Origin of the sequence: Sporosarcina sp. SG10008, from assembly GCF_044569405.1 — a bacterium.
GTDB classification, from domain to species: Bacteria; Bacillota; Bacilli; order Bacillales_A; family Planococcaceae; genus Sporosarcina; species Sporosarcina psychrophila.
In genome coordinates this window covers 383,187-440,857 of record NZ_CP172607.1, presented here as the reverse complement: position 1 = coordinate 440,857, position 57,671 = coordinate 383,187, and the positions used below count along the sequence as shown (strand labels likewise).

At 41.4% G+C, this 57,671-nt stretch carries 56 protein-coding genes and 1 riboswitch (2 of these 57 cut by a window edge); of the genes, 18 read left to right on the top strand and 38 right to left on the bottom strand.

What is annotated here, in order from left to right; genetic code table 11:
• Positions 1-228, top strand: partial view of a cation diffusion facilitator family transporter gene (locus tag ACGLYD_RS02225; protein ID WP_067206465.1) — the end only. Its footprint begins 783 nt before the window's first position; the window shows 228 of its 1,011 coding nt (coding positions 784-1,011); the start codon falls outside the window, past its left edge; the stop codon is at positions 226-228.
• A gap of 48 nt (positions 229-276) precedes the next feature.
• On the opposite strand, the gene ACGLYD_RS02220 is transcribed toward ACGLYD_RS02225, so the two are convergent.
• Entirely contained in the window at positions 277-1,440 is a 1,164-nt protein-coding gene (locus ACGLYD_RS02220; RefSeq protein ID WP_067206462.1) for an iron-containing alcohol dehydrogenase, read from the bottom strand.
• A 118-nt stretch (positions 1,441-1,558) separates the two neighbouring features.
• Between ACGLYD_RS02220 and ACGLYD_RS02215 the strand changes: the two genes are divergently transcribed.
• Complete coding sequence (locus ACGLYD_RS02215) at positions 1,559-1,795, top strand: DUF378 domain-containing protein (protein WP_067206459.1); 237 nt, start codon at positions 1,559-1,561, stop codon at positions 1,793-1,795.
• 43 nt (positions 1,796-1,838) lie between these two features.
• Here the strand turns inward: ACGLYD_RS02215 and ACGLYD_RS02210 are convergent, their stop codons facing one another.
• The 3 genes from ACGLYD_RS02210 to pruA all read right to left on the bottom strand — a co-directional run bounded on the left by ACGLYD_RS02210 (position 1,839) and on the right by pruA (position 6,270).
• Positions 1,839-3,083 carry a Glu/Leu/Phe/Val dehydrogenase gene (locus tag ACGLYD_RS02210; protein ID WP_067206457.1) on the bottom strand — a complete coding sequence of 415 codons (1,245 nt, stop codon included), beginning with the start codon at positions 3,081-3,083 and terminating at the stop codon, positions 1,839-1,841.
• A 79-nt stretch (positions 3,084-3,162) separates the two neighbouring features.
• Positions 3,163-4,356 (bottom strand): ornithine--oxo-acid transaminase, encoded by a 1,194-nt coding sequence (locus ACGLYD_RS02205; protein WP_067206454.1) that lies wholly within the window; start codon positions 4,354-4,356, stop codon positions 3,163-3,165.
• 369 nt (positions 4,357-4,725) lie between these two features.
• On the bottom strand, positions 4,726-6,270 hold the full coding sequence (gene pruA, locus ACGLYD_RS02200) for an L-glutamate gamma-semialdehyde dehydrogenase (RefSeq protein ID WP_338653339.1): 1,545 nt from the start codon (positions 6,268-6,270) through the stop codon (positions 4,726-4,728).
• 133 nt (positions 6,271-6,403) lie between these two features.
• Here pruA and ACGLYD_RS02195 point away from each other — a divergent pair, with 133 nt between their 5' ends.
• Complete coding sequence (locus ACGLYD_RS02195) at positions 6,404-7,720, top strand: sigma 54-interacting transcriptional regulator (RefSeq protein ID WP_399631113.1); 1,317 nt, start codon at positions 6,404-6,406, stop codon at positions 7,718-7,720.
• Positions 7,721-7,825: 105 nt separating this feature from the next.
• Here the strand turns inward: ACGLYD_RS02195 and yugI are convergent, their stop codons facing one another.
• From yugI to ACGLYD_RS02175, 4 genes are all read right to left on the bottom strand, one after another.
• The gene (gene yugI, locus ACGLYD_RS02190; RefSeq protein ID WP_067206445.1) at positions 7,826-8,200 is read right to left on the bottom strand and encodes a S1 domain-containing post-transcriptional regulator GSP13; all 375 of its coding nucleotides are present in this window, start codon (positions 8,198-8,200) and stop codon (positions 7,826-7,828) included.
• Between the two features lie 124 nt (positions 8,201-8,324).
• Positions 8,325-10,442, bottom strand: a complete 2,118-nt coding sequence (locus tag ACGLYD_RS02185; protein ID WP_399631110.1) for an RNA polymerase sigma factor — start codon at positions 10,440-10,442, stop codon at positions 8,325-8,327.
• 84 nt (positions 10,443-10,526) lie between these two features.
• Entirely contained in the window at positions 10,527-12,680 is a 2,154-nt protein-coding gene (locus ACGLYD_RS02180; RefSeq protein WP_399631108.1) for an RNA polymerase sigma factor, read from the bottom strand.
• A gap of 19 nt (positions 12,681-12,699) precedes the next feature.
• Positions 12,700-14,856 carry an RNA polymerase sigma factor gene (locus ACGLYD_RS02175; protein WP_399631105.1) on the bottom strand — a complete coding sequence of 719 codons (2,157 nt, stop codon included), beginning with the start codon at positions 14,854-14,856 and terminating at the stop codon, positions 12,700-12,702.
• Positions 14,857-15,008: 152 nt separating this feature from the next.
• Between ACGLYD_RS02175 and ACGLYD_RS02170 the strand changes: the two genes are divergently transcribed.
• Positions 15,009-16,331, top strand: a complete 1,323-nt coding sequence (locus ACGLYD_RS02170) for a sodium-dependent transporter (protein WP_187046925.1) — start codon at positions 15,009-15,011, stop codon at positions 16,329-16,331.
• Positions 16,332-16,832: 501 nt separating this feature from the next.
• Here the strand turns inward: ACGLYD_RS02170 and ACGLYD_RS02165 are convergent.
• Positions 16,833-17,093, bottom strand: a complete 261-nt coding sequence (locus tag ACGLYD_RS02165; protein WP_338653350.1) for a DUF1871 family protein — start codon at positions 17,091-17,093, stop codon at positions 16,833-16,835.
• Between the two features lie 75 nt (positions 17,094-17,168).
• On the opposite strand from ACGLYD_RS02165, the gene ACGLYD_RS02160 reads away from it, so the two are divergent.
• Positions 17,169-18,344: a MalY/PatB family protein gene (locus ACGLYD_RS02160; RefSeq protein WP_187046923.1), complete on the top strand. Its 1,176-nt coding sequence runs from the start codon at positions 17,169-17,171 to the stop codon at positions 18,342-18,344.
• 86 nt (positions 18,345-18,430) lie between these two features.
• Here the strand turns inward: ACGLYD_RS02160 and ACGLYD_RS02155 are convergent, their stop codons facing one another.
• Both ACGLYD_RS02155 and ACGLYD_RS02150 read right to left on the bottom strand, forming a co-directional pair.
• Positions 18,431-18,649 (bottom strand): hypothetical protein, encoded by a 219-nt coding sequence (locus tag ACGLYD_RS02155; protein WP_231885773.1) that lies wholly within the window; start codon positions 18,647-18,649, stop codon positions 18,431-18,433.
• Between the two features lie 43 nt (positions 18,650-18,692).
• Positions 18,693-19,442, bottom strand: a complete 750-nt coding sequence (locus tag ACGLYD_RS02150; RefSeq protein WP_269465605.1) for a peptidylprolyl isomerase — start codon at positions 19,440-19,442, stop codon at positions 18,693-18,695.
• 129 nt (positions 19,443-19,571) lie between these two features.
• Here ACGLYD_RS02150 and ACGLYD_RS02145 point away from each other — a divergent pair, with 129 nt between their 5' ends.
• Entirely contained in the window at positions 19,572-20,804 is a 1,233-nt protein-coding gene (locus ACGLYD_RS02145; RefSeq protein WP_067206427.1) for an MFS transporter, read from the top strand.
• A 76-nt stretch (positions 20,805-20,880) separates the two neighbouring features.
• Positions 20,881-22,734, top strand: a complete 1,854-nt coding sequence (locus ACGLYD_RS02140; RefSeq protein WP_399631100.1) for a transglycosylase domain-containing protein — start codon at positions 20,881-20,883, stop codon at positions 22,732-22,734.
• Positions 22,735-22,746: 12 nt separating this feature from the next.
• On the opposite strand, the gene ACGLYD_RS02135 is transcribed toward ACGLYD_RS02140, so the two are convergent.
• On the bottom strand, positions 22,747-23,322 hold the full coding sequence (locus ACGLYD_RS02135) for a YufK family protein (RefSeq protein WP_338653359.1): 576 nt from the start codon (positions 23,320-23,322) through the stop codon (positions 22,747-22,749).
• Positions 23,323-23,716: 394 nt separating this feature from the next.
• Here ACGLYD_RS02135 and ACGLYD_RS02130 point away from each other — a divergent pair, with 394 nt between their 5' ends.
• From ACGLYD_RS02130 to mnhG, 7 genes are read left to right on the top strand one after another with little or no spacing between them, the layout of a single operon-like run.
• Complete coding sequence (locus ACGLYD_RS02130; RefSeq protein ID WP_399631097.1) at positions 23,717-26,128, top strand: Na+/H+ antiporter subunit A; 2,412 nt, start codon at positions 23,717-23,719, stop codon at positions 26,126-26,128.
• Entirely contained in the window at positions 26,115-26,537 is a 423-nt protein-coding gene (locus ACGLYD_RS02125; protein WP_340765898.1) for a Na(+)/H(+) antiporter subunit B, read from the top strand. Before ACGLYD_RS02130 ends, ACGLYD_RS02125 begins: the two co-directional genes overlap by 14 nt.
• A complete protein-coding gene (locus ACGLYD_RS02120) occupies positions 26,537-26,878 on the top strand; it encodes a Na(+)/H(+) antiporter subunit C (RefSeq protein ID WP_067206413.1) in 342 nt (113 codons plus the stop codon). Before ACGLYD_RS02125 ends, ACGLYD_RS02120 begins: the two co-directional genes overlap by 1 nt.
• Positions 26,871-28,358, top strand: a complete 1,488-nt coding sequence (locus ACGLYD_RS02115; protein WP_338656921.1) for a Na+/H+ antiporter subunit D — start codon at positions 26,871-26,873, stop codon at positions 28,356-28,358. The genes ACGLYD_RS02120 and ACGLYD_RS02115 overlap by 8 nt, the downstream gene beginning before the upstream one ends.
• Positions 28,359-28,365: 7 nt before the next feature.
• Positions 28,366-28,845, top strand: a complete 480-nt coding sequence (locus ACGLYD_RS02110) for a Na+/H+ antiporter subunit E (protein ID WP_067206407.1) — start codon at positions 28,366-28,368, stop codon at positions 28,843-28,845.
• Positions 28,842-29,123: a Na(+)/H(+) antiporter subunit F1 gene (locus ACGLYD_RS02105; RefSeq protein WP_067206405.1), complete on the top strand. Its 282-nt coding sequence runs from the start codon at positions 28,842-28,844 to the stop codon at positions 29,121-29,123. The genes ACGLYD_RS02110 and ACGLYD_RS02105 overlap by 4 nt, the downstream gene beginning before the upstream one ends.
• Positions 29,107-29,490, top strand: a complete 384-nt coding sequence (gene mnhG, locus ACGLYD_RS02100) for a monovalent cation/H(+) antiporter subunit G (RefSeq protein ID WP_067206403.1) — start codon at positions 29,107-29,109, stop codon at positions 29,488-29,490. The genes ACGLYD_RS02105 and mnhG overlap by 17 nt, the downstream gene beginning before the upstream one ends.
• Before the next feature lie 185 nt (positions 29,491-29,675).
• Here the strand turns inward: mnhG and ACGLYD_RS02095 are convergent, their stop codons facing one another.
• Both ACGLYD_RS02095 and ACGLYD_RS02090 read right to left on the bottom strand, forming a co-directional pair.
• Positions 29,676-29,951: a hypothetical protein gene (locus tag ACGLYD_RS02095; RefSeq protein WP_187046919.1), complete on the bottom strand. Its 276-nt coding sequence runs from the start codon at positions 29,949-29,951 to the stop codon at positions 29,676-29,678.
• A 63-nt stretch (positions 29,952-30,014) separates the two neighbouring features.
• On the bottom strand, positions 30,015-31,526 hold the full coding sequence (locus tag ACGLYD_RS02090) for a leucyl aminopeptidase (RefSeq protein ID WP_067206398.1): 1,512 nt from the start codon (positions 31,524-31,526) through the stop codon (positions 30,015-30,017).
• 157 nt (positions 31,527-31,683) lie between these two features.
• Between ACGLYD_RS02090 and ACGLYD_RS02085 the strand changes: the two genes are divergently transcribed.
• Complete coding sequence (locus ACGLYD_RS02085; protein ID WP_187046917.1) at positions 31,684-32,160, top strand: divergent PAP2 family protein; 477 nt, start codon at positions 31,684-31,686, stop codon at positions 32,158-32,160.
• A gap of 49 nt (positions 32,161-32,209) precedes the next feature.
• On the opposite strand, the gene ACGLYD_RS02080 is transcribed toward ACGLYD_RS02085, so the two are convergent.
• The 4 genes from ACGLYD_RS02080 to ACGLYD_RS02065 form a co-directional block, all read right to left on the bottom strand.
• Positions 32,210-32,536: a YuiB family protein gene (locus tag ACGLYD_RS02080; RefSeq protein ID WP_257722502.1), complete on the bottom strand. Its 327-nt coding sequence runs from the start codon at positions 32,534-32,536 to the stop codon at positions 32,210-32,212.
• 107 nt (positions 32,537-32,643) lie between these two features.
• Positions 32,644-33,141 (bottom strand): NUDIX domain-containing protein, encoded by a 498-nt coding sequence (locus tag ACGLYD_RS02075; protein ID WP_067206392.1) that lies wholly within the window; start codon positions 33,139-33,141, stop codon positions 32,644-32,646.
• A gap of 344 nt (positions 33,142-33,485) precedes the next feature.
• Positions 33,486-34,703, bottom strand: coding sequence for an NAD(P)/FAD-dependent oxidoreductase (locus ACGLYD_RS02070; protein ID WP_067206389.1), 1,218 nt, complete (start codon positions 34,701-34,703; stop codon positions 33,486-33,488).
• Between the two features lie 250 nt (positions 34,704-34,953).
• Positions 34,954-35,316 (bottom strand): iron-sulfur cluster assembly accessory protein, encoded by a 363-nt coding sequence (locus tag ACGLYD_RS02065; RefSeq protein WP_067206387.1) that lies wholly within the window; start codon positions 35,314-35,316, stop codon positions 34,954-34,956.
• Positions 35,317-35,446: 130 nt separating this feature from the next.
• Between ACGLYD_RS02065 and ACGLYD_RS02060 the strand changes: the two genes are divergently transcribed.
• A complete protein-coding gene (locus tag ACGLYD_RS02060; RefSeq protein WP_187046916.1) occupies positions 35,447-36,124 on the top strand; it encodes a DUF2225 domain-containing protein in 678 nt (225 codons plus the stop codon).
• A gap of 37 nt (positions 36,125-36,161) precedes the next feature.
• Here ACGLYD_RS02060 and ACGLYD_RS02055 read toward each other — a convergent pair whose 3' ends face one another.
• Positions 36,162-36,398, bottom strand: coding sequence for a NifU family protein (locus tag ACGLYD_RS02055; RefSeq protein ID WP_187046915.1), 237 nt, complete (start codon positions 36,396-36,398; stop codon positions 36,162-36,164).
• 85 nt (positions 36,399-36,483) lie between these two features.
• On the opposite strand from ACGLYD_RS02055, the gene ACGLYD_RS02050 reads away from it, so the two are divergent.
• Entirely contained in the window at positions 36,484-36,813 is a 330-nt protein-coding gene (locus tag ACGLYD_RS02050; protein WP_067206379.1) for a YuzD family protein, read from the top strand.
• Positions 36,814-37,191: 378 nt separating this feature from the next.
• Here ACGLYD_RS02050 and ACGLYD_RS02045 read toward each other — a convergent pair whose 3' ends face one another.
• Positions 37,192-38,259 carry an NAD(P)/FAD-dependent oxidoreductase gene (locus ACGLYD_RS02045; protein ID WP_187046913.1) on the bottom strand — a complete coding sequence of 356 codons (1,068 nt, stop codon included), beginning with the start codon at positions 38,257-38,259 and terminating at the stop codon, positions 37,192-37,194.
• Between the two features lie 332 nt (positions 38,260-38,591).
• On the opposite strand from ACGLYD_RS02045, the gene ACGLYD_RS02040 reads away from it, so the two are divergent.
• Positions 38,592-38,828 carry a YuzB family protein gene (locus ACGLYD_RS02040; protein WP_067206374.1) on the top strand — a complete coding sequence of 79 codons (237 nt, stop codon included), beginning with the start codon at positions 38,592-38,594 and terminating at the stop codon, positions 38,826-38,828.
• Between the two features lie 39 nt (positions 38,829-38,867).
• On the opposite strand, the gene ACGLYD_RS02035 is transcribed toward ACGLYD_RS02040, so the two are convergent.
• From ACGLYD_RS02035 to sufD, 18 genes are all read right to left on the bottom strand, one after another.
• On the bottom strand, positions 38,868-39,632 hold the full coding sequence (locus ACGLYD_RS02035; protein ID WP_067206371.1) for a TIGR01457 family HAD-type hydrolase: 765 nt from the start codon (positions 39,630-39,632) through the stop codon (positions 38,868-38,870).
• Between the two features lie 2 nt (positions 39,633-39,634).
• Positions 39,635-40,084: a DUF86 domain-containing protein gene (locus ACGLYD_RS02030; RefSeq protein WP_342537680.1), complete on the bottom strand. Its 450-nt coding sequence runs from the start codon at positions 40,082-40,084 to the stop codon at positions 39,635-39,637.
• Between the two features lie 524 nt (positions 40,085-40,608).
• Positions 40,609-40,929 carry a YutD-like domain-containing protein gene (locus ACGLYD_RS02025; protein WP_067206367.1) on the bottom strand — a complete coding sequence of 107 codons (321 nt, stop codon included), beginning with the start codon at positions 40,927-40,929 and terminating at the stop codon, positions 40,609-40,611.
• A gap of 18 nt (positions 40,930-40,947) precedes the next feature.
• Positions 40,948-41,907, bottom strand: coding sequence for a lipoyl synthase (gene lipA, locus ACGLYD_RS02020; protein WP_067206365.1), 960 nt, complete (start codon positions 41,905-41,907; stop codon positions 40,948-40,950).
• A gap of 142 nt (positions 41,908-42,049) precedes the next feature.
• Positions 42,050-42,757, bottom strand: a complete 708-nt coding sequence (locus ACGLYD_RS02015) for an ABC transporter ATP-binding protein (protein WP_067213852.1) — start codon at positions 42,755-42,757, stop codon at positions 42,050-42,052.
• 2 nt (positions 42,758-42,759) lie between these two features.
• Positions 42,760-43,539: an ABC transporter ATP-binding protein gene (locus ACGLYD_RS02010; RefSeq protein ID WP_338653368.1), complete on the bottom strand. Its 780-nt coding sequence runs from the start codon at positions 43,537-43,539 to the stop codon at positions 42,760-42,762.
• Positions 43,529-44,479: a branched-chain amino acid ABC transporter permease gene (locus ACGLYD_RS02005; protein WP_067206360.1), complete on the bottom strand. Its 951-nt coding sequence runs from the start codon at positions 44,477-44,479 to the stop codon at positions 43,529-43,531. Before ACGLYD_RS02005 ends, ACGLYD_RS02010 begins: the two co-directional genes overlap by 11 nt.
• A 13-nt stretch (positions 44,480-44,492) precedes the next feature.
• Positions 44,493-45,368, bottom strand: a complete 876-nt coding sequence (locus ACGLYD_RS02000) for a branched-chain amino acid ABC transporter permease (RefSeq protein WP_067206357.1) — start codon at positions 45,366-45,368, stop codon at positions 44,493-44,495.
• Positions 45,369-45,501: 133 nt separating this feature from the next.
• Entirely contained in the window at positions 45,502-46,695 is a 1,194-nt protein-coding gene (locus ACGLYD_RS01995) for an ABC transporter substrate-binding protein (protein ID WP_399631084.1), read from the bottom strand.
• 399 nt (positions 46,696-47,094) lie between these two features.
• On the bottom strand, positions 47,095-48,666 hold the full coding sequence (locus ACGLYD_RS01990) for a Na+/H+ antiporter NhaC family protein (RefSeq protein ID WP_187046909.1): 1,572 nt from the start codon (positions 48,664-48,666) through the stop codon (positions 47,095-47,097).
• 143 nt (positions 48,667-48,809) lie between these two features.
• Positions 48,810-48,991: riboswitch (Lysine riboswitch) on the bottom strand.
• Positions 48,992-49,046: 55 nt separating this feature from the next.
• The gene (gene yunB, locus ACGLYD_RS01985; protein WP_067206351.1) at positions 49,047-49,808 is read right to left on the bottom strand and encodes a sporulation protein YunB; all 762 of its coding nucleotides are present in this window, start codon (positions 49,806-49,808) and stop codon (positions 49,047-49,049) included.
• A 41-nt stretch (positions 49,809-49,849) separates the two neighbouring features.
• Positions 49,850-51,226 (bottom strand): bifunctional UDP-sugar hydrolase/5'-nucleotidase, encoded by a 1,377-nt coding sequence (locus tag ACGLYD_RS01980; protein WP_067206348.1) that lies wholly within the window; start codon positions 51,224-51,226, stop codon positions 49,850-49,852.
• A gap of 3 nt (positions 51,227-51,229) precedes the next feature.
• Complete coding sequence (locus ACGLYD_RS01975; protein ID WP_067206346.1) at positions 51,230-52,054, bottom strand: sulfite exporter TauE/SafE family protein; 825 nt, start codon at positions 52,052-52,054, stop codon at positions 51,230-51,232.
• A complete protein-coding gene (locus ACGLYD_RS01970) occupies positions 52,054-52,917 on the bottom strand; it encodes a DUF72 domain-containing protein (protein ID WP_187046907.1) in 864 nt (287 codons plus the stop codon). Before ACGLYD_RS01970 ends, ACGLYD_RS01975 begins: the two co-directional genes overlap by 1 nt.
• 904 nt (positions 52,918-53,821) lie before the next feature.
• A complete protein-coding gene (gene sufB / locus ACGLYD_RS01965) occupies positions 53,822-55,219 on the bottom strand; it encodes a Fe-S cluster assembly protein SufB (protein ID WP_067206342.1) in 1,398 nt (465 codons plus the stop codon).
• A 22-nt stretch (positions 55,220-55,241) separates the two neighbouring features.
• On the bottom strand, positions 55,242-55,682 hold the full coding sequence (gene sufU / locus ACGLYD_RS01960) for a Fe-S cluster assembly sulfur transfer protein SufU (RefSeq protein ID WP_067206339.1): 441 nt from the start codon (positions 55,680-55,682) through the stop codon (positions 55,242-55,244).
• Positions 55,672-56,901, bottom strand: a complete 1,230-nt coding sequence (locus tag ACGLYD_RS01955) for a cysteine desulfurase (protein WP_067206336.1) — start codon at positions 56,899-56,901, stop codon at positions 55,672-55,674. The genes sufU and ACGLYD_RS01955 overlap by 11 nt, the downstream gene beginning before the upstream one ends.
• A protein-coding gene (gene sufD, locus ACGLYD_RS01950) for a Fe-S cluster assembly protein SufD (protein ID WP_067206333.1) crosses the window boundary here: on the bottom strand, positions 56,901-57,671 show its 3' portion. Its footprint extends 537 nt past the window's final position; 771 of the gene's 1,308 nt are visible here — the last part of the coding sequence; its start codon lies beyond the right edge, outside the window — the gene reads right to left on this strand; the stop codon is at positions 56,901-56,903. Before sufD ends, ACGLYD_RS01955 begins: the two co-directional genes overlap by 1 nt.

Genomic DNA, 57,671 nt, shown 5'->3' with positions numbered 1-57,671 from the left:
ATCAAAGAAGGCGAATTCCTTCATGTTGAAATTGTCGCAGAAGTTGACCCATCCCATACAGTAGCCTATGTCGACGATGTGCGGGACCGACTCATGACTATTATCCTCAATCAAAAAGGTGTACAGGACGTTTTAATTTCTTTTGATGAAGATGACGGTGTGTCAACATGGAAAAGGTCCAATTCCACTGATGCAATTAAGCAATTCGGTTCAAAATTCCCTGAATAACAAAAACGTCACGCCGGAGATAACCCCGGCGTGACGTTTTTAATTCTCTTATAATGAAGCTTTTAAAATTGATAGTACATCCTCTTTATTTAGATTGCTGAATTGCCCAAGTGGCCCGTTGACTGTTGCTTTTTCTGCCATCAAATCCAGTTTCGAATCATCGATGTCATAATGGGCAAGCGTTTCAGGCGCTCCAATAGACGTCCAAAATGCTCTTAGACGTGCGATCCCTTCAAACGCGACCTCATCCTGCGTCTTACCTTCTGGTGCAACTCCAAATACGTTGACAGCAAGCTTGGCAAATCGCGCAGGATTAACGTTAACATTATGATTCATCCAATGTGGGAAAAGAATCGCAAGCCCACCTGCGTGCGGGATATCATAAACCGCGGACACAGCATGTTCGATATCATGTGACGCCCAGTCTCCTTGATAGCCCATTTGAAGGAAGCCATTCAACGCTATAGTACCCGCAAATAAAATCGTCTCACGTAAATCATAATTCTCCAAGTCTTCGACAAGCTTTGGTGCATTATCCATTATTGCACGTAGCACACCTTCACACATCTCATCTTGTACAGGCGTGTTCTTTGCATTATTGAAGTATTGTTCAAAAATATGGGACATCATATCAACAATCCCATAAATCGTCTGGTCTTTGGGTACAGATAATGTATAGGTTGGGTCAAGAATAGAGAATTTCGGGTAATTAAACGGACCGCCCCATCCATATTTCTCTTCCGTTTCTTCATTAGTAATAACAGATCCGGCATTCATTTCCGAACCTGTTGCTGCAAGTGTCAAAACTGTACCAAATGGGATTGCATCTTCCGCGAACGCTTTCCTTGTTACAAGATCCCATGCATCACCTTCATATTTCGCTGCCGATGCAATAAGTTTTACACAGTCGATAACTGATCCTCCGCCAACTGCTAAGATAACGTCGATGTCTTTTTCCTTACAAATCTCCGCACCCTTTCGCGCAGTTGACACACGCGGATTTGGCTCAACGTCTGAAAGTTCATGTACCTCCATATCATTCTCTTTTAAAATCGCCATTACTTCATCATATAGACCATTTCTCTTGATGCTGCCGCCCCCATAAACGACAAGCACCTTTTTACCGTAATTCGCTAGTTCTTGTGATAATTTCTGAAGTTGGCCTTTTCCAAAAATAAGCTTAACTGGATTATGGAATACAAATTCATTCATTCTATATTGCCTCCCTTTATTCTTTCATTATCCGAAACAATAAACCATTTTGCAAAAATAAAGGTGCGCGTATGAAAATCAGTCTTCTGGGCATAGTAATTTAAGGAGGTGTTGCAAAATGAGTAAAGTTCATAAAATAGCTCTAGCACTGACAATTATCGGTGCACTCAATTGGGGAGTAGCAGGAATATTCCGTTTCGACGTTGTTGCACAATTCGCAGGTGGTTCCGCGGAACCGCTCGCACGATTTATTTATATCATCATAGGAGTTTCAGGTCTCATCAACCTTGGCTTGCTATTTAATCAGCGGCAGGATCACGATGAGGTAATTGTTTCGGTTCCTGAAAAAGTATAAAGGCATCTCCCGTTTAAACCGGGAGATGCCTTTATTGTTTTGATTATGCCCAACCACGGAAACGTGATGCTTCCGCAGTTTTACGAACACCAATCATATATGCTGCTAGGCGCATGTCGATATTACGAGTTTCCGCAGTTGTATATACGTTCTCAAATGCTTCAACCATTTTTTTCGTCATTTTTTCGCGCACTTCTTCTTCAGTCCAATAGTAGCCCATGTTGTTTTGGACCCACTCAAAGTATGAAACTGTTACGCCGCCCGCACTTGCAAGAACATCGGGAACAAGTAGAATTCCACGTTCTTTAAGAATTCTAGTTCCTTCAGTTGTAGTCGGCCCATTTGCTGCTTCAACAACAATCGTTGCTTTGATATTATGTGCATTTTTTTCAGTAATCTGATTAGAGATTGCCGCAGGCACAAGAATATCGCAATCGAGTTCAAGTAATTCTTGGTTCGAAATCGTGTTATCGAAAAGTGTAGTTACTGTTCCGAAGCTATCGCGACGGTCTAGTAAGTAATCGATATCAAGACCCTCTGGATCATGAAGGGCACCATAAGCATCGGAAATTCCGATTACTTTCGCGCCAGCATCATGAAGGAACTTAGATAGGAAGCTACCCGCGTTTCCGAAACCTTGAATTACGATACGTGCACCTTTCATATCAATTCCACGACGTTTCGCCGCTTCCTCGATAATGATTGTTACCCCTTCGGCAGTCGCACGGTCACGACCTTGCGATCCACCAAGAACGATTGGTTTACCTGTAATGAAGCCAGGTGAGTTGAATTCGTCAATACGGCTATATTCATCCATCATCCATGCCATTATTTGCGCATTTGTGAAGACGTCTGGAGCTGGGATATCTTTGTTAGGTCCCATTACTTGGCTTAAGGCACGGACATAACCGCGGCTTAGTCGTTCAAGTTCACCCATAGACATTTCACGTGGATCACAAACGATTGCACCTTTACCGCCGCCATATGGTAGGTCGACGATGCCAGCTTTTAATGTCATCCACATAGAAAGTGCTTTTACTTCTTCTAACGTTACTTGCGGGTGATATCGTACGCCACCTTTTGTTGGTCCAACTGCATCGTTATGCTGTCCACGGTAACCCGTGAAGACTTTTACTTTGCCATCGTCCATTTTTATAGGAATACGTACTTCAATCATACGAAGTGGTTCTTTTAGAAGTTCGTACATTCCTTCATCGTAGCCTAGTTTATCAAGTGCATCTTTAAAAAGAGCTTGTGTAGACGTAAACAGATTCAGGTTTTCAGTCATTTAATGATTCGCCTCTTTGATTCATAATGTTTTCTATGCATATATTGTAACATATCGGACACTTATATTGTTAAGTATTTTAGTTAACGAAAACTTTTTTAATTTTACCTATTGCCCAGTCCAATTCTTCTTTTGTGATAATGAGTGGCGGAGCAAAACGAATCACTGTATCGTGTGTTTCTTTACATAGTAATCCAAGCTCTTTCAACTCTTCACAATATGGACGAGCAGCTTCAGTTAACTCAACACCTATGAACAATCCGCGTCCGCGTACTTCTTTAATCGACGGATGTTCAATTTTCTTTAACTCTTCCATGAAATAATTTCCGAGTTCAAGAGATTTTTTCGCCAGTTCTTCTTCTTCCAGCACTTCTAAAGACGCGATTGATACTGCACAGGCCATAGGATTTCCACCAAAAGTTGAACCGTGTGATCCTGGATTGAATACACCAAGAACAGATTTGTCAGCAAGTACACAAGATATTGGGAATACGCCGCCACCTAGTGCTTTACCTAGGATATACATATCCGGATCCATGTCTTCCCATTCACATGCAAACATTTTTCCAGTACGGCACAGGCCGGCTTGAATTTCATCTGCAATAAATAGAACGTTATTCTTTTTACAAAGTTCACGTGCTGCTTTCATATAACCTGCTGGCGGAATAATAATACCTGCTTCACCTTGAATCGGTTCGATAAGGAATGCAGCAGTATTTGGTGTAATTGCTGCTTCAAGTGCTTTGATATCTCCGTAGGGAATAAGGTCGATGCCTGGAAGCATTGGACCAAATCCACGTTTATATTCAGCATCTGAAGATAGTGAAACAGCTGTCATTGTACGACCATGGAAGTTGCCTTCACACGCAATGATTTCTGCTTGGTCTTCTGCGATCCCTTTAACGTCATAAGCCCAGCGGCGTGCTGCTTTAATAGCTGTTTCAACAGCTTCAGCTCCTGTGTTCATAGGAAGTGCCATTTCTTTGCCTGACAGTTCACAAATCTTTTCATACCATGGACCAAGTTGGTCATTGTGGAAAGCACGGGAAGTAAGCGTTACTTTATCAGCTTGGTCTTTCAATGCTTGAATAATTTTCGGATGACGATGCCCCTGGTTTACTGCTGAATACGCGGAAAGCATATCCATAAATTTATTACCTTCAGGATCTTTTACCCAAACCCCTTGTGCCTCAGAAATAACGATTGGCAGTGGATGATAGTTGTTTGCCCCAAATTTCTCCGTTTGAACAATTACTTTTTCTGATACCGACATACATTTCCCTCCCCTTTATATGTAAAGACAGACCCACCCAAATAGATGGGTCTGATAAATCAGTGTCTAGCTCCGGGCGCCAGATGCTCGGGTCATAAGTCAGCCCAGCTATGCGGGGAGTTCACCGCGTCGCCGGTCCGCCTTATGCCTGTCGCGGGCCTACAGGATGTAGGTCATGCAGCTGTTGCCACAGGAAGTGGCGCACTTAGGCTGCATTCCTTTTTGTGCAGGCGCCCTCCGCTTTTCTTAGTGTCTAGCTCCAGCGCCTAGCTCCTCGAGTCGCTTCAGTCCTTAAGTTAAAGGCAAAGAGCGCATTTATCTTCAGGCCCTCCAGCGCTTTTCGGGTCTACCAAGGCGCTTACGCTTTTCTTATAGTGTTTCTGAAGTTGTTTTACCTTGCATATGAAGTTGTAGGTAATCCGGTCCGCCAGCTTTTGAATCTGTCCCCGACATGTTGAATCCACCAAACGGTTGGTAACCAACGATTGCACCAGTGCAATTACGGTTGAAGTACAAGTTACCTACATGGAAATCTTCACGAGCTTGTTCGATGTGATGACGGTTGTTTGTGATGACAGCGCCAGTTAGGCCGTAATCCGTGTTGTTTGCAAATTCGATAGCTTCAGTGAAGCTCTTCGCTTTCGACAAACCGACAACTGGGCCAAAGATTTCTTCTTGCATAACGCGCGCTTTTGGATCAAGATCCGCAATAACCGTTGGTGCAACGAAGAATCCTTTCGAGCTGTCGCCTGTTCCTCCTGCGATTAAACGACCTTCTGTTTTACCGATTTCGATGTAGCTCATAACTTTGTCGAATGACGCTTGATCGATTACTGGGCCAGTGAAGTTTGATAGCTCAGTTGGATCACCGTACGTCAATTCTTTTGTCAATACGCCAACACGTTCAACAACTTGGTCATAAACGTCTTCGTGAATGATCGCACGTGAACAAGCTGAACATTTCTGTCCACTGAATCCGAATGCAGATTTCACGATTGATTGTGCAGCAAGTTCTAGATCTGCTTCATTATCAACAACAATTGTATCTTTACCGCCCATTTCAGCGATAACGCGTTTCAACCAGATTTGGCCTTCGTTCACTTTAGCCGCGCGTTCGTAGATGCGTGTTCCTACTTCACGTGAACCAGTGAATGACACAAAGCGTGTTCTTGGGTGATCAACTAGATAGTCGCCCACTTCAGCACCAGAACCTGGGATGTAGTTGACAACGCCTGTTGGCATGCCCGCTTCTTCAAGTACTTCGATGAATTTGTATGCAACAACTGGTGTTGTCGATGCAGGTTTAAGAAGTACTGTATTTCCTGTTACAAGAGCAGCAACTGTCGTTCCCGCCATGATTGCGAATGCAAAGTTCCATGGAGAGATGATAACGCCAACTCCAAGAGGAATGTAGTCAAAACGGTTGAATTCGCCTGGACGGCTTTCAACAGGGATACCATTTTTAAGTTCAAGCATTTTGCGCGCATAGAACTCTAGGAAATCGATTGCTTCAGCTGTATCAGCATCTGCTTCATTCCAAGGTTTACCTGCTTCTTTAGTAAGTAATGCTGAGAATTCGTGTTTGCGGCGGCGGATGATTGCAGCAGCTTTGAATAATACGTCTGCGCGGAATTCAGGTTTAACTTTCTTCCACGTGTTGAATGTTTCGTCAGCAATTTTCATCGCTTTTTCAGCAAGGTCTTTGCTTGCTTTAGAAACGCTACCGATTACTTCTTCTTTGTTTGCAGGGTTTCTTGATACTAACTTTTCTTCAGTCATGATGCGCTCTCCACCAATAATAAGTGGATAGTCTTGACCAAGGTATCCTTCAACTTGCTTTAAAGCTTCAAGGAAAGCTTGTTTATTCTCTTCTACCGTGAAATCTGTGAATGGTTCGTGTTTATATGGAATCATATTATTCCTCCTCTTTAATTATGAAACGCAAATATTATTTGCACTTAGTAATTGATTACATATATAATAATGCAAAAGATTGTTGCAGATATCAAGCATTATTCATTAGTTTTTCAAAAAAAGTATTTGGAAGGTGATTATTTTGAAGAATATAGACGATTCACTCTTCCCTTTTTATGAGTTTGCAGTGCGTCGTGCCGCGGTTGGTATACATGCCGTTGACAACAATGGTCGAACTGTCATCTATAATGAAAAGATGAAAGAAATCGAAGGACTTGCACTCGAAGATGTGGGTGATCGTTCAATTTTAGAACTTTTCAATTTCGACCAAGAAGAAAGTACACTGTTAAAAGTTTTGCAAAGCGGCAAAGAACAACTAAATGTAAAACAAACGTACTGGAACCGAAAAGGTACAGAAATCACATCCATTAATGACACATATCCAATCTTTAACCAACAAACTCTCATTGGAGCTGTTGAATTAGCCCGTGACGTAACAGCTCTCGAGAAATTCGTTCTTCAGCCATTTCGAAAAAGTAGTGATCCTGTAACATTCAATCAAATAATTGCTTCCTCCCCGCCTATGAAAGTGGTTATTGCGACTGCAAAAAAAGCAGCGAAAGCAAAATTACCGGTATTGTTAATCGGTGAAACAGGTACAGGTAAAGATCTTATCGCTGAAAGCATACATAATGAATTATCACCTTCCAGCACCGTACTCTATACCCTGTTCTGTCATAGTTCAGACCCAATCCTTATAGGACGCTTAGATAAAGATTTAAATGTAGAGGATCCTCTTACATTATTTTGTGAAAGAATCGATTTATTATCCATTCCATTACAGCAAAAATTGCTATCGATTCTTTTGAAATCACCTAACAGTAATAAGCAATTCATCGCAAGTATCGGGGATGACCCTGTAGAATTAATCGCTTCGGGCACATTATTAAAAGACTTATATTATTTCTTTGCTTCATTTACAATTCGAATTCCGCCTCTGCGAAAACGAAAAGAAGATATATTACCGTTCATTTCTGCTTATTTGGAACGGCGCAATGAACGCTACGGTTCCACACTTAAAGATATTACACCCGAAGTTGAACATCTTTTCCTCGGGTATGAATGGCCTGGAAATACCCGGGAGCTCGAGTTTCTTCTCGACGAAATCTCTTCTCTAGCGATGACCGAGACTGCCATTACCTATGATTTGCTTCCATTCCATTTCAGGATGAAAAGCGCGGATATCACCGACGAACCGATGCAAGCTGCTGATTTCATAGTCCAACCTGGCAAAGAGCTACTACCGCTTGAACAGTTTCTGCGTGAAGCGGAAGCCTATTACTTACAAAAAGCGATGAAACTCAATGATAAGAACGTCACAAAAACTGCAAATGCGCTTGGTATGAGCAGGCAGAATTTGCAGTACCGGCTGCGGAAATTAAAAAAGTGAGGAAAAAGGCGATTATGCCTTTTTCCTCACTTTTTATTGTCTAGCTACAGGATGTGGGTCATGCAGCCATTGCGACAGGACGTCGCGAACTTTGGCTGTGTTCCATTACTGCCCAGACTTTTCGATCCAGTCTTGAAGTTTGTCTTTCAATGAATTGAATCCTTCTGCATCACTTTCGTCAACACGCGCTTGCAGTGACTTGCGCGGATGGTCTTCTTTTCGTGTTGCAGCCGGTGCTTCTTGAAGAGCACGAATTGATAGACTAATCTTACCTGCAGCTTCGTCGACTTCCAGTACTTTCACTTGGACCTCTTGCCCCACAGTTAGATATTCATTAATGTCTTTTACGAATCCGTATGTGATTTCAGATATGTGTACAAGTCCTTGTGTTTCACCATCGAGTGCAACAAATGCACCATACGGCTGGATACCTGTCACTTTGCCCGAAAACTCTTCGCCTACTTCATATTTTCGCGCCATTTAAAACAGCTCCCAATCTATTTTGTTATCGATTCTGCCCTTAAGGCCACTTAAAATTATATCATGTTTGCAAGTCTCGAGCAAAAAGTAGATGAAAATGTTTGGTAGTTTTTTCCTGAACTACTCAAAGTTCTCCCTCTTCGATGACGATTTTTTCCACTTGCCATACTTGGTCTTTCGCATAAGTCATCCAAACATTGTAATACATTTTTCCATTTCGTTCGAATTCAATTGGCACAAGTACTTTGTGGCCATCATCCATGATCAATGACGGATTGTATCTGATTGAGTCAGTGACATCCAAAAGAGCAATTTCCTTCACCCAATCGTTTGTTTCATATTCATCTAGACTCGCCTCACGGGATGCTGGCTCAGTTAAATGCCACATCATGACTGAATCTTCCTTGTCGTTTGCGTAATAATATAGATCCAAGATTAATAGGGGGTGAACATTTTTCAGGACATCCCTGTCATATGCATCCGAAAATTCATTAAATAAATTTTCAATCTCGACATTGAATTGATCGTTGGGCAGCCAAAAAGTCAAATCATCATACATTTCCTTCAAAGGTTTCATACCAAAGTGTTCCAAGTTCCCCTCTACCGCAAGTGAATAAGCTTCATAAACTCTCCAATCGTCTAGCGAACTATACAATTCAGAGCGTTTCCAATCGGACTCCTCCATCTCCTCGACAACCTTTGCCATGATTACCCCTAATCCCGAATCAGGACCGAGCGACGCGAGCTGTTTCCATGCGTTGCGATGTACTTCACTAATTGAACCATCGCTACTTTTGAATTCTTCAATTGTTCTGCCTTGAAGTATCATTTCAAGGAGGTTAATCATGGTTCCTTCTACGACATGTCCCAACCATTGATTTTGCCTCGCCGCGACAAGTGTTTTTTCCATTTCCTCCATAATTTCAATGGTTTCATCAAGTGAATACAACAGTTTTTCGTTCATGATAAACGGTTCCTTCTCGTATTGCGTAAGATAGCTACCGGCCGCTTCATGCAGTGCAGCTCGAAGACGTCCAATGAATACACTATCCATTAGTCGAATAGTGCGTTGTGTCGTTGAAGTGATAGGAAGTTGAGGTAACGCTAAATCTTGATTTATTAGAGCCGCAATTGCACTACGGGTACTTTCAGAGTACTCGTCTTTTTGAGACAAAATGACTTCGGCATCAAATGTTCCATTTGCAAGCGATTCTTGCAGCTTATCGTAATCATCAGCGAATAATTCGTAAAGTGAATATTTAATTCCATCTGCTTTTCTAAGATAATGTTCAGCAAACATCATACTTTTTTCTACATCGTTTACGAGAGGAGCCGCAAATAATTCGTCTGCAAGCTCTGATGGCAATTTCATCATTTCATTTACCTCAAGCAACTTGTCATCCGCTAATTGGCGGTCGATTTTTCCACCTTCACGATTTTTATTCTCAAGCCCCACTAGCATGGTATTTACTTGTTCATTAGCGTCCGCAATAAAAGGGATTTGGTTAAATATATCCTCACTTACGCCTAAAATTGCTTTCTTTTCATCAACCTTCTTAGCATATTCTTTTTTCAACTTGTCAATATACTTACGGTCCGACCGTAGTTCCCATTCTTCACCTGTAAAATATGTACTCCCCACTATACCAATCAGCAGGAAACCAAGAATAATGACAGTGATCCATCCTTTTCGGCTTAACTTCTTGCTTTCATTAATGACTGGAGTATGTTCCCCCCTACTTACATTGACCACATTAAAAAGTAGAGGAAGACGATCATATGACATCCAAAGAAACTCGACGCGTTTTTTGAAAACATCTTGCGGCGGATAGCCTATTGCTTCTCTTAGCAATTCTCTCGCGGCTTGAATATTCGCTACTACTTCATCAAGTGGAATAGCCATAACTTCATTAATCTCTTCAAAGCTAAATTCATGGAATAAATGAAGAACAAGTGGCACACGGTATTTTTCATCAAGCTTTATTATTTCCGAATGAAATTCAGCGTCTTCCTTAAATGGAATAGGACTAGCCAGCCGTGGATTCGTTTGTTCAACTTGCCCAAGCTTTTCCAAAGCAGTTTTATAAATGTATCGCTTACCATCAGCCAGTTTCTCTAAATTGGTGTAAATTGTATGAAATGTTTCCTCGGCTACTTCTGCAGCTTCCACTAAAGAACATCCATACTGAAACGCAAAACGTTCAATGTCAGGTGAATACATATCCACCCACTCTTCAAACATAACCAAATCTCCATCTTTTACCTTTTGAATAAAATTTGATTCCTTAATACAGAGTCAACTCCTTTTAAAAAGTACACAGGTAACTTATTCAGACTTCATAAAGTTTAAATCAATATGTTTAATTTTCCATCCAGCAGTCTCATCCAATACCATCTCAGCATCAAAAAAATTCATACTTCCTCGCTCAAATCCGATTGAACCCGTCGAAGATTCCCTTCCGTCAAACAATAGACTCTTCATTTCGTAAAGATTGACATCCACTTTTCTCCATCCACTTATATACTCTTCGAGAGTATGTAAATCATCCTCGGGATTATACAGATGCCACATCGTTTCCGGATCTTCATGGTCATTCGCAAAACAATAAACTGCAAAAACGACCAATGGATGTACATCTTTTAACACAGCAGAATCATGACCTGTTGAGTAAAGTTCGTAAGTCTTCTCAACTAAATCCTCAAAAGAAGAATCGGGAAAAGTGACACTACTAAGACCCCTATCCGATTGTAGAATTCCGCTCATCTCAAAGGTATGAAGTCTTCCCTTCCTGGCAAGTTCCACTGCATAACCAAGATGGTATAGATTTAAATGGCTTTGTGTTTCAGATTCTGTCCATCCGCTCGCTTCCATTTCGTTTATAACTTTTTGCATTATAAAAGCAGATGGCGATCCTTCTCCATTAGCAGCAACTTTCATCCAAATAGATTTAACTTCTTCTGTTACCTTTCCGTCGAAACCAACGATCTGATTCGTTTCAGAGCCGACGACCATTAAATAAACTAACCAAGAGTAATAATCCTCCAGCGATGTATAAGGAATTTCAATTTCCACATTTGCTAGCAGTGTGTTTTCTATTTCTACCAAATTAGCCATTAGTTCAATATAGGAACTAGCCGGCTTCGAATAATAATCGATTGATGAGGATTCTAAAAAAGCTATATAGCCTTTAAAATCTTTATGAATCGAAGCTTTAATTTGAGCACTTAACTCAGTTTTGGCATAACTCGAATAAAAAGGTAACAGATAAAGATTTTGTTTCTCCATACTATTTAACGCCTTCTGTAATTCTTTAGGGTAGGACTCTTTCATTTCAAGATACTTTTCAATATTAACGGTTTCGTCAACTGTAGCTTCATCAATAAATTGATGATATCTAAAAAAAAATGTACTGTAGGCATTTTGTATTTCATTAATCTGTTTCACGTACTCAATTATAAATTCCGCACTTTTTTCTTTATCACTTGTGAGAGGACTTTTAACGAGCTGTTCGACCATTTTAGATGGCAATGTCAGTGTTTTAACGATTTCGTCATACTGTTTACCAATACTTTTTTTATCAATCCTGCCAATTTCCGCAATAACTCGTTCTTCTCTTTGGATCATCACTTCAAAGTCCTCACGTGCTTGTTTGCCATATCCAAAATAATAATACTCTTGTTTATCTTCTTCAGTTGGTTCCGTCAAACCCAATACAGCATGGCGACTCGCTATTTCTTCCTCAAAAGATACTTTAAGCTGTTCCACGTATTTTTCGGCTGACGCTTTTTTATACTCCTCCCCCGTCACAGCAGGAAGCATAACAAGTAACAATAAGACAATAATTCCGGCAATCCATGAAACCATAGCTTTCTTTGATATCTTTTGTTTCAATTTCTTAGTAGCTTGTATTTCCTTTTGTGGTTTCGCGAAAACCTGATCTTTTCTGAATGAAGAACTAATTCTCCCATATGATTTATGAAGGAATTCCAGCCGTTTCTCCAAAAGTAAGCTGTCAATTTCAACAGTCAGTTGTTTGACCCCTTGTGCGATGGACTCTTCGACAGCATCTGCGGAAATACCCGTAATCGTTGCTATCTCTACTTCATTCATTCCATGAAATTGGGAAAGAATTAACGATAGCTTAGCTTTTTCTTCAAGATTCATAATCTTTTCATGCAATTGCTGATCCTCTTCAAACGACAAAATGGACTCTTGTAAAGGCTCCATCCGTTGAATATGTACAAGCATTTCTAACACCATTCTATATAAGTCATACCGGAGCCGTTCCTCATCATTCAATTTTCCCAAATCCGTAAAGAACGTTCGAAACGTCTCTTCCGTAACCTTCCCTGCCGATTCTCGTGTACAGCCACATTGAATGGCAAACCGTTCTAAGTTGCCTGAATGAAGATCCATCCATTTTTCAAATGCCGCAAGATCTCCATTCTTTGCTTCTTCAACCCCACCGGATTCTTCCATGTACGAAGTCCCCCCTTATTCAAAAAAACATCAAACTTAAAATAATCTGCTCGATTTCCCATACGAAATCTTCATTCAAAGCCATCTGCGTACTAACAGAAAGAGTATTTCCACGCTGAAATCCGATTGAACCCGCCGTTTCTTCGCTACCATCAAATTGCAGACTATCGAAACTATAAAGATCTATATCAAATTGACTCCATTCATCAACGAATTCTTCAAGTTTGACTACATTTTTTGTTTTACTATAAAGATGCCACATCGTCTCTGGATCTTTTTGTTCATTCGCGTAAAAGTAAACACCAATAATAACCAAGGGACTGACTCCTTTTAATTTAGAAAGATCATGATACAAGGAGAATGAATAATATGTCTCTTGAACTACGTTCTCAAAGCTAGGATTGGGAAGCGTCACAATTTCCATACCCGTTTCAGTTTGCATAATCCCGCTTATGCTAAACGATTCAAGTTTTCCTGCTTTCGCAAGCTCCAATGCTTGATGAACGTCATATATTCCTAAACGATTGAGGCTTTTTGACTCCGTCCAATCTGTTGCATCCATTTCGGAGATGATCATTTGCATAATATAAGCTGCTGGAGAGCCTTCACCGGCAGAAGCGATTCGTTCCCATCCTTCGCGAAACTCCGTTTTCACCTTGCCATCATCGCCAAATATACGATCAAGTTCCGCCGCCCCGACGATTACATAAAAGAGTTCGTTGTAAGTCCAACTGAGCATGTTAGTCTTTTCATCATTGATAGTTGTTGACAACAATGTTTTTTCCATGTCCAATAAAAAAGCAACCGAGTCTTCTAAGGAATGCGCTAGTCCCGGATACGATACGAAAGGTGCAGATTCCAATAATGTGAAAAAACCACCAAAATCTTCGTGGATTGAAGATCGAATCTTTGCGCTGAAGTCATTCTTACCGTAACTTAGAGCTAATGTGCCAAATCCCTTAATAAAAGTTGGATAGATGTTTTGTTTAATCATCCCATCTAATGCTTGTTGCAAGTCTTCAGGATATGTATCTTTCTTCTGAATAAACTTATCGGCAGCAAAAGATTCGTTAGCGATTGCATCTGCGGTAATCTGTTCATGTTTGATAAATGTCATGAAATAAGCTTGTTGGAGTACGTCATACTTTTCCAAATAGCCCTTCATGAATTCTCCACTTTTCGCTTTATCGTTCGCAAGCGGTTTTTTTACTAATCGGTTAGCCATTTCAGATGGTAATTCCAATTTGTTAATTATTTTTCCATACTCATCCTCTATCTTCTTTTTATTCAAAGTACCAGTTTTGTCAATAACGCCCTCATATCTTTTTATCATCGACTCAAAATCAGCGCGTGCTTGATTGCCATACCATATATAGTTATAGTCTAGTTTGTCTTCCTCGGTCGATTCAATAAGGCCCAGTTCAGAATAGCGGCCCCCTATTTCTTGCTCAAATGACTCCTTCAACCGTTCTACATATTTTTCAGCTGAAGTTTTTTTGTATTCTTCCCCTGTAACTATAGGAATTATTACAAGCGACAGCAGCACTATGATTCCGGCAATCCAGGAAATCATGGCCTTCTTTGATATTGTTTGTTTCAATTTTCCAGTTGTCCGTATCTCCTGTTGAGGCTTTGCAAAAACCTGCTCTTTTCTGAACGAAGACTTCATGCGCCTATATGACTTATTGAGGAATTCCAACCTCTTTTTCAATTGCGCATCTCCCAAATCACGGAATGCCACCGTGATAGCTTGTTCAACTGTTTCTAGGGAGGTGTCTGTAATTTTCACAATCTCTGAATCATCCAGCTTGTGGAATTGTGAAAGAATGAACGGTACTTTATATCCCATTTCAAGGTTTACAATCTGGTCATGCAATTCCTGATCCTCTTCAAATGGAAATATCGTTTCATTCGGCGCATCAGTTTGTTGAACAAATGCCAGACTTTTTAATGCCTTTTTATATAACGTGCACACAAGCGACTCTTCATTGCTAATGGAATCTAACTGGCTATGTAAATTTCTAAACGTTTCTTCCGCTAAATCAGCTGCCTGTTTTAACGTACAACCATACTGGATGACGAAACGTTCAATGTCTCCTGAATAAATGTCCATCCATTTTTCAAAAGCATCCTTCTCTCCAGCTCTCACCTTTTGCATCAACTCAGATTCTTCCACAGGCAACCCACTCCTTCATTACGAAATGTCTAATTATTTCAATTATACCAAAGATAGATTGACATCGTAATTTGTTTCAAATTACCATGGTATTCGTTTTTAGTTAGTGTACAATTAGAAAATCTGTATCCTAATGAAATGAGTGAATATCTATGAAACAACGTGATCAATGGTCGTCAAAAATTGGTTTCGTTCTCGCTGCTGCCGGCAGTGCGATCGGACTCGGTGCAATATGGAAATTCCCATACATGGTAGGGATGAACGGCGGAAGTGTTTTCATTCTACTGTTCATTATTTGTACAATTGCAATCGGACTTCCAATTTTGCTTGCAGAGTTCGTCATCGGACGTATGGGTCAGGCTGATGCAATTACATCACTAAAACGATTGGCGCCAGGTAAAAAGTGGCCTTTGATTGGCTGGATGGGACTTGCAGTTTCATTCATTCTCCTGTCATTTTATAGCGTGGTCGGGGGTTGGATTCTTTCCTATTTAACACGAGCTATTTTCTTCAAACTCGATGCTACGAATCATGGCGATCTTTTCAATACAATCATCGCCAATCCAGTAGAAGTTCTATTTGCTCAGGCCGTGTTCATGGGGCTGACAATTTGGATTGTACAAAGTGGTATTAAGGGAGGTATTGAGCGGGCGAGCAGGTGGATGATGCCAATGCTGTTCATATTCTTCATCATTCTTGCAATCCGTTCATTAACATTGGATGGTGCAATGGAAGGTGTTCGATTCCTATTTGTGCCTGATTGGTCTCACTTGACAGGTTCTACGTTTTTACTTGCACTTGGTCAAGCTTTCTTCTCACTGAGCGTTGGGGTGACAGCAATGATGACCTATGCATCTTATTTACCGAAAGAAGAAAAGTTAGGGCAATCGGCAATGAACGTTGCGATTTTAAATATTACCATTTCAATTTTAGCTGGTATTGTTATATTTCCCGCAGTGTTCGCACTCGGCCATTCACCTGAAGAAGGACCGGGGCTAATTTTCGTCGTTTTACCAGCCATTTTTAGCCAGATTCCGTTTGGCAATATGTTTATGATTATTTTCTTCATCTTGATGCTTTTCGCTACACTTACTTCATCGATTGCGATGCTTGAAATTGTCGTGTCTAGTGGGATCCGCGAGAAAATCGAGCGTAGAAAACGTGCTGCATGGGTATTTGGAATTCTTATCTTCATCGTTGGTATTCCAAGTGCGCTGTCATTCGGTGTCCTGTCTGACGTGAAAATATTCGGCGGTTCCATCTTTGACTTTGCAGACACATTGACGAGCAAAATCGGTATGCCTTTAGGTGCGTTATTCGTTTCGATATTCGCGGGCTTTGTGTTGACGAAATCACAAACAGACGACGAGCTGCGCATGCATCCTGTGATGAACAGCCTTTGGAAATTCCTTGTCAGGTATGCCGCACCTGTCGCCATCATCGTCATTTTCATCGTATCGATTTTCGGACTTTAATGGTACTGCAAACACCCGCAAATCCAGTTACTGGATTTGCGGGTGTTTTTCACGTCTGTTGATTAACCATTTAGCTGCATAAAATACTGGTGAGAAGGACTTGACGACCTTCATTTTCACTGGATCATTTCCGGTACGCTTTCGGCGAACTATTCATGACAGATTTACTGAGGGGTCCTAGTGTAGCTCTGTTGGGAATAGTTACCTGCCACGTTCCTGCACTATTCAAGTGAAAAACGCAGTTGTTTTGGAAGAAAAAAGTAGATGATATTCTATAAAAAAATATGTAGGGATGCGACTTTGTCGTATCCCTACATATCCAGACATCTCGGTAATCGTATGGAAGTCATTCAATCCAAAGCAACCCAAAGTCAACTATACACGTAGCGCCCAGTTGGTAATCATGTTATTCACTGGTTACTTTTGGTTAATCAACAGGTTTCGTGTTTTATTGTATAAAAAGACTGTACCCGTATTAAAATGGGTACAGCCACATCAAAATCAGACGATACATTTCGCCTCGTATTTAATCGCTAACAGCTTATAAGAAATTTGAACACACTTTTCGATTGGAATCCATAATTTATAAGATTGTTCGTAAATTTCCCGAATTCGTTTTGCAAGGTCGGTTGGGTGATCAAGACGTTGTAAGTCCGATACGACATCAACGATTTCGTGTGCATACGCTTTTGGTCCTACGTCAAATGGGTCCCATTGTTCAAGAAGTGCTACTGCCTTTTTGTTCATTTCTATAGTTTGCACAATGAGTCACCTTATTTTTCTCAATAGTCTAGATTATGATAACATAGTAGAGAAAAAAGGAAAGAGGAGATTTCCATGAATAACTTTGAACAAGTAATTGAACGACGTAAATCACGTTCTGTAAAATGGGACCGAATGGAAATGATCTATGGAATCGAAGATGCATCCGATATTTTACCGATGTGGATTGCAGATATGGACTTTGCTGCACCGGAAGTGGTTATCGATGCGCTGAAAGAACGTCTCGATCATCCCGTTTTCGGCTACTCATATATTTGCGAAGGCTGTAAAGACGCAGTAAGTACATGGCTTGCTGAACGCCATGCATGGGAAACCAAAAATGAATGGATGTTATTCCACCATGGTGTAGTTCCGGCAATCGCTTCAGTCGTTGAAACGTTTACGAATCCAGGTGACGGCATTCTTGTCACATCTCCAGTCTATCCGCCCTTTTTCCAAGTCCCTAAACGTCAAGGACGAAATATGGTCGAATGTATTATGAAAGAGGACAACGGTGTGTACTCCATCGACTTTGAAGAATTCGAGAAATGCCTGCAACAAAACGTAAAGCTATTCATTTTATGCAATCCGCATAATCCTGGTGGAATTGTCTGGACTGCAAGCGAATTGAAAGAAATGTTACGACTGTGTACAAAATATGATGTCTTGATTTTATCGGATGAAATCCACGCCGATCTAGTCTTCTCAGGGCATAAACATATTCCGCTCGCAACGCTTGCTGACGAAGAAGCAGGACGTATCATTACGTGTGTTGCACCTACAAAATCGTTTAACCTCGCAGGTATCCAAGCAGCATTAATGATCGCTACAGATGAAGGTGTGAGAGAGAAACTTACGTTGAATGCAATGGCACATGGTCAAATGGATTTGAGCTCTTTTGCAGCCGCAGCTTTGACTGCCGCCTATAAAGATGGAGGCCCATGGCTAGCACAATTACTGGAAACAGTTTCTACCAATATGGACTATGCAATTCATGAACTAACAGCTGCAATTCCTGCCTTAAAAATTGCTAAGCCGCATGGTACATACCTTCTGTGGATTGACTACCGTGGTACTGGATTTACCGAGTCGGAAATAATGGACAAGTTGTTGAATAAAGGTAAACTCGCCCTTGATCCAGGTACAAAATACGGCGAAGCAGGACGCGGCTTCCTTCGCATGAATGTCGCAACACCGCTTTCAGTTGTTCAAGACGGCGTTAACCGTTTTATCACTGCATTAAGTGAGTGATTTAGCACAGTTGTGATTACAATCACGGAGTTGACGTTACGATCGCGACGTTGACGTTACAATTTTTTAAAAGAAAACGAGCATCCTCAATTTTGAGGATGCTCGTTTTCTTTTTGTTCGCGGCGTTCACGTAAAATACGTTCTTCAAATTCTTTCGCTTCTAATTCCTGTTTCTTCGACTTGCGTCGAATCCACATGAATGTAAGTACCAATAGAATCGCAAAGAAAAACATTGAAATCGCGGCTGGTATATATTCTGATTTGTCTTCAGGAAAGTAAAGGAACGGCATTAATAGTGCGTTCACTTACATCCACTTCCTCACATTGTAAATTTCTATATGATTCGAATTACTTTTGAAGGATTTCGATTGATTCAATAGAAATATCTTCAACAGGCTTATCTTGACGCCCTTTTTTAACTTTAGCAATTTTGTCGACAACATCCATGCCTTCAATAACTTGGCCGAATACTGTATGTTTTTGGTCTAAGTGCGGAGTTCCACCCATTTCGCCATATGCTTCAGCGATTTCAGCTGGATATCCACCTTTTTTCAGCTGATCAACTGAAGCAGGTACTTCTGAAGCATGAACGATGAAGAACTGGCTGCCATTTGTTCCTGGACCAGCGTTCGCCATTGAAAGAGCTCCTTTTAAGTTAAATAGATCCATAGTAAATTCGTCTTCAAATGTATCGCCGAAAATACTTGCTCCGCCCATACCAGTTCCTGTTGGGTCGCCGCCTTGAATCATGAAGTCTTCAATAACACGGTGGAAGATAATACCGTCATAATAGCCGTTTTCTGCATGTGTTAAGAAGTTTTCAACTGTTTTTGGTGCTTGTTCAGGGAAAAGCTTGATTTTGATTGGCCCCATTGTTGTGTTCATAATAACTAATGCTTCAGTTGCTGCTACTTCTTTTGATAATTGTGGATACATTGTTGTTGCCTCCTCTGAGTTCTTCGTGCTATTTTCTTCCACTGGCGCTTTGCCAGCAGACACTACTTCTTCTGTTTTTTTGTTCTCAGACGTACTATTTCCGCAAGCGGAAAGTAAGACGAGACCAACGATTGTCAGAAGGGAGAAATACATTTTCCTCATTTAACATTCACCCTGAATCAGTTTATCATATTGAACAATCTATTTCGACGAATAAGCATGATACTTCCTTCGTTTTCCGAATTGTTTTATACTGAATGAAAAGCACGACACAGAAAGAAGGTTTTCTAAATGGACGTGCAAAAACGGAATTTCATCATCATTTGGATTTCCAACGTCCTCGTTGCAGGGACAATGACGATGATCATGCCCTTCCTATCCCTTTATATCGAAACATTTGGCGATCATCCCGAAGCATATGTTCAAAAATGGTCTGGCCTTATTTTTGGCGCTTCATTTGTCACGGCTTTCATTATGTCACCGATTTGGGGCCGAGTTGCCGATAAATATGGCTTTAAGCCTATTCTTATCATCAATGGTTTCGGGATTGCAACTTCCGTTTTCCTAATGGGATTTGTGGATTCCGTAGAGATGTTCTTCCTGCTTCGGCTACTGAATGGTGTTGTCACAGGTTTCATACCAACTTCACTCGCGTTTATCTCTTCACAGACTGCGAAGAAGGAAGCTGGAAAAATGCTAGGAACTCTGCAGATGGGCAGTGTGACAGGCACATTATTCGGCCCTGTATTTGGAGGTTTACTGGCAGATGCATTCGGTTTCCAATATACCTTTGTCATTACATCCATCTCCGTAATTGTCGCTACACTTATCGTTCTCTTCGGCATCAAGGAACAAAAACGGGTAAAAAATCCGAAAGCTATCCAGTATTCCCGTAAAGCGATTATTAGCGGCTTGCTACATCACCGGCTCATGTTGAACGTTATGATTGTTACGGCACTTATCCAAGTAGGCAACTTCAGTATCCAGCCGCTTCTGTCGCTTTACGTTTCTCATTTGACGGATGCAAAAGACGTAGCTTTCCTAGCTGGGATTACCTTCAGTGCAGCAGGGGTCGGCAATCTATTATTCGCACGCCGCTGGGGCAAGCTTGGTGACGACATTGGCTACGAAAAAGTGTTGTCAATTCTGCTACTCCTATCATTTATCTTTATCATCCCACAAGCTTTTGTAACACAGCTGTGGCAACTTATCTTTTGGCGATTGCTGTTCGGTATTGCGCTCGGTGGAATGATCCCTATAACGACTGCACTAGTTAGACGTGAGGCACCAGTCGATATTCAAGGAGAAGTCATGGGTTATAATACCAGCTTCCGTTTTCTCGGGAATATTATAGGTCCAATGTTTGGCGGAATCGTCAGTGGTTTCATCGGTATTTCGTCTGTCTTCATCGTCACTGGCGTTCTATTCCTGGTTGGGTTTGCCTTTCTCTATTATGCCAAACGAAAACCCGTACAGGACTTTGAGGACTTTCTTGCTGCTGAGGATAAAAGGACACATAGTTAAGAAACAGCACACTTCACTAGACGGAGTGTGCTATATTTTTGTTAGTGAATGATTTCTTGAACGGAGTGCAAATCCATTGAAACATGTTATTGGTTTCATCTTTATTCTTCTAACCATACCAATTCTCTTTATTGTCCAAGAAGCCATTGCAGTCGAATTGAAAAGCGCTGGATCCTTCAATGACCAGATCAATGATTCCATTGAACTGTCATCCCCAAAGATCAATGTCCCCGTGACGTTGAAAGATGGCAATGGGCTCATTTTTGCAGAAGAATATATAGAGTGGCGCGATCCACTCCCGCTGTCGTCCATTCCCTTATTCGCGCGTCAACTGTTCCTAGAAAGTGAAGACACGGGTTTTTTCGAGCATAAAGGCTATGATGTAGCCGCAATCGTGCGTGCATTCGCTGTCAATACCGCAACGGACGATGTCAGACAAGGTGCTTCTACCATTACACAGCAAGTCGTGCGAATGCGTTTTCTATCGACTGAAAAGACCTATGAACGTAAGTTGACGGAACTTTTTTACGCAGCCGAGCTTGAAAAACAATCGACAAAAGATGAAATCTTGGAAATGTATATGAATGAAATGTATTTTGGCCATCAAGTGTACGGCATTGGTGCCGCTGCGACATATTACTTCAGCAAACCCTTAGATGCACTGAATGAGGCGGAGATGGCCTTCCTTGCGGCGATCCCAAACAACCCTTCTTTATATGATCCACTGAACCATTTCGATCAGACAAAAGTAAGACAGGAACGCCTATTGTCTATACTGACAAAAAATAGAGTTCTGACTTCCGAGGAATCTAAAGTGCATAAAAACACAGCTATCCAATTAAATCTGAAGGAAAAAGCGAATGCCTTTCCTGCCTACAGTACATATGTACTTGCGGAACTTACTGATCTCATAGCACAGTCCGAAGGTTTATCTGAAAAAATGACGTATGCGAAAGATGATGCAGAAAAAATAGCCCTTGAAGCGATTATTAAACAACGGACAGCTGAAGTGTTGTCCAAAGGATTGATTATCGAAACGGCACTTAACCCTGGAAAGCAGCGCCGAAATGACCAAACGATCTCCTCCCTTTTACACCCTAAAGGCGTGCAAGCAGGTGCCGCGGTTATCGACAATGAAACCCGTGAAATCATCAGCCTATTCGCCGGTAAGAACTATAAAAAAGCTGATTTTCACCGTGCATTCCAGGCTGTCAGACAACCTGGTTCGGCTATGAAACCACTTCTGGTCTATGCTCCACTGTTTGAAAGTAGTTCCTATACAGAAAACACCCCCATTAACAGTGGTGCTATTTGTATCGGCTCGTACTGCCCGACAAATATCGGCGGTTACGTTTATGGCAATGTTACGGTAAAAGAGGCTTTTCGACAAAGTCATAATACAGCAGCGGTCAGATTGCTTCAAATGATTGGAGTGGAAGAGGCATTCAGCTATATAGCACCATTCGGATTCAAATCAGTTACACAACATGATATGAACTATGCAGCTGCTCTCGGTGGGTTTGCAAAAGGGATGACGCCGCTTGAACTTGCGGGGGCTTATTCGAGTTTCATTGATGGGCAATATACCCCTCCCCATGCCATACGCGCTGTAAAGGATAGAGCTGGGACTATTTTATACGAATGGCCTGATGACAAAGAGGACGTTTGGTCTCCTACTACTGTTACCAAAATTCGCGGCATGATGTCAGATGTCGTATTGAACGGAACTGGCCGGGGTATCCCCTATACAACTTCGTATACGGGAGCAAAAACCGGCACCACAGATCATTATAAAGATCTATGGGTTGGAGGGTTGAACGATAACTATACAACCGCTGTCTGGGTCGGCTATGATAGTCCGCAATCTCTAAAGCTCTTGAGCGATCAGAAACTTCATTTGCGTATATTTTCCACACTACTCCAGGACTAGCCATTCACAAGGCTAGTCCGTTTTACTACCAATGAAAGGCAAACTCGCAATTACCCCATTATAAAGCTTCAACAGAATATAGATGATGGTTGAAACTAGTATCGCCCAAACCAGAATTTCAAAAACGAGAAGTCCAATCGTGCTGACGATTGTCATGTATTTGCTTAATTTGAAAACGACATACACGAAGTAGATGAACGTTGTCAGTAAAAATACAGCTGTTAATAGGCTAATCGAATTGATGCCACCTACCGATGCAAGCGCGCCGAAAAAGTAGATGACATTGCCTCCGCGAGCTTCGCTATACGATTTCCCCTCCACATCCTTCGAAAAGAATAACATCGCGGTTTCATGAATCGTTTCCGCAATCAATTTTAACGCTGAAAAAACCATAAAAAATAACAATGCATAGATAACTAGCAGAAAAATACGTAATTGTATATCGGTCAAAAACTCTCGCATGCCGGCATACAAACCAATTCCTTTAAATAGTTCCACTGACACGCCAACTGTGTATACTCCGAATGTTAAACTGAATAAGACAATTGTTACAAACGGTAAATAACCAAATATGTATGGATTTTTCATTTCTAACACCTCAAACGCAAATTAGTTCTTCGTTTCTATACTATAAGAAGAGAGACCGAATAGGCAACAAAATCCAGAATCGTCCCACACTTACTATTTTTCAATTAGACAACTTCCGCATGCTGTGATATAGTTACCTCAATCAAATAAATGAACGTACTTGGAGGAGTCTGTCACCAGGGGGTATCTATGCCCTTTTGTGATGGACTTTTTGCATTTTTTGATTAAAACAATGAAAGGAAGAAAAGATAAGGTAATCGTAACAATTTTAAAATTTACCGTCCCGACGTTGAAAATGATGTATGAATTCAGAACAGCCAATGACTATTAGATCCCTTTTGCTTAGCATCACGTTTATACATAACTGTTTCATTCATTAGGAAGGAGGATTTTCTTGAATTTTGTATTACTGATTTTCCTGCCGATTGTGGCAGCCCTATTCGTTCCATTGCTAGTTAGGAAACTGAAAGACATACACACTGGGTGGTTCGTTTTACTCGTCCCTGTCTCCCTCTTCATTTTTTACATAGGATTTCTTAAAACAACAATGGACGGCGGGCATGCTATAGCAGAATTGCAATGGATTCCTTCACTCGGCATTTCGTTCGTGTCGTATATTGATGGACTCAGCCTGCTGTTTACCTTGCTTATTACAGGCATCGGTGCACTCGTTGTGCTCTACTCCATCTTTTATCTTGATAAGCGTAAAGAAAAGCTGAATCACTTTTACGTTTACCTGCTCATTTTCATGAGCGCCATGTTAGGTGTTGTCCAATCTGATAACGTTATATCCCTTTATTTATTCTGGGAGCTAACATCCATTTCGTCATTCCTACTTATTGGCTATTGGAATACACGTGACGGTTCACGATTTGGTGCATTGAAATCAATGATGATCACTGTATTTGGTGGACTAATGATGCTTGGAGGATTCGTTCTGTTAGGGATTATGGGAGATACGTTTTCCATCCGCGAACTTATCGCTAACGCCCCCACTTTTGTAGGACATGAATTCTTTACATTGGCGCTCGTTCTCGTACTACTTGGTGCTTTTACAAAGTCAGCACAGTTCCCGTTCCATATTTGGTTACCGGATGCAATGGAAGCGCCTACACCGGTCAGTGCCTATCTACATTCAGCAACGATGGTGAAAGCAGGTCTTTACCTCGTCGCCCGATTTACACCTATTTTCGCTGTTTCTGAAGTTTGGATTTGGCTCGTAGCTGGTATCGGACTTCTGACATTATTCTGGGGATCTTTCTTTGCAGTGAAACAGACTGATTTAAAAGCGATTCTTGCTTTCTCGACAGTCAGTCAGCTTGGACTTATCATGTCTCTGCTCGGAGCAGGTGCGCTTGCCTATCACTCGGATGACCCCATTTTCAAATTCGCAACATTTGCAGCGATCTTCCATTTGATCAACCACGCAGTCTTCAAAGGGAGCTTGTTCATGATTGCTGGTATTGTCGATCATGAAACGGGTACGCGCGATATCCGAAAACTCGGCGGATTGATGAGCATTATGCCCGTCAGTTTCACGGTTGCGTTCATCGGTTCAATGTCGATGGCAGGTCTGCCGCCATTCGGCGGTTTCCTGAGTAAGGAAATGTTCCTTCAGTCGATGCTGACCATTCGCCATTTTGAACTGTTCAACTTTGCAACATGGGGAATTATCTTCCCTGTTATCGCTTGGATTGCCAGTGTTTTCACATTCATTTATAGCTTTTACTTTGTATTTAAGACGTTCGCTGGAAAACAAAAAAGTGAACCTCTTCCTACTAAACCGCATGAAGCACCTGTCGGGATGCTTGTATCTCCCGTCATTCTTGCTACGCTCGTTGTTGGCATCTTCTTCATACCGAACTTGATTGGAAAATGGTTTGTAAAACCAGCTGTCATGGCTGTCCAGCCTGATTTATACAGCCATCCTTCTGAAGTTGCCGTTCACGTCGCAGCATGGCACGGAATTGCTGCTCCAGAATTATGGATGACGGTTTCGCTTGTCGGAGTCGGTCTCGTTCTATTCTTGACCTTGGCGAGATGGCAGAAACTGTATGACATTCAACCTGAATACTTGTCATTGAATGCCCTGTATGACTCAGCCATGTTCGTTAGTGAAGGTGGAATGAACAAACTTTCCCGCTTCTATATGACTGGTTTAATCCGCACATATCTGATTTATATGTTTGCTTTTATTGCTGCCATTACAGCGGCGACGTTATTCATCAAAGAAGCTTTCATAGTTGATATGGAGAGTTTTGCCCCTGTCAACTTATATGGAGTTCTGACTGCTATTGTTCTGGTTATCGCAGTTTGTATGGTTCTACTTGCGAAGACAAGACTGTCAGCAATCATTGCTCTAGGTGCCGTCGGTTATTCGGTTGCTTTATTCTTCGTTATTTTCAAAGCACCGGATTTAGCGCTTACACAACTCGTTATTGAAACGATATCTGTTGCTTTATTCTTGTTAGCCTTTAAACATCTACCGTCTCTGAACAATCACGGCCAAACAAAACGCAACAAGATTGGCAATTTGATTATTGCGGCTGGTGTCGGAATAACGGTGACATTGGTTGCCTTATCGGCTCATTCACAAAAATTGATTCCATCTATCTCGCAGTATTACAAAGATACAGTTTATACAGAAGCGGGTGGCGGGAATATCGTCAACGTTATTCTTGTAGATTACCGTGGATTTGATACATTATTTGAAATTGCTGTGCTGTCAATCGCGGGGATTGCCGTACTTGCTATGATTCGCCTGAAATTGTCAAAAAAGGAGGAGAATACGGATGAAAACAAATGATGTCATTTTACAAACTACAACAAAACTCGTATTCTTCATCATCTTCCTTTTTTCAATCCACATTTTCTTTGCGGGACATTATACACCAGGTGGCGGTTTCGTTGGAGGATTGCTTACTACTGGAGCAATCGTTCTTCTCTTACTCGCTTTCGATTTGAAAACGGTACAAAAAGCACTGCCTTTCAACTTCACAATTATGACAGGCATCGGCTTATTGCTTTCTCTAGGAACGGCAGCAGGCTCAATTTTTTTCAACGTTCCTTTCTTTACACATGCTTTCGACGATTTCACTTTGCCGTTGTTCGGAACAACTTCCCTTCATACAGCAATGATTTTTGATGCAGGTGTCTACCTTGTTGTCGTTGGGGCAGCCGTTACAATGATTCAATCGATTGGAGGAGATGCGTAATGGAGTTTATAATGGCCATCGTCATCGGAATTCTTTTCATGGCAGCTGTCTATCTGATTCTTTCCAGGAGTATCCTCAAAATCATACTCGGGACAGGCCTATTGAGCCATGGTGCTCACTTGCTCATTCTTACAATGGGCGGTCTTGGTGGCACATCTCCGCCAGTCGTGGCAGAAGGCGTAACAGATTATGCAGATCCTTTGCCACAGGCGCTTATTTTAACAGCGATTGTTATTAGCTTCGGTGTGACAGCATTCATCCTTGTATTAGCTTATCGGACGTATGCTGAGCATCAGACAGACAATATGAATCTTATGAGGGGAAATGACGAACATGATTAATCTACTTCTATTTCCAATCATTTTGCCATTCCTGTTCGCAATTATTCTCCTCTTTTTTAAGGAGAACGTCAGGGTACAACGATCATTAACATGTGTCGGCCTGCTGATTAGCTTGGTTGCTGCACTTTTCCTAGTTGCAAAAGTGAAAGCGGATGGTGTTCAGGCAATCACACTTGGAAGCTGGCCCGCACCTTTCGGAATTTCAATGGTTTCCGATATGCTGTCTGCATTACTTGTTACCACAACAATCTTGATCACACTTTTTGTTGTACTATACAGTTTCACTGCAATTGGCGAAGAGCGGGAGCGCTTCTTTTATTACCCCGCCATCCTATTCATGATTACAGGCATCAATGGCGCATTTACAACAGGTGATATTTTCAATATGTTCGTATTCTTCGAAGTACTGCTCATCGCCTCTTACCTATTAATCGTTTTAGGCGGCGAGAAAAAACAACTTCGTGAATCAATGAAGTACATACTCGTCAATGTCATTTCATCTGCATTATTCGTTATTACAGTTGCTTACCTCTACTCTGTTATTGGTACATTAAATATGGCCGATATTTCAGTGAAGATTGCAGAGATTGGACAACCCGGTATTATAACCGTGATTGCAGTGCTCTTTTTAATCGTATTCGGCGTAAAAGGATCCCTGTTCCCGCTTTACTTCTGGCTACCAGGATCTTATGCAGCGCCTCCAATACCGGTGCTGGCACTATTCGGTGCATTGCTGACTAAAGTCGGTATCTATGCAATCATCCGAACGTATACGCTGTTCTTCGTACACGATATCGGATTTACACATGGTTTATTATCTGCACTGGCATTGCTCACGATTATTGCCGGCTGCATTGGTGCCCTTGCCTATTTCGATGTAAAACAAATTATTATTTACAATATCATCATTGCAGTGGGTGTTATTTTATTCGGTGCTGCACAAATGAACGAGGCTGGTTTAACGGGTGCCGTTTTCTATTTGATCCATGACATGCTCATTAAAGGGGCTTTGTTCCTTCTGATCGGCATTATTGTTTACGTAACCGGAACCTCTAACTTACGTAAGATGGGTGGGTTAATGAAAACCCATGCGCCACTTGGCTGGATGTACCTAATTGCTGCATTTGGACTAGCGGGCATTCCGCCATTAAGCGGTTTCGTCGGTAAGCTTCTTATTGTTAAAGGGGCATTCGAGGCAGGCAATGTCTTGGGGAGTATAATCATCCTGGCATCAAGCCTTGTGGTCCTGTTGTCTGTCATCCGGATTTTCATCTATGCGTTCTGGGGAGACCCAACAACTGTGGAATTGCCAACGACAAACCGACGGACGTACCGGAAGATGATGATACCTGCTGCAGCATTAGTCATTCTCTCTGTACTCTATGGCGTTGGTACTGAATGGCTCATTCCCTATATGACGGACGCAACAGACGTATTACTACAACCATCCATCTATATTGATGCGGTGTTAAAGGAGTAGATGAACGATGGCATTTCAACTATTATTGAACTTTTTCATCGCTCTCGTCTGGATGTTCATGAGCACCTCATTCACCGCTTCAACATTCATCATTGGGTTCTTGATTGGTCTGCTTTTGATCATTATGACGAGACGCTTTTTCCCTGGTAGACTTTACATCTGGCGACTTTGGGCAACGTTTAAACTAGCACTACTCTTCTTCAAGGAGCTGACTTTGTCTAATATTTCAGTGCTGCAAGTCGTCTTACGGCCGAAGATGAATATTCAACCTATGATTTTCGCTTTGCCAACTGACCTTGAACATGACTGGGAAATTACATTGCTATCGAGCCTGATCACATTGACACCGGGAACAATTGTGTTGAACGTTTCTGATGATCAAAAAACGCTTTATATCCATGCCATTGACGTCGATGATGTTGATGACGCAATTGATTCAATCAAAAATTCATTCGAAAAAGCCATTAAGGAGGTAAGCCGACCATGACGACATTCATATGGGTTTGTCTAATCCTTGTCCTGCTGTCGATTGCCGGTATGCTGTACCGTGTGTTCCGCGGTCCTTCTATTCCGGATCGGCTCGTCGCACTGGATGGGATTGGTGTCATGCTTATTTCAGCAATCGCTCTACTATCAGTCATCTTCGATACCGGATTTTTCATGGAAGTCATCTTGCTTATTGCAATTATGTCATTCATTGGAACCGTATCATTCTCAAAATTCATTGAGAAAGGAGAGATAATCGAACGTGATCGTACTAGCTAATAGCCTCATCGTCCTTACAATCGTCGTTGGCATCGTTTTCACTATCGTAACCGTCATTGGCATCATTCGTTTACCGGACGTCTATACGAGGGCGCATGCCGCTTCTAAGAGTGCAACTTTGGGTGTGCTTAGTATTCTGCTAGGTGTGTTTTTTCACTTTTGGTTGAAGGAAGGCCATTTTAGTATTCAACTTCTACTGGCAATTGCATTTCTGTTCATTACCTCTCCGATTGGCGGACATCTTATGAGCCGCGCAGCTTATATATCGGGCGTCAAACCGACAGAACTAACTGTTGGTGATGATCTTGCAGAAGTTATCAAGCAAGCTAAACTAAAGAATCCTCCAACTCATCAGAAGGAAGACTAAGCTTTGAATGAGTGAAAAACGCACCCCTTATTAGATAAGGGGTGCGTTTTTTGGATGATGATAGTTATGCTCGGCATGAGGTGGGTTATGCTCGCCATGGATGACTTTATGACCGTCATACCGATTTTCCCCACTAAAAAAATGCCTGCCAGCCGAAAACTCAGTTGACAGGCATTTTCATCTTTTTAGTATGGCCCGTAATATCCGTATGGTTGATACGGATAGTATGGGTATGGATACGGTGGGTATGGATAGGATTGGTATCCGCCGCCATATCCGTATCCGCCACCAGGAAACAATGCACTTCCTAATAAACTACCAGCAAATCCGCCAATGAAAGGTCCGCCAAAGTCACCAAAACCGAATCCTCGACCGAAGCCACCGCGACCAAAACCACCACGGCCAAAACCTCCACCTCGACCTCGACCATATCCGCCACCACCGTGAAATCCTCTAGTCATAATCATTCCCCTCTCCTACTTATCCTATTCAAATAAGACTAATAGGAAAGAGGCAATCGCCTATTACACTTCTCTATCGGTTTCGGCTAGCCGTTCAACAAGCGTCGCTAGCGTCCGTACCATGACTCCAGTTGCACCTTTAGGCCCTAAATCATGTGCAGCAACCGCATCCGATGTCCCCGCAATGTCAAGATGTATCCAAGGCGTGTCGCCAACAAACTCCCCTACAAATCCACCGCCAAAGATCATATGTCCGTCTCTTCCTGGCGAGTTATTCAGGTCTGCCACATCACTTTTACGTAGTCTTTTCTTATCGTTTTCCGTTAACGGAAGTCTCCAGACGAATTCATCCGTTTCCATGGATGCCTGCATGAACTCTTCGAAGAATTCTTCATCATTTGTAAGCGCCCCTGTCTTGTCCATACCAAGCGCGACGATAACGCCGCCTGTCAGTGTCGCAACGTCAATCAGACAGTCTGCGCCTGCCTGCTTAGCGTATGTAACCGCATCTGCAAGAACAAGACGTCCTTCAGCGTCTGTATTGAGCACCTCTATCGTCTTCCCACTAAGTGATGTGATAACATCATCTGGTTTAAAAGCATCCCCGGAAACCATATTGTCCGTTGACGCGATCACAGCGATGACATTTTTCGCAGGACGCAACTCTCCTATGATTGTCATTGCCCCTAGGACTGCAGCCGCACCGCCCATATCACCTTTCATACCAACCATTCCGTCTTTCGTTTTCAATGAATAGCCGCCGGTATCATAGGTAATTCCTTTGCCAACAAGACCGATAACATCTTCCCATTTTTCAGTTGCAGCATACTTCATGACGATTAACTTAGGCTCTTCCACTGAACCTTTATTGACTGCTAGAATAGCGCCCATACCGAGTTCTTCCATTTCTTTCTTACCAAGTACCTCAATTTCAAAATCATATTTTTCAGCGACTTCACGTGCATAGTCAGCCATTTTAGTCGCCGTTAATATATTAGGCGGCATATTAACTAGATTTCGTGCTTCATTAACCGCGTATGCATGTACTTTCCCTACTTCAAAGGCCGCTTTCAGCTCATCTTCATCAAATGAAGATAAGAATGACAATGTTTCAAGTGCAACATCGCGTTCATTTGAATCCGTGCGGTATCCTTCAAACTTGTACATGCCAAGTCCAATACCCTCCGTTGCCGCAAAAACAACATCCTCACACGTTAACTTGTCATTCGTGAATGGAGCCGTCCAAATAGCGGCAGAGGCCGCTTTCATGCTTGCAAGCTCTTTTCCGACCGCCGCAAATACTTGACGCAAACGATCCTCCGTCAATTCCTTATGCAAACCAAGCCCGATAAATATTACACGCTTGTAGCCTCCAGTTTCTACGGATGGCATTTTAACAATACTTTTGAACTCAGTTTTAACATCTCCAGATTTAACCCATTCTGGTAAACGGGAACTGAATGAACTGACGAAGCCGTCCCAGCCTGTTATATTTTCCGGATGTTCGGGTACACCAATTACAAGTACTTCTGCTTCTACATTATCAAAATTCGGTTCCAATATTATTGTTTTCATTTGACAACCTCCAATTTTACCTACATTCTTTAGTATAGCCTAAATTTTCAGCCCTTCGTAGTAATTCATTCGGAATCCGTACTAACTTGTTTTTATAGCACGTCATTATGGTATACTGAATACACAATTTTTGTACTTTATAGAGGAGTCGAAGTAAATGGCCTTATTACAAAATACCCCGTTAATTGCGGCATTATTCGGTATTATCTTTGCTCAATTCGTCAAAATCCCGATTCATTATTTCCTGGAAGGTAAACTTGACTGGAAATTAATGACTTCAACAGGAGGGATGCCCAGCTCTCATTCGGCTGCAGTTACATCATTGACGACTGCAATCGCTTATGAAGAGGGATTAGATTCACCTATGTTTGCCGTGTCTGCCATCTTTGCTGTCATCGTCATGTTTGATGCAACGGGAATTCGTTACCAGGCAGGACAACAAGCACTGATTATCAATCAAATGCGAGTAGACTTCCAAACGTTCGTTCAAGAAGCAAAAGGCTGGCAGCAGAAAGATGGACAACAAAAAATTCAAGAGTTAAAAACGTTGCTAGGTCACAAACCAAGTGAAGTGTTTGCAGGAGCTGTAACTGGTATCCTTATCTCTGTTATTATCTATTCATTCATTATCTAACTACGAAAAAAGGTGTGTTCAAGCATAATCGCTTGAACACACCTTTTTCTTAAAACATTTGGTAACCTTGTTTTCTTAATAACTTAATAACAAAACCTGAAATAATCGCTCCGACAAGTCCACTTGCTAAAATGAGGATATCAGCTGTATGGAGTGCCATAGCTTTGTCACCAAGAAGCTGGAACGCGTATTTCGGTTTCGTGACATATTCATATACACGTACTTCATCAATAATTAGTATGACGACAATTGGATAAATGATGGCCATCAACCATGTCATTCGAAGAAGCATATTCAATAAGAATCCTATTCCAAAAAACATTACTATGAAAATCATTATAGATAAAACGACGTGCGTTAATGAAATCGTTCCCAATGTGACTACCTCCGTTTTCCATTCACTATTTTACAGGAACGAATGAACGCTTTCAACATTACACGACTCGTTCAATAATTTGTCGATTTTATCCCTGTTGTAATAGATCACTTTTTGAAAAATAGTTTATAAGAAGTATAACCGAATTGATCGCCCGGGTTGATATTTTCAATTTCATCAAACCCTGATTCGATCACCTTTTCCGCAATTTCATGAATCATCACAGAGACGTCCTTATCTTCCTTTAAATCGAATGGACTCTTCCATGCGACTTCTGAAATCTCTCTCAACTCCGGAATTAAAATCTGTCCTTTAGTAGTAGGCGTCAACAAGAATATGGCCATGTTGTCGCTCACCTCTCCATTCAATACGCCTGTACGAAACCCAATCATTCCTTCGAGCTGACAGACAACACCTGTTTCTTCCTTTACTTCACGAATCGCTGCGCAATCTGCAGTTTCATCACCATCAACAAATCCTGCCGGTATGGACCATAAACCTTTTAAACCACCGTAGTTTTTCCTAACAACAAGCCACTGTCCTTCGCTATTCACAACAAGCCCTGCCGCGCCAAGCCATACATTACCTCGCATTTTTCGTGACATTTAGGATCCTCCTCATAAGAAAAGCGTAAGCGCCTTGGTAGACCCGAAAAGCGCTGGAGGGCCTTAAGATAAAGGCGTTCTTTGCCTTTAACTTAAGGACTGAAGCGACTCGAGGGGCTAGGCGTTGGAGTCTAGACAATTAGAAAAGCGTAAGGCGCCGTCCGTCCCCGACAGGCATAAGACGGTTTGCGAGGAGGCGTATTTCTGCCTCCACAGCAAAACGGCTTATGACCCGAGGGGTTGGCGCCTGGAGCCTAGAAACCACTCCAAGTGAATAACTAATACTTTCTTATCTTTTAAAAAAGCACCCGCCGTCAAGGACGGGCGAGTGCTTCAGAAGTGTTTTATTTAAGTAAGTTGAATTTACCTTTTTTCAGTGTAAGACCTACTCCGCCAATCATGAAGAGCGCACGATTATCAATCATTTTCTTCATGAATGAAGCTTTAGTACCCGTTACTTTTTTACCGAATACGACACCAATTGCATCGCTATCTCCAAGTGAACAAACGCTACCTTTTAAATCAGGTGTAAAGTCAGAAGTTGGTTCACCTTTCATAAGTGCGATGATGTTATTCGCACACATGTCACCTTGTTGCATAGCAATTTGTGCAGTAGGTGGGAATGGACGGTTCACTGCTTCGTTAATCATAAGTGCGCAGTCTCCAACGATGAATACATCGGAATGACCCGGTGCACGAAGATCTTTGTCTACTTTAACACGAGCACGCATGTTTTCGATACCCGTTTCTTCGATTAGACGGTTACCACGGACACCTGCAGCCCAAACGACTGTGCCAGCTTTGACGAATTCAAATACGTCTTCGCCTTTTTTAATATTAACGCCTTCAGGAGTAGCTTCTACAACTGGCGTACCAATCGAGAATTCGATTCCTTTAGAGTTCAAATGCTTAACAGCATAATCTACAAGCTCAGGGTCAAATCCTGGAAGAACCATTGGCGCTGCTTCTACGCATAGTACGCGTACCTTTTCTTGTGGAACGTCGAACTCTTTGCAAAGTTCAGGTACACGGTTACCAAGCTCGCCAAGGAACTCGATGCCTGTGAAGCCCGCTCCTCCAACGATAATTGTCAGACGGCTATCGTCTTTAACTTCTTCAGTTGACCAAGTCGCAAATTGATATTCGATATGTTCGCGAATTTGACGTGCTGCTTTAACGTTGGCAATAGAAAATGCATATTTATCAAGACCTGGAATACCAAATGTTTCGCCTTCAAAACCAAGTGAGATAACAAGGTAATCGTATGTATGTGTACCAACATTTGTCGTTACGACTTTCCCAGTAACGTCGATTGCTTGAACTTCAGCTTGGACGAATTTTACTTTATTACTGTTAATAACATCTTTGATATCATAACGCACTGATTCAGGAGACATTGTTCCTGCAGCTGCTTCATGAAGCCATGTCGATTCATAGTGATACTCATTTTTGTTTATAAGAACGATATCTGCATCGTCTGCTCCAAGAGATTTTTGCAAGTTAACAACTGTTGTTAAACCGCCATAACCCGCGCCTAATACTAAAATTGTCGGTCTTTTCACGAAGATCGAAACCACCTTTGATTTTTTTATGTGCCCGGCCCACGTGAAATCGGTACACCGACGATTTACACAGTCCCGGCCTTTGTCATTTTTTCGACAAACTTCTATCTCTTATAGTAGCCCTTTTGATGGGGCTTTTCAATAGTATATTTGAAATAGCAAATATTTGAAAATACTGACTAAAAAAACACAACTATAATTCGACAAAAAAAGCTCTCCTAAGTATGATTTAGGAGAGCTAGAAAAGGAATCAGCAGTCCGCTGGAGTTCCTTCTTTCTTAGCTGTTCTGAATGACGTTCCACAACCGCAAGAAGCAATTGCATTGGGATTATTTATGGTAAATCCGCCCCCCATAAGGGACTCTTTATAATCGACTTGTGTGCCTTCAAGAACGCCGGCATCTTCACTAGAAACGAGAATTTGTAAACCATGCTGTTCAAGCAGAAGATCATCCGGTGACTTTTCAGTTTCAAAACCCATTCCGTATGTCAAACCACTACATCCTCCGCCGTTCACAGCGACACGCAGGAATGACCCTTCTTCCTCATTATGACGCATCATTTCTCTTACATGAATTGCTGCAGCTTTAGTAACCTCAACAACTTGTGTCATTCGTGTTCACCTTCCCTTTGTTTTCTTCCTTCTATAATAGCAATTAAATCGAGCAAAACGCAATCATATTAACTCCAGTGTTGAAGGATATACGCTATAATGAGTTAACTAGTACGAAAGGTGGGTCTACATGGAAATCAGCCCTTTTTATGATAAAAAAGTTGCATGCATTTATTGTAAGCAAAACTTCACTACCACAAAAATTCGCTCAAGATTCATTCGGGTTTCATCCCACGAAAGTGACTTCAAACCTGTCTACTCAAATCCAGAGGTAAATCCAATCTTTTATAACGTTGCAGTCTGCCCTCACTGTGGCTTCTCTTCTACCGATGATTTTTCCTCTTATTTTGCTCCTGGCACAGAAGAAGACATAGCTGCACGAATCACATCTCAATGGAATGGCCGATCTTTCAGTGCAGCACGTGATATCAATGAAGCCATTGAAACTTATAAGCTTGCCTATTTAAGCGCCATGTTCAAAAAGGAAAATGTTCTTACACTGGCAGGACTTACCTTACGAATTGCTTGGTTATATCGTGATAAAGGAGCGGAGGTAGAAGAACAACGTTTTCTAACAATCGCACGAAATTTCTATACTACAGCGTTTTCAGAAGGAGATTTCACCGGAACCCAAATGTCAGAAACAAGGGTATTGTATTTGATTGCAGAATTATCTTGGAAAATCGGTGATGAGAATGAGGCAATAAAAAGCTTTTCGCGCATTCTAGAACGCCAACGCACATCCTCTGAACCGAAGCTCATCGAGATGACAAAAGAACGATGGCAAGATATTCGGGCAATAAAATAGAAAAGACGGACCGAAATTCGGACCGTCCCACTTAAAATCAAAATACTTGTTCTACCTCAACGACACCTGGAACTTCTTCCAAAAGTGCGCGTTCGATCCCTGCTTTTAGTGTAATCGTCGAGCTTGGGCATGTACCGCAAGCACCAAGAAGACGAAGTTTCACGATGCCATCCTCGATATCCACAAGTTCACAGTCTCCCCCATCACGTAGGAGGAATGGACGTAATTTATCTAATACTTCTTGTACTGGTTCAGTTAACGCTGTATCTGTCATTGTTTTTTAACTCTCCTTTCCTTATACTTATTATAAACTGGAAAGAAGAAAAAATCCAACAATCAATCGGGAGGGGACAATTAATATGAGTATCACTACTACAATCATTGAAATTTATGGTGCAGATATCATCTGTGCAAGCTGTGTCAATTCACCTTCATCCAAAGACACATACGAATGGCTTCAAGCTGCTATCGATAGAAAGTACCCGAATCAGCCATACGATATCACTTACATTGATATCGAGTCTACTGTTTCCGACGACAAACACAAAAAAATTGTCCAGCAAATACAGGACGATGAGTTCTTCTATCCGCTAGTCATGATCAACGACGAAATGATAGGTGAAGGCTATATTCAATTAAAACCGGTATTTGCTGCGCTTGAAAAGAACGGCTATATAGCTGAATCTTAAACTGATAAAATTTCAAGATAAATGAGAAGAACAAAAGCGCTGAAGTCTATATGGTCGGTGCTTAATAAATAGAATGTTCTTCCAACACCGCTTTGTCGCTTGGTGATGGCCTCAAGTAATAAGCCCGCCAGAAGATCCCTTGGGAGGGATTGAACTGCATCCCTCCTTGGTCTTATTGCTTCGACTCACACTTGTCGCTCCTTCGCTAGATTTGTTCGTTATACTGATGAGGTTTATCACCTAGTTAATGCTAAATAAGTAGTGACGAATATATAGACGTAAAATCTCTACGTTACAACTTGCCCACAATACGAGATTTATAATTTCCTAGACAATAAAAAAAACCTTATTCGCGACTATGCGAATAAGGTTTTTTTGTCAACCATTATGCCATTTGTACATCCAGAGCACACCAGACTTCAACAATCGTGCAATACGGCCTGTTACAGTACGGTCAGCAAGGTATGCAAATCCTTGCTTCTTACCAAGGGATCCGAGGAACCCTTTCAGCTTGATTTCCGGCATAGTTTCCGGAAGTGGTTCGTTGTTCCAAACGTTACGTAATATGCGTACAATCTGTTCCGCCTGTTCCTCAGCTACTTGCGCACTTGGAGCATAAGGAAGCGCCGCACAGTCTCCTACGATATAGACATCGTTAAATTCAGGCAACTGATGATACTTGTTCAGTACAACCCGACCTGATCCGTCTTTTTCCGTATCAATTTTTTCCACAGGTGCAACCGGGCGAATCCCAGCTGTCCAGACAACCGCATCAACCGCGATTGTTTCTTCGTGGTTAAATAGGGTCGTCGGTTCCACTTTTGTAATGTTAGAACTCGCAACGACGTCTACATTATGTTCGTCAAACCACCCTTTAACATAATTACTAAGTCTCTCAGGGAAGTCCCTCAAAATCCGGGGGCCGCGATCGAACAGCTTAATGTTCAAATCGGGTCTACTTTCCCGGAGTTCGCTAGCAAGTTCGATCCCACTTAAGCCGGCTCCAACAATACCAATCGTTGCACCACTACCAAGACCAAGAAGTTTTTCGTACGTAACCCTGGATTTACCAATCGTCTGAATACTATACGTGTACTCTGCCGCTCCTGGTACGTCATGATAGTTATCTTCACAGCCAAGCCCAATTACCAATTCGTCATACATGATTTGCACGCCATCATCAAGATAGACGCACTTCTCATCCGGCCTGATTTCTATTATTTCTCCGCCAACAACTTTCAGCCTATCATGTTCCGGAAGTGGAACACGCACGACTGAGTCCGATACAGTTCCAGATGCAAGCGCATAAAATTCCGTCTTCAAACTATGAAACGGAGTCCGATCGACAAGCGTTATTTCGACATCACTCGGCAATTCTTTTGTCAATAAACGTAGTAAAATGCGCATATTCCCATATCCGGCACCTAATAATACAAGTTTTCTCATAAGTTTTCTCCTTCGTAATCCATTAATCCGTTGTTTTCCCAATTACGATTATATCAGTTTGTGACATGCTTCACAATGATTCACGGTAAAGTGCAATTTTAATCAACATGAATAATTTCTTTATGATTTTAAAAAACCTTTAAATCAGCTTCGACTCCCCCATACAAGGTCATCTACGCTGAATTTATGAAGGTATTCACACGTTCAACACATATAATTATTTAGTCTCACCCCATAGAACGTGGTTAATTTAGTCGGTCCATCCGGTAATGCCAGATTGTTGACGTGCGAAGAAAAAAAGAGTAGGATTTCAAATAGGTGAGGTGATCATCGTGAATCCGATTGTCGAATTTTGCATGAGTAATATCGCAAACTATTCGCAAGAAACATTTGAAAAATTGGAGAAAGATCCAAATCTTGATGTTCTTGAGTATGGTTGTTTAAGTTACTGTACAAAATGTTCAGAATCGCTGTATGCAATCGTCAATGGTGAAATCGTCGAAGCAGATACAAACGACGAGCTGACCGAGCGCATCTATCAATATATAGAAGACAATCCGCTCTTTTGAGCATTATGGCTAACCGCCCTTTTCAGGCGGCTAGCTTTTTTATATTATCCAATCAAGTAATGTCTGGTACGAATAAGTCGGTTGCTGCGATTTCAAGAGTACTTCTTTTGGCGAAGTGACGCCTCCTGCAACATGTATTGTATCAATGCCAAAACGAATTCCCGCTTGTATATCCGTATCGTAGTTATCACCAATCATAACCATCTCTTCTTTTCGAAAGCCGTTTTCTACCTGAATGAATTCAAGCATATGCGGCTCAGGTTTCCCAACAAATAGCGGCAATACCCCAGTTGCACTTTCCATTAAGGTGACAAACGATCCATTCCCCGGAACAAGTCCTCTTTCCGTGGGAAATGCTTTATCACTGTTTGTTGCAATGAAATGCGCGCCTCCCCGTAACGCCAGACAAGCATCCGCCAATTTCGCATACGTTATACTTCGGTCAATCCCCATGATAACAACATCGGGATTCGTTGCTGTGATTGCTATCCCTTCAGACGCTAATGCTTCTTCCAACCCTTTTTCACCAATCATCATAACAGATGCACCGCTATAATTTTCTTTACAGTACTTTGCGGCAGCAATCGCAGATGTCATGATGCGGTCAGAATCTGCGATTATTCCGAATGATGCCAGTTTCTCCCGAAGCTGCACACGTGTCATCGAAGAATTATTTGTGATGAAATAGGGATCGATTCCATTTTGTTGCATATTTCCAATGAAAGAGACCGCTTCCGAAATCGGTTCAGTCCCGCGGTAAACAGTTCCATCTAAATCAAGACAGATTGCTTTGTATTTATCCATAATCATTTCTCTTCCGGTAAGAAGGCAGATACTGGACCAAGCTCATTTTCAAGATAATGACGCACTTTTTTTGGAAACTCAAGGAGTTCATCCATTGAGGCATTCAATACTTCGATTATCATCCCAACGTCTACTTTAGTGAACTCACGCACAATCATTTTCCTAAGTTCAATTACCACTTTTAACGGTCCTGCCATTTCGGAAGTGATAACACGCTCGTCTTCCATTATGTCAATAATATCTTCGTAACTCCCTGGGTCACGCATGATAAAACCGTCAATCATCGAATTTCCGACGTCAATAATCGACTCGATAAGTACATTCGCTATCCGTTCAAGCGCAAGTGAATGGATAATATCCTTCTGCCACTCTTTTTCTTTTCTGTACAATTCAAGTAAAACTTCCATATGATTTAGCGATTCACTGATTTGGTTTCGGTCAACAAAATACATGGACTTTCCCTCCTGATTGTTCAACTATTTTCATCTTATGATACCATATTTGCGATACTAGATATTTTGAAATACAGATATCCCCTTGTAAGGCGCCTCCGCTCAGTATAAATAGGTATTCATTTGTTCTATATATAGGGGAAAATGAAAGCGTAAGCGAGACTGATTATATATATCCCGCAAAACGAGCGTTAACATACCGAGAGCAACCATATATACACACAAACGAGCATTTACCTCCCGCTACCAATCATATATACACACAAACGAGCATTTACGTCCCGCGACCAATCATATATACACGCAAACGAGCATTAACATACCGTAACCAATCATATATACACACAAACAAGCATTAACGTCCCGCAACCAATCATATATACATTCCAACCTAAGAACCTCCAGGCGCAGGATTCTGTTCGTGGACTATCATTTTTCAAAGGTTATCCATAGGTCGTGAATTTTATCATTTTCTATACAACAAAAAACTCGCGGGCAGATTCAAGATCCACGCGCGAGCCTAGTTATTCAGATACTTCAGGAGTTTCGGGAGTCTCTGCTTCCAGTTTAACCCGGCCTGATTTTTTCAATACAAAATAGGCACAGCCAAAATTACAGTATTCGTAAAGATAATCCTGTAAGGTGCTGATTTTTGTTTCATACGTTGCTTTCTGGTTTGTATCTTCGAAAAACCCTTTTAAACGGAGTTGTCCGTATCCCCAGTCCCCAAGTATGTAGTCGTATTTGAGGAGAACATCACTGTATCTTGCAAGCAAAGCCTCTTCATTAAATCCCTCACGGTAGTCTGTCAGTATATCAAATTGCCAGTTTTCTAAAATTATCAATCAACTTTCACCGCCAATTTAACTTTGCAGTGTTGTTTCAAGTTGTTCATCACCTTGACGCTGCCTTTCTTTTGCAGCCGCGTTCACCTGCTCATCAGCATGGTAACTCGAGCGTACGAGTGGACCTGCCTGACAGTGTGAGAACCCTTTGGACATTGCAATTTTTCTCAACTCGCCAAATTCTTGCGGCGAATAATACTTTTGTACTTTTAAATGTTTTTTACTAGGCTGTAAATACTGGCCTATTGTCATTATATCAACTTTATGCGCAATAAGGTCATCCATTGTCTCGAGAATTTCTTCATGTGTTTCACCAAGACCAAGCATCAAAGAAGATTTTGTAGGAATATCAGGTTGCATTTCTTTTGCACGAAGCAATAGTTCAAGTGAACGGTCATATGTCGCTCGCGCACGAACCCTTGGTGTTAGGCGACGTACCGTTTCGATATTGTGATTCAAGATATCTGGTTTAGCATCCATGAGTCGCTCAAGGTTCTCATAAACGCCGCCCATATCAGATGGCAGAACTTCAACTGTTGTAAATGGATTTTTTCTACGAATTGCACGGATTGTTTCTGCAAATACCGCAGATCCTCCATCTTTCTGATCATCACGCGCTACTGCTGTAACAACTGTATGCTTTAAATTCATAAGCGCAACAGAATCTGCAACGCGTTCTGGTTCTGCAAGATCTAGTTCTGTTGGTAAACCTGTTTTAACGGCGCAAAAACGGCATGCACGTGTACAAACTGCACCAAGAATCATAAATGTAGCAGTACGGCGCTCTCCCCAACATTCATGGATATTTGGACAACGAGCTTCTTCACATACAGTATTTAAATTATTCTCACGCATAATTTTTTTAAGGCCTGTATAGTTATCATTCGTATTTAGCTTGATTTTCAACCAATCGGGTTTTCTAACGTGTTCCGTTCTGTTTCCCTGTTCCGGTTTGCATGACACGACGACCGACTCCATTCCTACAAACTTATAAAGTGTTTTCACTACTGTTGCTAATGTATCATATATTCAGACTTCAAACAACCATCCCTAGGGTCTAATTCGATTACCTTTACAAAGAAAGAGACAGTGCCAGTTACCAAGCACTGTCTCTTTTCAATTAATGGCCACCTAAGTAAGCATTCTTGATTTCTTCACTGGCATGCAGCTCCTCAGCAGTCCCTGAAAGAATGACACGCCCCGTTTCAATAACGTACGCACGGTTAGCAATTGACAAGGCCATATTGGCATTTTGCTCTACGAGGAGAATCGTTGTTCCCTCTTGATTAATATCCTTGACGACTTGAAAAATCGTCTTAACCATTAGTGGAGCCAGTCCCATTGAGGGCTCATCCAACAACAACAATTTCGGTCTTGCCAGGATAGCCCTACCCATCGCTAACATCTGCTGCTCTCCGCCAGACAGCGTTCCCGCTGATTGTTTGCGTCGTTCATGCAAGCGTGGAAAAATCTCATAGACTTTTTGGAAATCTTGTTGAATACCCGCTTTATCTTTTCTTAAAAAAGCACCTAATTCAATATTCTCTTCAACGCTCATATCTGCAAACACTCGTCTTCCTTCAGGTACATGGGAGATTCCTGCTTTTACAATGGCTTGGGCTTGCTTACCCGCTATTGAATCATTCAAATACTCTATAGTGCCTTCTTTTGGTTTTAATAAACCTGATAATGTTTTCAACAACGTACTTTTCCCAGCACCATTCGCACCAATCAATGTCACAATTTCTCCTTGATCTACATGTAATGAAACACCTTTAAGCGCATGAATACTACCATAATAGACGTTGAGGTTGTCAACTTTTAGCATACTCATTCGTCAACTTCCTCCCCTAAATAAGCCTCGATTACTTTCGGATTATTACGGATTTCTTCAGGAGTTCCTTCAGCAAGAAGTACACCATGATCCAATACGTAAATACGTTCACAAATCCCCATTACCAAATTCATATCATGTTCAATTAATAAAATAGTTAGATTGAATTTCTTACGGACAAATGCGATTAACTCCATTAGCTCTTTCGTTTCCTGCGGGTTCATCCCAGCAGCTGGTTCATCAAGTAGTAACAACTCCGGGCCTGCGGCTAATGCCCGTGCAATTTCAAGCCTCCGCTGCTTCCCATATGCAAGATTTTTTGCATCTTCATCTTTATATTTATCCAATTCAAAAATCTTGAGGAATTCCATTGCTTTTTCTTCCATTTCTTTCTCCCCAGAAAAATGGGATGGAAGGCGTAGCATAGAACTTAGAACTGAATGCTTCGCTAATGAGTGATAAGCAACTTTAACATTATCCAAAACGGATAGTTCATTGAACAACCTAATATTTTGGAATGTCCGACTAATTCCCCTGCGTGTTACCTGGTAAGGAGCCATACCATTAATGCGTTTCCCTTTGAATAAAATATCGCCTTCCGTAGGCTTATAAACACCTGTCAATAAGTTGAAACTCGTTGTCTTACCCGCTCCATTTGGACCAATGAGCCCAATAAGTTCACCTTGATTGATTTCCATATTGAAATTCGAAACTGCCTTCAGCCCGCCAAACTGTATACCTACATCTGTCACTCTCAGTAACGGTTCACTTGTCATGCTGGCTGCCTCCTTTCGAACCTCTCCATAACTTGAAGTAATCCGTTATTTCCATTGTGCCCATTAAGCCTTTTGGACGATAAAGCATAACAATGATAAGTACTAGACTATAGATAATCATGCGTGTTTCAGGATAACTTTGTAAGAATGTGGAAACGATTGTTAATAATATTGTTGCAACAATTGCTCCTGACAAACTTCCTAAACCACCCAACACAACATAGATCAAAATATCGATTGACTTTAAGAATCCAAAGTTAGCAGGTTGAATAATGTAAAAGTTATGTGCATACAAAGCCCCAGCAACTCCCGCAAAGAAAGAACCAATTGCAAACGCTAATACTTTGTAATACGTTGTATTGATTCCCATAGCGTCCGACGCAATTTCATTCTCTCGAACTGAGATACACGCGCGGCCATGCCTTGAATTTGTGAAATTGACGATAACTACTATTGTAACGAAAAGACAGATAAACGCAGAGGTCCATGTAGTTAAATGCGTCACTTGCATCCCTGCCGCTCCACCTACATATTCAATATTCAAGAAAACAATACGAATGATTTCCGCAAATCCAAGTGTAGCAATTGCTAGATAATCGCCGCGTAGCCGTAAACTTGGAATCCCAATGATTAGCCCTGCAATTGTAGCAATAACCCCTGCCGCTAAAATTGCAACTGGAAATGGCAGTTGGAATTTCATCGTCACGATTGCCGAAATATAGGCTCCCACTGCTAGGAATCCTGCATGACCAAGTGAAAACTGTCCTGTAACACCAATTACTAAGTGCAAACTGACGGCCAACATAATATTAATTGCCATAAAGATTAATGTATTAGAATGAAAATCATTTAATATACCTACACTTATGAGCACTTGAATAACCGTATAAACGATTAGAGATGAAGCAATAAATGACCAAAACTGTTTTGACTTTTTCATGATATTGTTTCACCTACACTTTCTCACGTGTATTTTTACCAAAGAGTCCCGACGGTTTGAAGATGAGTATTAAAATCAAAATGACGAATGCCGCAGCATCTCTCCAAAGAGAGAAACCAAGCGCACTGACAAATGTTTCTACTACTCCAAGCACAAGACCTCCAGCCATGGCTCCGGGAATAATTCCAATTCCACCAAGGACAGCTGCGACGAATGCTTTCAAACCAGGAATAATACCCATTAACGGGTCAATCTTTGTATAATAAATACCGAAAATAACGCCCGCTGCACCAGCCAAAGCTGATCCAATCGCAAACGTAGCCGAGATTGTGTTGTCAACATTAATTCCCATCAGCTTAGCTGCTTCAGCATCATAGGAAACAGCTCGCATCGCTTTTCCGATTTTCGTTTTATGTACAACAAATTGAAGAATGATCATCAATGTGACAGAAACAGAAAGAATTAGGATTGACTGACTGCTTATTTGAGCACCGAAAAAATCAAATGATTTATTGCGTAGTACTTCTGGATACGCATTAGGTTGCGCACCACGCATATAAATGACACCATTTTGAATAAGAAGTGACACCCCAATTGCAGTAATCAACGCCGCGATTCTTGTCGCATTTCGTAATCTTTTGTAGGCTATTCGTTCGATAAGAACGCCAATAACTGCGCAGGAAGCCATTGATAATAGTAGGGCAGGGATGAATCCAAGACCCCAACCCGCGATGGAGTAATACCCAATAAATGCACCAATCATAAAGATTTCACCATGTGCGAAGTTTATGAGTTTGATAATTCCATAAACCATTGTATAGCCTAGTGCAATTAACGCATAAATACTGCCGAGTGAAATACCGTTTATTAGCTGTTGTAACCATTCCATTAACTTTTCACTCCTTTTCCAGCTTTAAAATAAGGCTTAAAAAAGGAATGAGGGGAGGACATCCTCCCTCCATTCCTACAGTTTTAACTTCATTCAGCAGAAGTTTACCACTTCTATTAGTTGCGTGATTGATTTAAGGATTAACTTTTGTATTGAAGACTTGTTCGCCGTCTTTGTATTCAAGAATAGTAGCTGATTTGACAGGGTGATGGTTTTCATCAACCGAATACAAGCCAGTTACAAGCTCAAGATCTTTTGTTTCAGCTAGAGCATCTTTAATCTTCACAGAATCTGGACCGCCTGCACGTTTAATAGCATCAGCTAATAGATAAACCGTGTCATAACCAAGTGCATTAAATGCGTCAGGTGATTTACTATATTTGTCATTGAACTTTTTGTTGAATTCTTGAATGATACCGTCTGGATCTTCAGATGAATAGTGATTTGTTGTAAATGTGTTATTCAATGCTTCTGCACCGGCAAGTTCAAGTAGAATTGGAGAATCCCAACCATCTGCTCCCATAAGTGGAACAGTGATACCCATTTCACGAGCCTGTTTAACAATCAATCCTACTTCTTCATAGTATCCAGGGATGAAAATGAATTCAGGATTTGCTGCTTTAATGCGTGTAAGAGTTGAACGGAAATCAGAATCTTTACCTACGTAAGATTCTTCAGCAACAATTTTACCACCTGCAGCTTCAAAATCTTTTTTGAACGATGATGCAAGACCTTTTGAATAATCGCTTGCATTATCAGAGAAAATCGCTACGTTTTTAACACTAAGATCATTCGCTGCAAAGTTTGCTGCAACCGTTCCTTGGAATGGGTCAATAAATGACGTACGGAATACGAATTCATTAACGTCCCCGTTATCTTTAACTGTTACGTTCGGGCTTGTCCCAGATGGGCTGATAAGTGGAGTTTTGTTGCCATTAGCGATTTCAGCCTGTGCAACAGTAGCACCACTTGTAGCTGCTCCGATGATTGCAATTACTTTATCCTGAGTGATCAATTTAAGCGCTGCACTCGTTGCTTCGGCAGGCTCAGACTTATTATCGACTTTGACAAGTTCAATTTCCTTGCCATCAATACCGCCTGCAGCGTTAATTTCTTCAACTGCAAGTTCAATTCCCGATAGTTCGGAAGTACCGTAAGAGGCAACAGCACCTGATAATTCAAGGTTGACTCCGATTTTAATCGTATCGCCGCCCTTAGATCCACCTGTGCTTCCTTCCTCAGCTTTGTCCCCTGCACCACACCCTGCCAACAATCCGACTGCTAGAGCGGAAGCGGCAAATACACTTGCAAACTTTTTCAATTTCATATAAAATCCCCCTTTTGATTGATACTTCCGACAATTTAAATCGAACTAGTACGACAAACGATTTAGCATTCCGAAAGATATCATTTTGTTTCCGCTTACATGCTTATTGTAAAACAAACTTTCTATTCGGTCTATAGAGAGTTTTCAGTTCTCATCTTTCGAAGTTTAATTTCTTCGAATAAGTCTAACAGTTAATAGAAAGATCAGTTATACAATATCATCCTTTCCTAATACTTTTAACTAATCATTGAATGGAAGTTCACCATTTTCTGATTACTTTAGTCTTAACGCCTAGTATATATACCTATCTGACTATTGTCAAAACATTTTTTTGTTAGAAAACTATTTTAAACATAATAAAGAAGCGGTAAAAAGTTCACCGCTTCCAATCATTTACTATTATAAAGACAGCTGTGTTGCCTCTTTTTTAGCTTTCATCGTCCAAACAGAAAACAATACTACAAGAATAACAATAACACCAACTAGACCTATCCATATGGAGCCTGTGATACCTAAGATGATATAGCCCATTGTGGCCACCAATGCACAGATTAATGCATAAGGAAACTGTGTCGCAACGTGATCTATATGGTTACAGCCTGCACCTGTAGAAGATAGAATCGTTGTGTCAGAAATCGGTGAAGCATGATCGCCGAAAACTGCTCCCGCAAGTACTGCTGCAAGTGCTGGCAGTAACATTTCCGGTGCCGCGTCAATCATTATGGTGCCTGCAATCGGCATAAGAATACCAAATGACCCCCATGAGCTACCTGTCGAAAAGGCCATAATACAAGCAAGGATAAACATGATGACCGGCAGGAATGAAACCGATATATTCGATTTCAACACAAGCTCTGATAAATATAAGCCTGTTTCCAATTTTCCTATCAGGAATGATAATGACCACGCAAAAATAAGAATCAGCACAGGTGGCATCATTGCTTTCAATCCATTTATAAAGGCACTGCCAATAAGAGAATAGCTTGCCGTTTCATTATTTTTCATCTGTTGCATATATAATACTACCGCTATTAGCGTGGCGATAATTCCACCCGACAGTAATGCAAGAGAGACATCCGTATTTTCAAAAATTGACAAAAGGTTCATTGATCCGCCGGCTAAATAACCTGTCCAAATCATAACCGCAAATGTCACTGCAACAAGTGTGACGATTGGTGCGACTAAATCCCGAACGCGGCCATGTGCGTGTACTGGGAAGTCTTCTTTTAACTGACCTGGAATTGTTTTAGCAGGATCAAATAATTGACCTGTTTCTGTAGCAAGTTGTTCATGTCTCTTCATTTCGAATAGATCGAAATTGGTCCACGCAAGGAAAAACACCATTGCAAGTGTTGCAATAACGTAAAAATTCATAGGCGCCATCATAATGAAGGCAGATAGTGGTGAATAGCTAATCGCTGCAGCACCACCAAATATAAGTGCAAGTTGGCCTATTAAAAAGGCACCCCAACTTGAAATTGGTGAAATGACACAAATCGGTGCTGAGGTTGAATCGATGAAATAAGCTAGTTTTGCTCTTGAAACTCGATGCTGATCTGTAATCGGACGAGCAATTTGGCCAACTGCCAATGCATTGAAATAGTCATCCACAAAAATAGCTATACCGAGAAATACTGTGAGCAGTTTTGCACCACGTTTTGTTTTGATGTGCCGCACTGCCCATTCTGCAAATGCCCTGCTTCCACCGGATAAACTAACAAATGCAGTGATAACCCCTAATAGAAGGATGAAAAGGATAATGTAAATGTTCCCTGTATTCAGTCCACCATCCCAAAATGTAGCCTTAACTGACTCCAATAAATTTTTTAATGATTCAACAGGTCCGAACGACGCCGCCAGCAGAGCACCTGAGACTATTCCTGCTCCGAGCGACAACAGCACCCGTTTAGTTGCAAACACCATAATAATTGCGATTAGTGGTGGTAAAATGGATACCCATGTTCCTATCATCTACTATTCCTCCATTTAGTCGGGTTGAGGCCCTGTATAGGGGGAATAAAAAAACGGCTACTAATTACACTCAGCAGAGTGCATCAGGAGCCGGCTTTATCTACGTTTCGTTTGTTGGATAACTAATACTGCTTATCTAACTCACGACTTGTAGCTCATCATACATGTTCAAAAATGTATGACAGTGTTATCCCTATTCGGAATAACCCCAGCCTGATAGATCCCGACGATCTTACCAAACTTCGGCAAAGCTTCCTTTTACACACGGTCATCGGTGTCAATCTCGCGTGTGTGACTAATAAGCAATGCAGCCTCTACCCAATCGATATTTCAATCCTCTACTAGCCTATCAGTTATCCACACCATTTTCAAGTCCCTTTTCATTCCTCTATCGCGGGAGGGGCTGGAACTTCGACCGATGGCGGATCCCCACCACCAGTCGTATAGATTTGAGGTACTGTTGATTGAATTAGTCCCATAGCTACCGGAATCTTCTGTGTCACTACACTTTGCTTTGTTGCAAGTGGGACAATGATTTGGACATTTACTGTTAATAATATATTCACTTCAACAACGGCATTGTTAATACCAAATTCACTAATTTTTGTATCTATAGTCGCTTGTACTTGACCTATGACATGAAAACGAATCGGTATTTTAGGCCCTAAGTTCCCTAGTAGTGGAATATTTGCCGCTTGAGCAAGAGGGACAAAAAAGACAATTCCCTCTTCACGTTTCATTGCTTGCGAATCAAATTCTATCTCATCTGTTGGTAATAAAGCTAGATTGCCCGCTTCAGCCTGTTGAAGATGGGACTCGACAAGACCATGTGTCTCCGCTAATACTCTGTTGATGATTTCAGTGTTGAATTTCACCATCCCTTTAGAATCGTTCGGGACGTTTACAATGATATCATTGACATCAAGTACATTGGCAGTCCTGGAATTGATGGCTTTATTGATAACATGGGCCGCGATTTTTTCTGTCTGTACCTCTGCATATTGAATATAAATTGGGGCAAGCCTTGCATTAATAATGTAAATAAAAAGGGCAATTGCGATAAGAATTGCAGGAATAAGAAGGGGTAACAATTTGCGTTTTTTCTTCCTGGATTTTCTAGTAACTTGGCCGTGAAATCTCAAGACGACTCCTCCTACTATACGTTATGCAGGAAGGTAGTCGTTCATTCTTTAATTAGTGTGGTTCCGTACCAACCAAGCACATCCCTGATTAATTCAGGCATATAGTACTCTATTTCTGCATGTTTAAGCGATGGAAAGAAAAAACCGAAAGTAAACATATCCAGTGTTGCAAGTGTATATTTTTGACCTGATACAACCTCCCGATTGCCCGCAAAAAGCTGATCATTTCTATTTTTATAAAGTCTTTCATGAATCATCGCACCCATTAACGAGCCACGGAAACCAAGTCCTTTGATTTCAATTTGCGGCCACTCTTTCGTTAATGACAGCTCATAGACTTCTTTCAATTCTGATCCATCGAGTGTAATGAGACATAAATTGATTGGATGAGGTAGAAGTGAATGTAAATCCTCTTTTGTCACCCACCCCTTTTCGAGACTACCTAGAAATATTCCTGCGTTAAACATGGCACAATCCGCTTGAGAATACGCAATGAGCGCTCTACCAAAGAAAGAGGACAGCGAACTAACATCAAATAGATTTTGAGATAAGTGAGAAGGATTATAAAAAACTTGTTCCTCCATTGCCTGCTTTCCTATTTTGATTAGATCATTTACTTTTTCAATATCTTTTTCATTGCTTTCAATCGAATCTGTCCTGACAAGTTCCGCATCCATTTGTAAAAGTTCTTTAGCATCCGTGTTAAATTTCACGGTTACATGACCAACATACTCACCGTATTTACCTGTTGCAGCCAAAAGTGTATTACCAATCAATTTGCCGTCATGAAATAGATGATGCGTATGCGCGCCTAAAATGACATCGATTTCTGAACATTCTTCTGCAAGCTTTTCATCTTCATGGATTCCCATATGTGATAGACAAACAATTACATCCGTCTCAGCAGCAATGCTTTCAGCAACAAGCTTTAAATTTTGGCGAGGCGCCGTCACTTGCCAGCCGAGCTTCAAATAGAAGGCTTTATATTCTGCAGTAGCTCCTATAACACCAATTCTTGTCCCTTGCTCAGTAACGTAGATTCTATAAGGTAACAACCATTTTGGACGACTACCATCTTCTTCGTATAAATTACTTAGAATGACATCGAACTTGGCATCCTTATAAAGAGTAGATAAAGCCTCTTTCGACATGGTAATTCCTTCGTTGTTGCCGATTGTTACCGCATCATAGCCTGCTTCATTCAACAATCGGATGTTTCCTTGACCTTTCGTCCCTTCCGTAAATGGATGAGAACGATCAACGTGATCTCCGATGTCAAAATGATAACAAGCATCTCCTTCTATTAAATGCTCGCGCTTTTTGTCACAAAGAAGCCTACTAATTTGCGGCCAGCTTTCAAAATGACTGTGGATATCATTTGTATGATAGAAATGAATTGTTTCAACCTTGTGATTCATATGTCACCCCATAAGTCCGTCAATAATCGATCTGATTCCTAGTAAGAGCAGGATAATTCGCAGTGCAACAACAAGCGTTTCCGATTTCATCTTTTGATTTAACCGAGCACCTATTTTAGCCCCGATATAAGCTGCTGGAATGACTGGAATCGTATAAAGCCACGGTACATTGCCAAGAGAAATATGCGTGATTGAATTGACGAGAGCTGATAAAAACACCATGAACATAGATGTACCGACTGCGACATGCGGTGGGAATAAGAAGAGTAGAATCATCGCTGGTACGAGGATTGAACCTCCTCCGATGCCGAAAAGACCCGATGCAAATCCGACGCCAAATGTCAGCAATAATGCAAACCAAACAGGGTACCCATAAATAAAAGTCTGATCTGTATTATCCGTGAAAGTTCTTTTTTTGCCGTGATTGACAAACCAGCTGACCGGTTTCAAATATTTACGTACCAGAAGAAGCGTCGATAATAGAATAAGTAAAATACCAAAATAGAGATTGAATGATGGCAGGTCAAGTCCTTTATTCACAAATGCACCGATAAGTGTCCCGGGAACACTTCCTAAGAAAAAGATGAACCCACTTTTGAAATCAATTGTTTTTGTCTTCATATAGGAAATTGTCGACGCCAAGCCCGTAAAGATCATCATAATAACAGATAGCCCAACGACGGTTTGCGGTGTAATTCCATCGATTAAGCCAAGGTTAATGCCAACGTAAAGTGTTGCTGGCACCAGAATGATACCACCACCTAATCCGACAAGTGCCCCAACAATTCCAGATGCTAGACCGATAACGGCCAATAAAATAAATTCCATCAAAATTCTCCTTCAAAAAAGTCAAGCTGCTTCGGCGTCAGACTTTCGTAGTTGATATTGAGCATTTTTTGAAAATGTTTCGCGTTTTGTGCTGCATGTCCGCCGGAATTATTGTTAAAAATGACGAAAACCTCATTCGTTTCTTGTTTTAATTTTTGAACAGCTGATTGAATCTCCTTCAGCTCAGTGTCATTGTAGTTATACAGATATCTAACTTTACGCCATGCTTTATCATCACCCGTAGTGTTGCGCCACCCTGCTACATTACGGCCGTGCAATCTAACAAGAACCTTATCCGGACGAGTGGTATTTGCTATTAGTGGAATACTCCCCTGCCCTGCTTGCGGTTCATCGCACACCGAGTGAATTACGTTCAGTTTCTTCAAAAAAGACAGAGTTTCTAGTTGAAATTTGGGTGAATACCATGACTGATGCCTAAATTCAACGGCGATATCGAATCCATGCAATTTAGCGCAAACGAAGCGAATTTCCTCAACATTCTCTTTTGTACAGTCAAACCATGGAGGGAATTGGACAAGAATCATCGCGAGTTTGCCTGCTTCTTGAAGTGGTGTAACCGATAGCCGGAAAAGATTGTACATTTCATCCACAGATGCATACGGGAGTTCACCCCGATGATGCCCAGTCATACCCTGGTAAGCCTTGACAATGAATCGGAAGTTATCTGGCGTTTCTTTAATCCATTTGCGAATATTACGCTCCGGCTGAATGGCATAAAAAGTAGCATCCAGTTCGACGATTGGAAAGTGTGCACTATAATCAATTAATTTTTCTTTCTTCGAAGAGGAAGAGTTATATACGTCCGGATGGTCACCCCAACCGGTTAATCCGATTTGGATCATTCCTCTGCCTCCTTTCAAATGAATCGGTACTATCTATATTAACATATTTAGACAACAGATTTGATGAAGTATACCACCTAGTTAATTCTAAATAAGTAGTGCCGAATATCACGTCTGTTGATTAACCATTTATTTGCATGAAATATTGGTGAGTAGGGCTTGGGAAAATCCATTTTCACTGGATCATTTTCGGTTCGCTTTCGGTGAATTATTCATGACAGATTTACTGAGGGGGGCCTAGTGTAACTAGAAGTGACTCCGTCACTTCTAGTTACACTTTTTTCAGTAATCTTGTTGTGAATACTTGCCTGTCGCGTTCCTACAATGTTCGAGTGAAAAGTGCAGTTATGTTTGAATGAAACGAATAGTTGACTTTCTATAGTGATTGTAAGTGCCCGAAGATGCAATTTCGGGCACTCTTGCACATTGTACAATGTGCTCCTTGCTTACTTTTAGCAAAGAGTATGCATGTAATCATGTGATACCTTATAGAAAGTGACACTTCTTTACTAAAAAAAGAAAAAACTATATAGAAATTTTCAGCCGCCAAAATTGCATCTTTGGCGGCTTTTTCTCCAGATAATAAGCCCCGCTATTCTTTCGTCCCAAAAAGCTTTAGCACTTCGTGTATTCATGCATTTGGAGCGCGACGGTTGAAGGACCACCATACGATCACCGAAAAGAGTGTGTAGGGATGCGACTTTGTCGCATCCCTACACATCCAGACATCTCGGTAATCGTATAGAAGTCATTCTATCCAAAGCGTTCCAAAGTCAATTATACACGTAGCGCGTAGTAGGTAATCCTGTTATTCACTGGTTACTTTGGTTAATCAACAGGTGTGGCCAAATATATGTAAAGACGAAAAAACCGACCCTAGTGGCCGGTTTTTTCGATATGATAATTACCCGATTGAACCTTCCATCTCAAACTTGATAAGACGGTTCATTTCTACAGCATATTCCATCGGCAATTCTTTTGTGAATGGTTCGATGAAGCCCATAACGATCATTTCAGTTGCTTCAAGTTCAGGAACTCCGCGGCTCATCAAGTAGAAGAGCTGTTCTTCTGATACTTTAGAAACTTTCGCTTCATGTTCAAGTGAAATGTTATCATTCAGGATTTCGTTATATGGAATCGTGTCAGATGTCGACAAGTCATCCATAATCAGCGTGTCACACTCGATGTTCGCGCGTGCGCCATCTGCTTTACGTCCAAAGTGAACGATTCCGCGATACGTTACTTTACCACCGTGTTGTGAAATTGATTTCGACACGATTGTAGAAGACGTATTTGGTGCAAGGTGATGCATTTTCGCTCCAGCATCCTGATGCTGACCTTTTCCTGCTAGTGCGATAGAAAGTGTCATACCACGTGCGCCTTCGCCTTTAAGAATGATTGCAGGATATTTCATCGTCAATTTAGAGCCGATGTTCCCGTCAATCCATTCCATTGTTGCGTTTGCGTCACAAACTGCACGCTTCGTTACAAGATTGTAAACGTTATTTGCCCAGTTTTGGATTGTTGTATAACGGCAATACGCATCTTTTTTAACAATGATTTCAACGACAGCACTGTGAAGTGAATTCGTTGTATAAACAGGTGCAGTACATCCTTCAACGTAATGGACGCTTGCTCCTTCATCAACAATAATCATAGTACGCTCGAACTGACCCATGTTTTCCGAGTTAATACGGAAATAGGCTTGAAGTGGAGTTTCAACTTTAACGCCCGGTGGTACATAGATGAACGAACCGCCTGACCATACAGCCGAGTTCAATGCAGCGAACTTGTTATCTGAGTTTGGAATGATTGTTCCCCAATACTTTTTGAACAGTTCTTCGTCTTCCTTTAGTGCTGAATCTGTATCTTTAAACACAATTCCAAGGTCGACAAGTTCTTGTTTCATATTATGGTAAACAACTTCAGATTCGTATTGTGCAGAAACACCTGCAAGGTATTTTTGTTCAGCTTCAGGAATACCAAGTTTATCAAACGTACGCTTGATTTCTTCTGGTACTTCATCCCAAGAGCGTTCCGCCCCTTCAGAAGGTTTAACATAGTAAGTAATCTCGTCAAATTTAAGGGAGTTTAGATCTCCACCCCATTGTGGCATTGGCATTTTGTAGAACATTTCCAATGATTTCAGGCGGTAGTCAAGCATCCATTGAGGTTCGTTCTTCATACCTGAAATTTCTTCAACGATTTCCTTTGTCAAACCACGTTCCGAACGGAAAATGGAAACGTCTTTGTCAGCAAACCCATATTTGTAATCGCCGATATCCGGCATTTTTTTAGCCATTACTATTCCTCCGTCCTTTTAGTTACTGTTCGGAGTCATTTCCGACTCCCTTTTCCATCGCCTTCCATGCCAATGTTGCACATTTAATACGGGCAGGAAATTTCGATACTCCCGCAAGTGCTTCAATATCACCTAGGTCGATGGAGTCGTCAACATCTTTGCCCAGCATCATGTCAGAAAAGATAGAGGCCGCTTTTAATGCTTCATCCACTTTTTTACCTTTAACAATCTGCGTCATCATCGACGCAGATGCCATTGAAATTGAACAGCCATCGCCTTCGAATTTTGCATTTTGAACAATGCCATCATCTATTTGTAAAGTCAGATGGATCACATCGCCACATGTCGGATTATTCATATCGACAGTTATGCTACTTTCTTCGATGACGCCTTTATTTCTAGGGTTTTTATAATGGTCCATGATGACCGAACGATATAACTGATCTAATTTGTTAGTAGACATCTGCGAAATACTCCTTTGCGATACGGAGTCCGTCCACGAGGCGGTCAACGTCAGCTTCCGTATTATAAATATAGAAGCTTGCGCGTGCCGTGGATGATACATTGAGCCATTTCATAAGCGGCTGAGCACAGTGGTGACCTGCTCTGACGGCAATACCATGCATATCGAGCACGGTTGCAACGTCATGTGGATGGACATCGTTCAGATTAAAAGTAACAAGTCCGGCACGTTTCTCAGGATCGAGTGGACCGTAAATCTTAAGTCCATCGATTTCCGACATCCGTTCCATTGCATATTTAGCAAGTTCGTGTTCATGCCGTTCAATGTTATCTAGCCCGATTTCTTCAAGAAAGTCGATTGCTGCGCCTAAACCAATTGCACCTGCAATTATCGGCGTACCGCCTTCAAACTTCCAAGGAAGCTCTTTCCATGTCGATTCATACAAACCAACGAAATCAATCATTTCGCCGCCGAACTCGACCGGCTCCATTTTGTTAAGTAAATCTTTTTTACCGTACAGAACACCGATACCGGTAGGACCGCACATCTTATGTCCCGAAAAAGCGAAAAAGTCACAATCTAGTTTCTGTACATCGATTTTCAGATGCGGAGCAGCTTGCGCACCATCGACAACCATAACAGCTCCATGTGCATGTGCAATTTCTGCAATTTCTTTAACTGGATTCATCGTACCAAGTACGTTTGATACGTACATGATGGACACGATTTTGGTCCGGTCTGTAACAACTTCTCGGACTTTTTCAAGTGATAGTGTGCCGTCTTCCTCAAGGTCGACGTACTTCAACACTGCCCCTTTTTCTTTTGCCAGCTGTTGCCATGGAATAATGTTTGAATGATGCTCCATGTATGTGATGACGATTTCATCACCTTCACCGACATTCGCCCGTCCATAACTTTGTGCAACTGTATTTAAAGCCGTTGTCGTACCGCGCATGAATATGATTTCTTCAGTCGACTTCGCATTGATGAAGTTGCGCACTTTCTCGCGCGCTCCTTCATACCCTTCCGTCGCACGATTACCAAGCGTATGCACACCACGGTGGACGTTTGAATTATCAAAGCTATAATAATTGCTTATTGCTTCTATTACTTGGCGCGGCTTTTGAGAAGTCGCAGCACTATCTAGATAAACGAGCGGATGCCCGTTTATCTCTTGGTCCAATATAGGGAAATGTTTGCGGATGTCTGTACTGAGCATTAGCGCACTTTCCTTTCGATAACCTCCGTCAATTGTTTCTTAACGCCTTCAATCGGCAATTTGCTGACTACAGGCGCAAGGAAACCATGAATGACAAGGCGTTCTGCTTCATGTTGAGTAATCCCACGGCTCATCAAGTAAAATAGTTGCAGTGGATCAACACGACCAACAGATGCCGCGTGTCCTGCTGTTACATCGTCTTCGTCGATAAGAAGGATTGGATTTGCGTCTCCGCGTGCCCTTTCACTTAACATAAGGACGCGTGACTCTTGGACAGCGTTCGCTCTTGTTGCACCTTTTGCGATTCTTCCGATACCGTTAAAGATACATGTAGATTCTTCTTTAACAACACCGTGTTTCAAGATGAATCCTTCTGTATCCGTTCCCCAGTGAACGATTTCAGTTGTGAAGTTTTGGCGCTGTTTACCGCGTCCAACAACAACTGTCTTCATGTCGCAATGAGATCCGTTACCAACAAGATGCGTGATATTTTCAGAAATCGTATCACTGTCATTCATCAGTCCAAGTGCCCAATCAATTCGGCTATCGCGTCCTGTAACTCCACGACGATTCACATAAGTTGTAAATCCTTTCGCAAGTACATCAACCGCACCGTAAGTAATTTGTGCATTATCACCTGTGAATACTTCAGATACGATATTAGCTAATCCTTTTGCTTCTTCTACAGTCGATAAATAGTTCTCGACATACGTCACTGAACTATTCGCTTCTGCCACAATAAGAACGTGGTTAAAGAGTGAAGCTTGTTC

Excerpts from the sequence above, each read along its gene's own strand:
- ACGLYD_RS02180 (WP_399631108.1), bottom strand. The coding sequence starts at position 12,680 with ATGGAAGAATCCGGTGGGGTTGAAGAAGCAAAGAATGGAGATCTTGCG.
- yugI (WP_067206445.1), bottom strand. The coding sequence starts at position 8,200 with ATGGCGCGAAAATATGAAGTAGGCGAAGAGTTTTCGGGCAAAGTGACA.
- ACGLYD_RS02210 (WP_067206457.1), bottom strand. The coding sequence starts at position 3,083 with ATGACTGAAAACCTGAATCTGTTTACGTCTACACAAGCTCTTTTTAAA.
- sufB (WP_067206342.1), bottom strand. The coding sequence starts at position 55,219 with ATGGCTAAAAAAATGCCGGATATCGGCGATTACAAATATGGGTTTGCT.
- ACGLYD_RS02065 (WP_067206387.1), bottom strand. The coding sequence starts at position 35,316 with ATGACACAAGTTGTTGAGGTTACTAAAGCTGCAGCAATTCATGTAAGA.
- ACGLYD_RS02135 (WP_338653359.1), bottom strand. The coding sequence starts at position 23,322 with ATGAAAAATCCATACATATTTGGTTATTTACCGTTTGTAACAATTGTC.
- ACGLYD_RS01990 (WP_187046909.1), bottom strand. The coding sequence starts at position 48,666 with ATGATAGGAACATGGGTATCCATTTTACCACCACTAATCGCAATTATT.
- ACGLYD_RS02050 (WP_067206379.1), top strand. The coding sequence starts at position 36,484 with ATGAGTATCACTACTACAATCATTGAAATTTATGGTGCAGATATCATC.
- ACGLYD_RS02220 (WP_067206462.1), bottom strand. The coding sequence starts at position 1,440 with ATGAATGAATTTGTATTCCATAATCCAGTTAAGCTTATTTTTGGAAAA.
- ACGLYD_RS02145 (WP_067206427.1), top strand. The coding sequence starts at position 19,572 with ATGGACGTGCAAAAACGGAATTTCATCATCATTTGGATTTCCAACGTC.
- ACGLYD_RS02120 (WP_067206413.1), top strand. The coding sequence starts at position 26,537 with ATGGAGTTTATAATGGCCATCGTCATCGGAATTCTTTTCATGGCAGCT.
- sufU (WP_067206339.1), bottom strand. The coding sequence starts at position 55,682 with ATGTCTACTAACAAATTAGATCAGTTATATCGTTCGGTCATCATGGAC.
- ACGLYD_RS02115 (WP_338656921.1), top strand. The coding sequence starts at position 26,871 with ATGATTAATCTACTTCTATTTCCAATCATTTTGCCATTCCTGTTCGCA.
- ACGLYD_RS02110 (WP_067206407.1), top strand. The coding sequence starts at position 28,366 with ATGGCATTTCAACTATTATTGAACTTTTTCATCGCTCTCGTCTGGATG.
- ACGLYD_RS02205 (WP_067206454.1), bottom strand. The coding sequence starts at position 4,356 with ATGTCGGTATCAGAAAAAGTAATTGTTCAAACGGAGAAATTTGGGGCA.
- ACGLYD_RS02125 (WP_340765898.1), top strand. The coding sequence starts at position 26,115 with ATGAAAACAAATGATGTCATTTTACAAACTACAACAAAACTCGTATTC.
- ACGLYD_RS02105 (WP_067206405.1), top strand. The coding sequence starts at position 28,842 with ATGACGACATTCATATGGGTTTGTCTAATCCTTGTCCTGCTGTCGATT.
- ACGLYD_RS02060 (WP_187046916.1), top strand. The coding sequence starts at position 35,447 with ATGGAAATCAGCCCTTTTTATGATAAAAAAGTTGCATGCATTTATTGT.
- ACGLYD_RS02010 (WP_338653368.1), bottom strand. The coding sequence starts at position 43,539 with ATGACAAGTGAACCGTTACTGAGAGTGACAGATGTAGGTATACAGTTT.
- ACGLYD_RS02030 (WP_342537680.1), bottom strand. The coding sequence starts at position 40,084 with ATGTATTTTGTTGACCGAAACCAAATCAGTGAATCGCTAAATCATATG.
- ACGLYD_RS01980 (WP_067206348.1), bottom strand. The coding sequence starts at position 51,226 with ATGAATCACAAGGTTGAAACAATTCATTTCTATCATACAAATGATATC.
- ACGLYD_RS02085 (WP_187046917.1), top strand. The coding sequence starts at position 31,684 with ATGGCCTTATTACAAAATACCCCGTTAATTGCGGCATTATTCGGTATT.
- ACGLYD_RS02015 (WP_067213852.1), bottom strand. The coding sequence starts at position 42,757 with ATGCTAAAAGTTGACAACCTCAACGTCTATTATGGTAGTATTCATGCG.
- ACGLYD_RS02035 (WP_067206371.1), bottom strand. The coding sequence starts at position 39,632 with ATGGATAAATACAAAGCAATCTGTCTTGATTTAGATGGAACTGTTTAC.
- ACGLYD_RS01970 (WP_187046907.1), bottom strand. The coding sequence starts at position 52,917 with ATGATCCAAATCGGATTAACCGGTTGGGGTGACCATCCGGACGTATAT.
- ACGLYD_RS02000 (WP_067206357.1), bottom strand. The coding sequence starts at position 45,368 with ATGGAATGGTTACAACAGCTAATAAACGGTATTTCACTCGGCAGTATT.
- ACGLYD_RS01955 (WP_067206336.1), bottom strand. The coding sequence starts at position 56,901 with ATGCTCAGTACAGACATCCGCAAACATTTCCCTATATTGGACCAAGAG.
- ACGLYD_RS01975 (WP_067206346.1), bottom strand. The coding sequence starts at position 52,054 with ATGGAATTTATTTTATTGGCCGTTATCGGTCTAGCATCTGGAATTGTT.
- ACGLYD_RS02045 (WP_187046913.1), bottom strand. The coding sequence starts at position 38,259 with ATGAGAAAACTTGTATTATTAGGTGCCGGATATGGGAATATGCGCATT.
- ACGLYD_RS02160 (WP_187046923.1), top strand. The coding sequence starts at position 17,169 with ATGAATAACTTTGAACAAGTAATTGAACGACGTAAATCACGTTCTGTA.
- ACGLYD_RS02075 (WP_067206392.1), bottom strand. The coding sequence starts at position 33,141 with ATGTCACGAAAAATGCGAGGTAATGTATGGCTTGGCGCGGCAGGGCTT.
- ACGLYD_RS02215 (WP_067206459.1), top strand. The coding sequence starts at position 1,559 with ATGAGTAAAGTTCATAAAATAGCTCTAGCACTGACAATTATCGGTGCA.
- ACGLYD_RS02090 (WP_067206398.1), bottom strand. The coding sequence starts at position 31,526 with ATGAAAACAATAATATTGGAACCGAATTTTGATAATGTAGAAGCAGAA.
- ACGLYD_RS02095 (WP_187046919.1), bottom strand. The coding sequence starts at position 29,951 with ATGACTAGAGGATTTCACGGTGGTGGCGGATATGGTCGAGGTCGAGGT.
- ACGLYD_RS02005 (WP_067206360.1), bottom strand. The coding sequence starts at position 44,479 with ATGAAAAAGTCAAAACAGTTTTGGTCATTTATTGCTTCATCTCTAATC.
- ACGLYD_RS02150 (WP_269465605.1), bottom strand. The coding sequence starts at position 19,442 with ATGAGGAAAATGTATTTCTCCCTTCTGACAATCGTTGGTCTCGTCTTA.
- ACGLYD_RS02055 (WP_187046915.1), bottom strand. The coding sequence starts at position 36,398 with ATGACAGATACAGCGTTAACTGAACCAGTACAAGAAGTATTAGATAAA.
- pruA (WP_338653339.1), bottom strand. The coding sequence starts at position 6,270 with ATGATTCCATATAAACACGAACCATTCACAGATTTCACGGTAGAAGAG.
- ACGLYD_RS01995 (WP_399631084.1), bottom strand. The coding sequence starts at position 46,695 with ATGAAATTGAAAAAGTTTGCAAGTGTATTTGCCGCTTCCGCTCTAGCA.
- lipA (WP_067206365.1), bottom strand. The coding sequence starts at position 41,907 with ATGGAGTCGGTCGTCGTGTCATGCAAACCGGAACAGGGAAACAGAACG.
- ACGLYD_RS02170 (WP_187046925.1), top strand. The coding sequence starts at position 15,009 with ATGAAACAACGTGATCAATGGTCGTCAAAAATTGGTTTCGTTCTCGCT.
- ACGLYD_RS02185 (WP_399631110.1), bottom strand. The coding sequence starts at position 10,442 with ATGTTTGAAGAGTGGGTGGATATGTATTCACCTGACATTGAACGTTTT.